The following is a 46159-nucleotide window of genomic DNA, read 5'->3' as shown; positions in this document are numbered from 1 at the left end:
GTGAGCCGGAAGACGCTGTCGGCAATCCTGAACGGCCGCGCGGGCATTTCCCCGGAAATGGCCATCCGTTTGTCCTTGGCCTTCAACACGACCGCCGAGAGCTGGCTGAACCAGCAAGTCCAGTACGACTTGTGGCACGCCAATCGGAACCGGAAGAACTTCCACGTCCGACGACTGGTTGCCGCCTGATCGTCTCGTTCCCGTGTATTCCGCATAACGGCACGGCTGAGCAGCGCGCGCCAGCGCGTCTGCTCCAGCCGGTTGTTGGACGGCCTATTTCTTCGTGTTCTCTGCGATCCGCTCAACGGCCCGCACCAGCCTGAAACCAAGCCAGAGGGCGATGATGACGACTACGATCCAAACCACGAATCCCACGACCTGCGGTAGCCACATCGTGAACATGCTGAAGGGCGACAATGATTCTTGCCTCTGAGTTATCAGGACACCTTTCTCGATCAGCATGTTGATCACCTGATCGCTCGAGATGTCGTTTGGAATAGCATCCACCCTAAGCGTTTCCTCCTCCTTCCCTTCAGCTCTGACGAGTTTCGCCCGGATGTACTTGATTCCGGATGGTCCAGTGATGATCTCCGCGCTGCCTATCCGGCCCTGCTGGACGAGTTGAATGAACTCGGGATGGTACGGGATCCTCTTCTCGGTGGCTGCAATCGAGGTCACGGCGGTGGCAAACAGTATGACCACGACAACCAGGCCGGGCAACGAAGCGTGTGTGATGACTCTCGTGTTCATTTCTTCCACCTCAAGCCCAACGTTTCAAATGAGCCGCGAGCCTCTGCAACACAATGGTCCAGATGATCCGGCGCGTCGGCTCCATTTGAGTGTTAGACGGACACCTGGCGGTCGGCGACGCGCAGCTGGCGACCGCCGAATCCAGTCTGGCGGTAGCAACCTCAGGCCGGTTGCCTCGGCGCCGGCGCGGCGACGCCTTTGATGATCAGCCACAGCGCCAGCGCCACCTCGAACAGCATTATTGGATACCACATGAACGACGTGACCGGGCCGCCGAGCAGTCCCGCGAGCTGCAGAGGAAAGCACACGACGGGCAGGATCGACGCAAGCACGCCGAGCCAGGCCAGTGCGACCGGGATCATGCGACCGCGGAGGAGGAGCCACGAGAAGAGCGTGCTCCCCAGGGCGAAGAAGGCTGCGCTTGCGGTAAACGACGCTTCCATCTTCAGGAAGAATGCGCCGAGCGCGGATGCTGCCCCCGCGTCAAGTGCGGTAGCGTCGGTTGCCGTCGCGAGCCAGAGAAGGCCGAGCGTCTTCGACACGTCCATGCCGGCGATGCCTTCGGCGACGCGACAGGCCAGGGCCAGCATTGCCAGATCGGGATCCTGCTCTCGCGTTATCGCGTAAAGTGTCACGGCGAGCACCAGGGCGCAGAAGTTCCCAAGTAGGCCGAGCACGATGGTGAGACGCACGTCTGTCGCATGCTGGGCGATGCCTGCGAGTTGCGCGGCAACCCCTTCTCCGCTGGTCGCCCGGGAGAACAGGACCATGCTCGTGATGGTGGCCGCGATGTAAACCAGGAACGTGACTCCGGCGATTCTTGCGTTCGTCCTGCGAGTCATGGGCGCTCCGGGGCGCGGACGCCTTTCACGCGCCGCCCTGCTTGCCGCGTTGTGGCCGCAGTTGAGTTCATGTCGTGCCTCCACGCGCTCGTTGCTCTCGGCCGCGGCTTGAGCCCGCCGGCCGCTACGAGTGAGTAACAGCTCCTATCAAGTCCAACGCCAGACACCGACCATACGCGCCTACGGATCCCGAAGTTTCCGTGCCGGCTAACGGATAATCAGCCTGCGGCGCTCCGCCGCCGCTCTCTCCTTATACGCTGCAGCGGTTCGCAGCGTAATGTCTTACGCACCGTTGTTGGCTGCACGCGGTAACTCCTTCCCCGACGGCCACTTGTCGCAAGCAGGCAAGTGGCGACGTCAGGGGCATACGCTGCAACCGTCCCAAGCGTAATGGGATACGGACCGTTCGAACGGGCACGGCGGGGGCACGACGAGGCGCGGCCGGATTGTATATCGTCACCGACGCAAGAGTACGCAGAATCTGCCAACCGCAGAATCTGCCGACTCGGCCTTCGATACCCATACCTCACGGACAGGGTGGATGGGCAAGACCGATGCGCGCCGGCAGGCGACTGAGCGCTGTGCCCTACAAATCGCCCCACAGATACTGCAGCACGCCAAGCGCGATGAGGGGCGTCGCATCGGCCCTGAGAGTTCGCTTGCCCAGCGTGACCAGACGGCAGCCCGCCTCCTGTGCCATCGACACCTCCGCGGGCGTCCAGCCGCCCTCAGGCCCGACGAACACTTGCGCCGAATCCGTCGGGCTCAGGCCGCGCAGCTCCTCCCCCGTCGTCACCTCGGCCAAGATTCCCGGCTCCACCAACATCAGGCGCAGCCCGTCGTGGCCCCGCCGCAGGCACGCCTCCAGGCTCTCGGGTGCCGCCAGATCCGGTACGACCGCACGCCCGCACTGCTTGACTGACGAGATGACGATGCGCCGCCAGCGCTCGACGCGTGTGCCGGTTGCGAACGCCGATTCCGGCACATCGGTTCGCGCCGTCAGTAATGGGTGGATGGCCGCCACGCCCAGCATGACGGCGTCCCTGATGATGCCGTCCATCTTGTCGCCCTTGACGACGGCCTGCGCAAGCGTCACACGCACGCGTGGTTCCGCAGCGGCATCCACCCGGGCGCCGACCTCGAGTCGTACGTCGCGGCGGGTGGCGTGCACGACCCGCGCCTGACACTCGAGTCCCCGGCCGTCGAACACACGCACGGTCGCGCCCACGCCGAGACGGAGCACGCGCGTGAGGTGTTCGGCTTCCTCGGCTGGAAGCTCGACGGCGCCGCTCTCGGACCGAAGCGCGGGTGCGTAGAAGCGTGGCGTCATTCCGCAATTATAGACAAGACGATCTATACTCCAATGACGTTTCCATGTTCTTCCGCGGCCAGACCATCGGAAAATACAAGATCCTCTCAGCCCTCGGAAGCGGCGGATTCGGCACCGTCTACCTCGCCGAAGACACGTGGATCGGCAAAAAGGTCGCCCTCAAGGTTCCGCACCGCCAAAGCGTCAACTTCGGCGAACTGCTCCGCGAGCCGCGACTGCTGGCCAGCCTGAATCACCCGAACATTGTCACCGTCCTCACCGCCGAGAAGCAGGACAATGTCTTCTTCATCGTGATGGAGTACGTGGCCGGCGAGACGCTGGAGAACATCATCGCGCGAGATGGCGCGCTCGATCTCACCCGGGCGCTCGACTTCACGTGCCAGATCTGCAATGCCGTCGATCATGCGCACAACCAGGGCGTCATTCATCGGGATCTTCGGCCCGCCAATGTCCTGGTGGCCGAAAACGGCCTCGTCAAGGTGGCCGACTTCGGCACGTCACGGTTTCTGGAGCTGGCCGCGCACGGCACGACGGTGATCGGCAGCCCGCCCTACATGGCGCCGGAACAGTTTCATGGCCGGGCGACGTTTGCTTCCGACATCTATTCGCTTGGCGTGACGATGTACCAGATGATGACGGGCACGCTGCCGTACCAGACGCCGGCGCCGGCCGATCTGGAGAAGCTGATGCGCGGGGATCTGGTCTCGCCGCCGCGATCCCGCAATGGGCGGGTGCCACAGCGCCTCAACGACATCATCATGAAGGCGATGGCACCGGAGGTGACCGAGCGGTATCAGCGGGCCTCGGAACTGCTCGAGGATCTGCTGACCGCGGTCGACCGTCCGAAAGCGAAAGCCACACCGCATCGGGCCGGAAGATTAACGGTTCCGCCAACGGCAGCGCCGGCCGCGCCCCGCCAGGCAAACTGGTCGCGAACGCGAGAGACCCCGCAGCCGCGTTTTTGCTGGCATTGCCGGAAGCCCATGCACGCGCGGTCGGATCGGTGTCCCTTCTGCGGCGAAGCGCAGTAGAATACTTGGGTTCAAGGAGCGTACGATGTCGTTTACGGGCACTGGAAAAATCTGGATCAACGGGACGCTGGTGGACTGGGCCGACGCGAATATCCACATCGCGTCGCATGTCATTCACTATGGCAGTGGCGTGTTCGAAGGCGCCCGCTGCTATCAGACGCCGAACGGGTCGGCCTGTTTCCGGCTCGACACACACATGCGCCGGTTGATGGATTCCGCCAAGATCTACCGGATGGTGCCTGCATACTCCCAAGAACAACTGGAACTGGCCGTCCTCGATACGATCCGCGCCAACGGCATGAAGGCCTGCTACATCAGGCCAGTCGTCTATCGCGGCTATGCGCAGCTCGGCGTCAACCCGTTCCCCTGCCCCATCGATGTTGCCATCATGCTGTGGGAGTGGGGCGCCTACCTGGGGGCCGAAGCGCTGGAGAAGGGCGTCGACGTGAAGGTCAGTTCGTGGCGGCGCATGGCGCCAGACACGTTCCCGTCGCTCGCGAAGACCAGCGCGAATTACGCGAACGCCCAGTTGATCAAGATGGAAGCGGTCGTCGACGGCTACGCCGAAGCCGTGGCGCTTGACACCATGGGCTACGTGAGCGAAGGGAGCGGCCAGAACATCTTCGTCGTGCGGGAAGGCGTCATCTACACGCCGCCGCGGTCCGCGTCGATCCTGCCTGGCATCACCCGCGACTCGGTCATCACGATTGCGCGTGAACTCGACTTCGACGTGCGCGAGGACGTGATCCCACGCGAGATGCTGTATATCGCCGATGAACTCTTCTTCGCCGGAACCGCGGTGGAGATTACGCCCATCAAGTCCGTCGATCGCATCCCGATCGGATCGGGCTCGCGCGGGCCAATCACCGAAGCGATTCAGCAGGCGTTCTTCGGTATCATCAACGGCGACCGGCCGGATACGCACGGGTGGCTGACGTTCGTCTACTGACCCGCCGCCACGGCGGCTCTTTGCGAAGGCCTGACGCATGCACGTCAACGACCTGCTGAAAACCGCGGTGCAGCACGGCGCCTCCGACCTGCACATCAAGGTCGGCAGCGTCCCGATGATCCGGGTGCGAGGCGCGCTGACGCCGGTTCCAGAGGCCAAGCGAATCACCCACGAGGACACCGTGGCGATGGCTGCGGCGCTCATGCCCGCTCCGCTTCGGGAACGCTTCAAGGAAGCGCAGGAGGTCGATCTCGCCTACACCGTCTCGGGGCTGGGACGATTCCGGTGCAGCATCTTCCAGCAGCGCGGCGCGATTGGCCTGGTGCTCAGGGTGATTCCATCAGTCATCCGGGTGATCGACGATTTGAGCCTGCCGCCGGTGCTGAAGAAGATCGCGGAAGAAGAACGCGGCCTGATCCTGGTCACCGGCACGACCGGCAGCGGCAAGAGCACGACGCTGGCGGCGATGGTCGATCACATCAATCGCAATCGCTGCGTGCACGTGCTGACGATCGAGGACCCGATCGAGTTCCTGCACCGGGACAACAAATCCATCATCAACCAGCGGGAAGTGTCGACCGACACGCGATCGTTCGCCAGCGCCATGCGCAGCGTGCTGCGCCAGGATCCCGACGTCATCCTGGTCGGCGAGATGCGCGACCAGGAGACGGTCGAAACGGCCCTGCTGGCGGCCGAAACCGGCCATCTGGTGATGTCGACGCTCCACACGCTGGACGCCACCGAGACCATCAACCGCATCATCGCGGTGTTCCCGCCCCACCAGCAGAAACAGGTCCGGCTGCAACTGGCATCCGTGCTCAAGGCCGTCATCTCCCAGCGGCTGGTGCCGCGCGCCGACGGACAGGGACGGTGCCCGGCCGTCGAGGTGCTGGTGTCGACGCCGTTTATCCGCGACTGCATCGTGGATAAGGAACGGACGCACCTCATCCAGGGCGCGATTGCCGCCGGCACGTCGCAGTACGGTATGCAGACGTTTGATCAGTCGCTGCTGGGCCTGCTGCGGCGGCAGCTCGTCTCGCTCGAGGAGGCGCTCAGGTGGGCCACCAACGTTGACGAATTCAAACTCAAGGTGCAGGGAATCTCCGCCGCCGGCGACGAGGCGCAGGAGCAGATGGCCCGCGACGTCGTCGGCCTGGATGGGCCCTCATCCGAGATCACCAGATTCACCCGTTAGGCTGTGTTCCGAAGGACCTCGCCCACTCCCCCGCTCGAACCCGAGAAAGCGCGCCGCGCCGCCTACGGCCTGGCGCTGCGGTGGCTCTCCGCCCGCGAACTGGCCGCCGCCTCAGTCACGTCGAGGCTGGCTGACCGAGGATTCGATCCCGTCGTGGTCGACGCGGTCGTCGCCCGACTCACCGAGAATCGGTTCATCGACGACAACCGGGCCGTCCGCGCCTGCGCCCGGACCCTGGTCGTCGTCAAACTGCGCGGCCGCCAGCGCGCGCAGCGGGAACTCGAAGTGATGGGCTTCCGATCCGAACTGGTTCGGGAAACACTCGACGAGATCCTCGGTGAGACCGACGAACTCGCACTCGCCAGTCGAGTGCTCGCGTCGCGGATGCATGGCGGTCAGGTCATCCGCGATCCGGCGACGTACCGCCGCCTCTATGGCGCCTTGTTCCGCCGCGGGTTCTCTCCCTCCATCGTGCGCGATGCGCTGAAGCCCTACTGGAAACGCGGCCGGACGCCTGACGAGCCTGACACCGCGGAGTGAGGCCACCACTGCCGATCCAAATTTCTGAATCCGGGACCCCCTTGATAGAATAGAGGGATGACCTCGAACGAGATTCGGCGCAGTTTCCTCGGGTTTTTCGAACAGCACGGTCATCGCATTGTCCAGAGTACTCCGCTGGTGCCAGCCGACGATCCCACGTTGCTGTTCACCAACGCGGGGATGAACCAGTTCAAGGACGTGTTTCTCGGCAAGGACCGCCGCGACTACAGGCGCGCGACCAGTTCGCAGAAGTGCATGCGCGTCAGCGGCAAGCACAACGATCTCGAAAACGTCGGGCCGTCTCTGCGACACCACACCTTTTTCGAGATGCTCGGCAATTTCTCGTTTGGCGACTACTTCAAGCAAGACGCCATCGCATTCGCGTGGTCGCTGCTGACCGATGCCTGGAAACTGCCGGCCGATCGTCTCCACGCGACCGTCTTTGCCGGCGAACAGGGCGTGGCCCGCGACGACGAAGCCTATGGGCACTGGCGGAAAGTGCTGCCCGCCGAGCGCATCCACGAGTTGGGTGCGGCCGACAACTTCTGGGCAATGGGCGAAACCGGACCGTGCGGTCGATGCTCGGAGATCCACTACTACCGGGGCAACACGGTGCCGTGCGCGGAGCCGGTGTGCCGCGGGCTCGAGTGTTCGTGCGACCGCTACGTCGAGGTCTGGAACAACGTCTTCATGGAGTTCAACCGCCAGCCGGACGGCTCCCTGCAGCCGCTGCCCGCACCGTCGATCGACACCGGCATGGGGCTCGAGCGCATCACGGCCATCATGCAGGGCGTCCTGTCGAACTACGATACGAACCTGTTCGCGCCGCTTTTCGACGCGATCGGCGCGATGACCAACCGGCGGCATGGCGGGACGATGGACCCGGCCGACGTGTCGATGCGCGTGATCGCCGACCACGCTCGCGCCACGACCTTCCTCATCGCGGATGGGGTCGTGCCTTCGAACGAGTGGCGCGGCTACGTGCTTCGTAAAATCATGCGGCGAGCGATGCGGCACGGCAACAAACTTGGCCTGACCGAGCCGTTCCTGTTCCGCCTCGTCGATGTCCTCGTGACGCAGATGGGCGATGCCTATCCGGAGTTGCGGTCCGGACAGGACTACGTCAAGAAGGTCGTGCACAGCGAAGAAGAACGTTTCGAATCGCTCCTCGTCACCGGCCTGCCCCGCCTCGAGGAACTGCTGGATCGGTCGGCCCCAGGCCCCGTGGCGGGGGACGACGTGTTCCGGCTCTACGATTCGTACGGCCTTCCCTACGACTTCATCGAAGATGTGGCGGCGCAGCGGAGTCTCGCGCTCGACAAGCCGGGGTTCGATCAGGCCATGGAGGCCCAGAAGACGCGGGCGCGCGCCAGCAGCGGGTTCGGCGGCGCGGCTGCCGTCGCGAGCTATACGGTCGGCGACCAGACGCGCGCGTCGCTTGAGCAAGCAGGCGATACGTTTGACGGTTATTCCTCGACCAGCGTGACGGGCATACCGGTCGTCGCCGTCCTGGATACAGGTGGTCGAGAGACCGCAGCAATTGGCGAGGGCGCCATCGGGTACGTGGCGCTGGCAAAGACGCCGTTCTATGTCGAGGCTGGCGGACAAGTCTCTGATACGGGACGCCTCGTCGCCAGCAATGGGTCGGCCAATGCGATCGTTGAAGGGATGGCGAGGGGCGGTAGCCACTGGCCCCGCCTGCATCGCGTTCGCGTCACCAGCGGCTCGCTCAAGCCGCGTGATCTGGTCGACGCCCAGGTCGATGTCTCCCTGCGCGATGCCACCAGGCGAAATCACACCGCGACGCATCTGCTGCATGCGGCCTTGAGGAAGGTGCTGGGCGCTCACGTCAAGCAGGCCGGCTCACTGGTGACACCCGATCGACTCCGCTTTGACTTCGTCCATTTCGCGGGGCTCAGCCCGGAAGAGCTCACGGAGGTCGAGCGCCTCGTTAACGAACAGGCCTTCAAGAACACCCCGGTGGAAACCGAGGTACGATCGACACAGGAGGCGATGGCCGCCGGCGCGATGGCGCTGTTTGGCGAGAAGTACGGCGACAAGGTGCGTGTGGTCGCGGTGCCGGGATTCAGTCTCGAGTTGTGCGGAGGCACCCATGTGCGGGCCACGGGCGACATCGGACCGTTCGTCATTGTCGAGGAGGGCGGCATTGCCGCCGGGGTCCGCCGAATCGAGGCCGTCACCGGAGCGGCGGCTGTGGCCCGTCTGCAGGCCCAGCGCCGAACGGTCGAGCGTATCCTCGGCCGGCTGAATGTCCCCTCGGAACAAGCCGTCGAAGTGATTGAGCGGCTGCAGGGAGAAGTGAAGCGCCTCACCCGCGAGGTCAGCCAGCTCAAGATGAAGGCCGCGATGGGCGGCGGGCCGGACAATGCCGGTGACGTGGTGACGGTCGGGACGGCAAAGGTGCTGACCCGCAAGGTGGCCGACCTGGACAAGAACGCGCTGCGTGACCTGGCCGACTCGCTCAAGGGCAAGCTGGGTTCGGGTGTCGTGGTGCTGGGCGCCGTCGGGGACGGACGGGTCCAGGTGGTCGTGTCGGTGACCCCCGACTTGACGGCCAGGGTCCATGCTGGGAAGCTGGTCAAGCTGGTGTCGCCAATTGTCGGGGGTGGGGGCGGTGGACGGCCGGATTTCGCCGAGGCCGGAGGCAAGAACCCGGAAAGACTCGACGAACTGATGGAAACCGCCCGACAGGCCATTGTGAAACTGCTGGAGGGCTGAAGTCGTGAGACGCTCGCGCCGATACGGCAATGGAAGGCTATGACCATACTTCGCGCCGCGTTCGCGCTCCTGTTCGGAATGGTGACACTGGCCCTCGCCAGGCCGGTTGAGGCGCAGATCTATATCTGGCGCGATGCGAATGGGAATCCGGTTGTGGGCGACACGCTGCCCCGGGAGACGCGAGCCTATAAGACCTACGCTGTACCAGGCTCCAGCAGGACGATTCTCGCCACCCGCCCTCCGGCCGACGAGTACGCCAGTCAGTTCGATGGTCTGATTGAGCGCTACGCGGCGGCAAACGGCGTCCGGACCGACCTGGTCCGCGCCGTCATCCAGGTGGAATCCGGCTTCAACCCGCGGGCCCGGTCGCCCAAAGGCGCCATGGGCCTGATGCAGCTCATGCCGTCGACCGCCCTGGATGTTGGCGTCATCAACGCCTACGACCCCGAGGACAACATCCGCGGGGGCGTTCGGTATCTCAGGACGCTGCTCGACCGCTACGGCACCGACGAGACGCTGGCCCTCGCGGCGTACAACGCCGGCCCCATGGCCGTTGAGAAGTATGGCAACGCGGTGCCGCCATATCGCGAAACCCAGGATTACGTCGAGCGTGTGCGGAACATCAGCCCGCTTTCGGCCGCAGCAACGACCGCGAAGAACCAGGCTTCGGGAACGGCCGCCAAGACCGTTCCTCTTCCTCAGGGTGTCCGCGTCCTCTACAAGACGGTCGCCATCAACGCCGACGGCCAGCCCGTGTCGCGATACAGCGACACCAAGCCAGCGTCCGGCGACTACGAGGTCTACAGCTACCGCCGCTAGCCCCCACGAAATGGGGTCAGACCCCTTTTCTAGCAGGCGCAGAGGGCGGAGGGGGGCTGTGCGTGCCAGGACTGGGCGATCTGTTCTGGCGGCATGAAGACTTGTCCTTCTGCCTGCTGAGGCGCCGTCCGCGTCTCGGCCGGCCCCATGTTGAACATCTGCGGCGGCATGGCGAGCAAGCCGCTCACGACCCACGGACAGAACTGGCTCCCCACTCCCCGCGCAATCAGCGTCCTGGCCGCGTCAATGGTCAACCGTTCCCGGTAATCGCGGGAACTGGTCAGCGCATCAAACGTGTCCATCACGCTGACGATCCTGACGGTGAAGTGGAGATGCTCCTTGCCGACGCCGTCCGGGTACCCTGCCCCGTCGTACCGCTCGTGGTGCGACAGCACAATGCTGCACACGTCATCGTCAAACCCGCAGCGATGCGCGATCTCCGTCCCCAACTCCGGGTGGATCTTCAACTCGCGCCATTCACGAGCGTTGGGACGACCGGGCTTGTTGAGGATGCGCGACGGCACCAGCAGTTTACCCACATCGTGCAGCAGGGCCCCCGTCCTGATCGTCTCGATGGTCCCGGCATCGAACCCGTATTGGGACGCCATCCGGACCGAATACGCCGCGACACGGCGGCAGTGGGCCGCGACCTCTGGGCGCTTCTTCTCGAGCGTGACCAGCACCGATTCGACTCTTCCCAGTTCCGTTTGCAGCATACCCTTCCCGCGTCTCGCCTGTGCCGAAACAGGCTGTTTGGCGTCCGACACGAACGCCACTGACCTCTCGTGGAGGCAAGGGTGATGCCACCACGCCAGCGCGGATCGCGGCGGCACTCGGCTGCCCGGGACGGCACACGGTTGCACACGCGTGGTAGGGAGATCTGGCGAGCCTGCACCGCGTCGAGCCACAAGAAACGGGGGTATGCACCGGCGGAACTTGTAGCCCCACAGTGTTTTTGGGGGATGCTGTGGCTCGCGCCAGCGGCCGCGAAATGCTATGATTCGAAGTTCATGGGCCGGCATGGGGCCAGCCTGTGGTGTATAGAGTTTCAGAGGATCCTGTGGCCAGTCATGCATCCGCGCTCAAGGCGCATCGGCAGAATGTCGTCCACCGTGAACACAACCGGCAGTTCCGCTCCAAGCTCCGGAATGCCCTCAGAGCCATCCGCGCGTTGATCGACGACGATGAGTTCCTGAAGGCCAAGGACGAGTTGAAGGCCACCGTGTCGCTCATTGACCGGATGGTGACCAAGGGCGTGATCCACAAGAACGCGGCCGCCCGGTACAAGTCCCGACTTCAGACGAAGGTCGCCGCCGGAACCGCCGCCAAGAAGGTTTAACTACCTTTTCGGCGGTCTCCTTCTCCACACAACTCGACGACGAGCCGCTCCAGCAGGATGCGCGGCTCCCCGCGCGACGTCTTCAGCGCGAGGTCGGTCCGGAACTCTGCGTCGACCGCGCGTGCCACCCGGGCCGGCGCGAGCTTCATCCGCGTAAACCACGCCAGTTGCCCGAGGATCATCACGGGCATCTCGCCTGCATCAAACTTGAGCGCCAATTCGCGCAGCGCGCCCTTCGCGTCGCCGGCGGCGATGGCGTTGGTCATCGCCCAGGGATCCCGCGTCGTCGGTGCGCTCGCCACTTCCTGCACCGCAGCCTCCGTGATCAGGCCGTCGCCGGACGCAAACACCAGCGCGCGCTCGAATTCAGCTCGCAGGCGGGTGATGTCATCGCCGGCCAGCCTGGCCAGCAACCGCACGGCTCCGGCCTCGATCCGAATCCCCTCTTTGGCGGCCTCCGCCTTGACCCACGCCGCGGCATCGCCGGCATCCGACAGCGGATCGCAGTCGACGACCGTCGCGTGTTTCTCGATCAACATCACCGGCCTGAGGTTGCGCTTCAGGTCGGATCCCGCGACAAACACGAGGGCCGTCTCGGCCGAGGGTGAGAGCAGGTACTGCTCGAGCGCCTCCAGTTCGGCCTCGCCTGCGGCTTTCGCCACACCCTTCTTACCGCGCCGCCCGGACTTGTCCACCGGTTCGCGGGGCGCTTCGTCTTCTGGATGCTTGAAGATCGGCATCAGCCGCTCGGCCTGAGCGACCACGACCACCCGCCTCGGCGACATCAGCGGGAGCGTTCGGACCAGTTGCATCAGGTTCCAGAACTGTTTGCGCGCCTCGTCCCGCTGCTCGGCCGGATACACCTTGTCGACATTGAACGCCCGGAGGTCTTCCTCGATGGTCTCCGCCAATCGCGCCACCAGGCGCGACTTGGCCTCGTCATCGGGCCCCAACAACAGGTAGACAGGTTGCACGCGCCCCGAGGCAATCTGCTGCTCGAGCGCCGCGGGCGAGATGCGAGCCGGTGCCTTCTCGGCCATCTCCGGCCTAGAACGCTTCCAGGATGGAGCTGATCACGGTTCGCGCGAAATCGGTCGCGACCCGTTGCAGCGCGTTCGAACTCTGTCCGAAGAAGGCCGAAGGATCTCCGGCCTGCAGATCGGCCGGCAGATCGTATTCCTCGCGAAATACCATGCTTGGGTTCTGCCAGATGTTCTTGTTCGTCTTGAGGTCCACCAGCTCAATCGACGTGGTGATCGTGATGACGAAGCGCGTCGCCTGCTGTTGCTGGTTGAAGTTGGCTGGCAGGATCGTCATGCTCGCGATGGCACCCCGGAGCACCGCGTCGACCCCCGTCGCCTGAGGCAGCACCTGGTACTTGCCCCGCCCGATCAGCTCCGATCGGATCTTGTCGGTAAACAGCCGCTCGACCTCGAAGTACGGCGTCGCATTCGTGAACTCCGGAATGCCGACAGTCTTGATGTACGCCGGCAAGAATGAGCCCCGGCCCGCGAGGGTGTAGCCACACGCGGCGGTGTGCGCCGCGAGCACGACGATGATGGCGATCTTGAAGAACGTACGCACGTGACTCCTACTGCACCACGATGCTGACGAGTTTGCCCTTGGCGACGATGACTTTCTTCATCGTCTTGCCGTGAACGTGGGAGGCCACCGCGCCGTCCGCCAGCGCGGCGGCTCGAATGTCCTCCTCGGAGCTGTCGGCTGGAACCGTAATCCTCCCTCGCAGCTTACCGTTCACCTGCACGGGGATCACGATCTCGTCGGCCTTCGCCACTTCCGGATCAGACGACGGCCACGACGCATGGATGATACCGTCCGGGTGTCCCATCTGCTCCCACAACTCCTCGGCCATGTGAGGGGTGAAGGGCGACAGCATCAGCACCAGCGCACTGATGGCCTCGGACAGCACGGCGACGGTCTGTGGCCGCTCGGCCTCGACGCTCGCGTCCTCCTCGGCTCTCCTCCCCGGCCGCCCGGCCAGCGTGTGCTGATCGGCAAACAGGTAGAGTTGGTTGACCAGCTCCATCAGCGCCGACACCGCCGTGTTGAGGTGGACGCGGGGATCCAGGTCAAGCGTGACGCGGCGGATCGTCTCGTGCGTCTTGCGTCTGAGCGCCCGCTCGGCGTCGGTCAGTTCGCTCGCGACGATCGGAACCACTCCCGACGCCATCGGCTCGCGCCACGCCTGCACAACACGCCAGACCCGCATCAGAAACCGGAAGGCCCCTTCGAGCCCGGCGTCGCTCCACTCCACTTCCTTCTCGGGCGGCGCCACGAACATCACGTACAGCCGCAGGGCATCGGCGCCGTACCTGGCGATCATGTCGTCGGGGTCGACGACGTTGCCCTTCGACTTCGACATGACGGCGCCGTCCTTCAGCACCATCCCCTGAGTCAGCAGGCGGGCGAACGGCTCGTCGTGGGTCACCATCCCGAGTTCGCGGAACACCCGCGCGAAGAACCGCGAGTAGATCAGGTGCAGGATCGCATGCTCGACGCCCCCGCTGTAGAAGTCGACCGGCGCCCAGTACTTGACCTTGGCCGGGTCGAACGCCATCTGATCGTTTGTCGAATCGCAGAAGCGATAGAAGTACCATGACGAATCGACGAACGTGTCCATCGTGTCCGTCTCGCGGCGCGCGGGCCTGGCGCACCTCGGACACGGCGTATTGACGAACTCAGGAACGCTCGCCAGTGGTGAACTGCCGCGCCCCGTGAACTCGGCCACCTTCGGCAACACGACCGGGAGCTGTGAATCCGGAACGGGCACCATGCCGCACGACTCGCAGTAGATGATCGGGATGGGCGTGCCCCAGTACCGCTGCCGCGAGATCCCCCAGTCCTTGAGCCTGAACTGCACAGTCCGCTGACCAATCGCCCGGCGCTCGGCCTTGCCCGCCATGATGTCGATGGCGTCGGTCGACCACAGGCCGTTGTACTCCCCGGAGGCGACCACTCGTCCGGGTTCCTCGTACGCGGCGGTCATCGTCTCTGGGTCGAGCACCGCGGCGCCATCGCCCTCCGGTTGTATCACCACGCGGATGGGCAGCTTGTACTTCGTGGCGAACTCGAAGTCGCGCTGGTCGTGCGCGGGCACGGCCATCACGGCGCCGGTGCCGTACTCGCCCAGCACGAAGTTGGCGACCCAGATGGGCACGTGCTCGCCGGTGAACAGATTGATGGCGAACCGCCCGGTGCTGAATCCCTCTTTCTCGACCTCGCCAGTCAGCCGGGCGCTCCGGTCCTGCCTGCGGAACCTGTTGTTGGCCTCGCGGAAGGCCGCCGGATCAGGCGACTCGGCCGCCATGCGCTCGACCAGCTCGTGCTCGGGCGCCAGAAGGACAAAGGTCGCGCCGAAGATGGTGTCGATCCGGGTCGTAAAGACCTCGATGTCCACGGATCCGCCAGATCCTGAAGCGTCAACCAGCGGGAATCTTACACGGGTGCCCACGGACCGCCCGATCCAGTTCCGCTGCATCGTCAGGACTTTTTCGGGCCAGTCGGTCAACCCGTCGATCGCCTGCAGCAGTTCATCGGCAAAATGCGTAATCCGCAGAAACCACTGATCGAGATCGCGATTGGCCACCAGCGTGCCGCATCGCCAGCATCCGCCGTCGACCACCTGTTCGTTGGCGAGCACGGTTTGACACGATGAACACCAGTTGACCGACGAGCGCTTCCGGTACGCCAGATCGCGCTCGAACATGCGGATAAACAGCCACTGGTTCCACTTGTAGTAGTCGGGCAGGCACGTCGCCAGCTCACGCTCCCAGGCGTAGCTGATGCCCAGACGCCGCAACTGCCCCTTCATGTGCGCGATGTTGGCCAGCGTGGACGTTTCGGGATGGATGCCGTTCTTGATGGCCGCGTTCTCGGCGGGCAGCCCAAAGGCGTCCCATCCGAACGGGTGCAGGACGTTATAGCCCCGCATCCGCTTGGTCCGCGCCATCACGTCGCCGATCATGTAGTTGCGGACGTGACCGACGTGCGCGTGCCCTGACGGGTACGCGAACATCTCGAGGCAGTAGAACTTCGGCTTTGACGGATCCTCCGTCACTTCGAACGCCCGGGCATCGGCCCAGCGCTTCTGCCACTTCTTCTCGATGACCTGCGGCTGATACTCAGTCATACTTCAGGAATTATAGTCCACGCCAGTAACGAGCCTGGGCGGCGCGGACCCTCTTGACGGCCGCGTTGCCACGAACTGGCGGCTCGGCCTTGGCTTGGACAGTGGCGGCCCCGACCTCCCTGTCTTCTCCGTCCAGCGCGCGAAGCGACGCGTCAAGCGACGCCGCCAGCGCCGGCAGGTGATACCCGCCCTCGGTCACCATCACGAGGCGGCCCGCCGCGCACTGGTCCGCTACGGCGACGAGATGACGCGTCAAGCGGCCGTAGCCCGCGTCCGTCATGCGCATGCCCCCGAGGGGGTCCAGTTCATGCGCATCGTAGCCGGCCGAGACAAGCACCAGGCCAGGATTGAACAGCGTGACGACTGGCACCACGATGTGACGAAACACGACATCGTAGTCATCGTCTGTGGCGCCGGCCTCCATGGGTACGTTTACCGTGTACCCCTCGCCGTCACCCACGCCAACTTCGGCCTCATGTCCCGATCCCGGGTAGTAGGGCCATTGGTGAGTTGAGACGAACAAGACTCGTGGATCCGCAAGGAAGGCACACTGGGTCCCGTTGCCGTGATGCACGTCGAAATCGACGATGGCGACTCGATTGACGCCGCGCGCCAGCGCTTCGGCGGCCGCAATCGCCACATTGTTCAGCAGGCAGAATCCCATGGCGCGCGACGGCTCGGCGTGATGACCAGGAGGCCGGACCAAGGCAGCTGCTCGCGTGACGGTTCCTCCGAGCACGGCATCGACCGCCTTCAGTGCGGCACCGGCAGCCACAGTTGCGACCTCCCACGATTCGGGAGAGGTAAACGTGTCAGGGTCCAGCATCACGGCCTGCCCTGCCGTCTCCGCAAGCTCGTCGAGGTACGCCGCGTGATGCACTCTGACCAACTGCTCGCGCGTCGCGCGATTGGGCTCGACCACCTGCGCGCCCCGATCGCGCCATTGCCCCGCTACCACCGACATGGCGTCGTAGCGCTCCGGCCGCTCCGGGTGGCCCGGCGGCGGCTGATGGAGCGCACAGCGATCAGATGTGGCGATCACGATCGGCATCACGCCTCCCCGCTGACGAGCGCTCTCGCCCGATCGCGCAGTGCCGCCAGCCGGGTCTCGAGCTGCTGCCGGTAGACGTCAATCCCGGCCTCGTCCAGTTCACGAGGTACTTCCAGCGGCTCGCCGACGACGAAGGCCACGCGACTGAACGGCTTGGGAATCTGTGCGCGATCCCAGCTTCGGAGCGTCCAGAACCGCTCAGCCTCGATGTGAAACGGCACGAGCGGGCAGCCACTCGCCATCGCCAACCACACCGCACCGGCCTTGGCTACGCCGGCCGGTCCCCGCGGGCCATCGACCGTGATGGCCGTCGGATGCCCGGCACGCATCTCGCGAACCATCTGCCGCAGCGCACCGGCCGCGTTGCGCGAACTCGACCCGCGCGCCGTCCCGAACCCGAAGCGCTGGATGATGCGCGCAATCCACTCGCCGTCAAAGTTCTGGCTCGTGATGACGACAATGCCCCGCCGCTTCAGGAAGACCGTCCCGGGCAGGATTCGGCCGTGCCACAGGCACAGGATGGGTTGGCGGCCGGCAGCCACCACCGCATCGTAATGTTGGTATCCGCCCACCCGCCAGCGGAACGTCCGACCGAGCAATGCAATAAGGGGATATCCGACGGCGGCAATTGCCGCGACTTGGGCACGCTTGAGACGGGAGCCCTGCCAGGAAGGTTCGTTCACTGGACGGTCTTCAGTTTTCCTTCGACAAACGTCATCAGGTCGACGAACTCGACAGCCGAATTGGCCGACGCCTGCGCACCCTTCAGCATAATCGAGCAGAACGGGCACGCCGTCACAATGGTCGTGGCGCCAGTCGCCTCCAGTTGCTCAAGTCGTTCCTGGCTGATGCGCTTGCCTTCCTCATGTTCTTCGAACAGGAGCCCGCCACCCGCGCCGCAACAGAAGGGATTCGCGCCATGTCGTGCCGGCTCGGATATCGACGCACCGAACCGCTGAAGCAGGACCCGAGGCTCCTCGGTATGCCCGCTGTATCGACCCAGGTAACAAGGGTCGTGAAAGGTCACCTGATCGATGACCGGCACGGCCACGTCCCTGGTAATCGCGGCGACCAGGACCGACGAGTGGACAACCTCGACGGTCAACCCGAACTCCTGGTAGTCAACCCCAATCGTGCGCAGACAGTGCGGGCAGGACGTGAGAATCTTCGTGACGCCAGCCGCGGTGAAGTTCTCAATGTTGGCGCGCGCGAGTTCCTGGAATTGGTACTCGTTGCCGGTGCGTTTTGCCACGTCCCCCGTGCACCGTTCCTTCGCGAGTACGCCGAACGTGATACCCCGCGCCCTCAGAATCTCGAACAGCGACCGCAGGCCTTTCTGGAAGTCGGCCTCGAACGCGCCTGCGCACCCGAGCCACATCAGGTACTCGTGTCTTGCCGGATCGAAGATCTCGAGCCCGGCCGCCTGCACGAACTTCTGTCGCTCGTCGGCGCCGAGGCCCCAGATGTTGCCACGTCGCTCGACGTGGTTGTAGACCGCGCCCAGCGCATCGGGCGCCTCGCCATTTGACACGAGGCCGCGGCGGGCGCCAATAATCAGCGGCAGATGCTCCACACCCACCGGGCACTGGTTCTCGCAGGCCCCACAGGTGGTGCATTGCCACAGCACCGTCGCATCGAAGATGTCGGCCAGCTTCACATCCATCTTACCGGCCAGCAGCGCATCCTCGTTCTGAAGAATCAGCGTCTTGGGGTTCAGGAGCTTCCCAGTCGCGTGGGCCGGGCAGTTCACCTGACACCGTCCGCATTCCACGCACGTGAACGCATCGAGTACCTGCTTGCGCTCGACGTCGTTCAACGTCTCGAGGCCAACCTGCTCCCGCTCGAAATCGAGATTCGGCACCGTCCCGAGCGCGCTCGACCGGAGATAGACCGTGACCGGCGACACCAGCAGGTGGAAGTGTTTCGAACCCGGAATCACCACCATGAAGCTGAGAATCACCAGCGCGTGCACCCACCAGTTGACGCGCGCGGACACGCCCTCGGTCAGGCTGAAGTCGAGCAGAAACGTCACCATCAGCGTGATGATGAAGAACCCGATCAACACGGATTCCTTTGAGACGTATGCCCCGAGGGCGGGAGGCCGGACGAACACGCGCCGGATGATCAGGCCCGTGATCCCGACCAGGACGGCCAGCGCAAACGGCACCAGCAGGAGGGCGTAGGTCGCGAACCACCCGGTCGTCGTCAGATCCGCCACGCCCAGCCCGCGCAGGAATTCGACGGCCGTGAACAACGCGAACGCGCAGAATCCCCAGAACACGCCCAGGTGGGCCAGCCCCACTAGCGGCCGCTCGGCGATGGTCCGCGATTGGAAGACCACTTCCCGAACGACGCGCCAGATCCGGACGCCCGACTCGCCATCAGGAATACGGATGTTGTTGGGCGCGCGGAGGAACAGCCGGAGACGCGTCGCGATCTGGGCCGCAAAGGCCGCCGCGAACGCCAGGACGACGAAGCGGAAAATCCAGATCTCCGCTGGGTGCACTAGCCCTGTAGCTCCTTGAGCATGGCAGGCACGATCTCGAACAGGTCTCCCACAATACCGTAGTCCGCGATTTCGAAGATGGGCGCTTCGGGGTCCTTATTGATCGCGACGATGATATGGGCACCCTTCATGCCAACCAGGTGCTGAATCGCGCCGGAGATGCCAAGGGCCAGATAGAGTTTGGGCGCCACCGTCTGACCGGAACTGCCCACCTGCCGGTCCATCGGCAGCCAGCCCGCGTCACAGATCGGCCGCGAGGCTCCAAGTTCGGCGCCAATCGCGGCGGCGAGTTGCCGGGCCATGTCGATCTTGTCCTGCTCCTTGATCCCGCGCCCCACCGACACGATGCGCTCCGCCTGCGTCAAATCGACGGCCTGTTTGGCCTCGCGGAACGGCGCCTCCGGCTTCTGGCGGATCGCGCCGGGGTCGATCGCCACCGCCACGGTGCGAATGGGCGCTGGCGCGCTGCCATTCACCAGGCTGTCGGCGCGAACCGCACCAATCTGGAACGTGACCAGCGCCGGGCCGCTCGTCGCCACATCGGCGTACAGACGCCCCTGGAACATCGGCCGCGCGGCAATGAGCTTGCCGTCCTGCCACTTGGTCGCGACACAGTCGGTCACGAGCGCCATTCCCAGCCTGACGGCCAGCGCCGGCGCAAAGTCGCGCGTCTGATAGGTGTGCGGCAGAAACACGTGGTCGGGCCGCTCGCTCTGAATGACCTGCGCGAGCGCCGCCACGTAACCGTCCAACGTGTAGGCGTCGAGTGCCGCGGCCTGCACGCACAGGACCTCGGCCACCTGGGCTGCCGAGAGTGCCGCCGCCACCGCCGACACATCGGCGCCGGCCACGGCGACCTTCACCTCGCTGCCAGCCTGCTGGGCGGCTGCGATGGTCTCCAGGCTCGTGCGATTAAGCGTTCCGCCCTGCTGTTCCGCGATGACGAGGATCATGAAATCACCCGAGCCTCGTCACGAAGCCGTCGGACGAGTTCCTTGGCCGCCTCGGCAGCTGAGCCACCAATCATCTCGGTGTGCTTCTTCTTCTCCGGCACATACAGGCTGACGATGCGCTGCCGAGACGCGAGACCCGCGGGCGGAACTGCCTTGCGAATCTCCTTCTTCTTGGCCCCCATGATGCCCTTGAGCGTCGCGTACCGCAGTTGGTTGATGCCGCTCTGAATCGTCAGGACAGCCGGGAGCGGCAGGGTGACGAACTGGAACCACCCGCCCTCGAGTTCCCGTTTGACGCGGACGGCGCCCGGCTGCACATCGACTTCCATGATGATCGTCGCCGACGCGATGCCCAGCGTCCCGGCCAGCACGACTCCGGTCTGCGCGAAGCCCTGGTCGTCGGACTGCAACCCGGTGAGCACGAGGTCGAATTGCTCGTCCCGCATCGCCGAGGCCAGCGCCTCCGCAACCGCGAACGCATCGCCTCTTTCGAGGCCATCGTCTTCGACATGAATCGCCCGGTCCGCGCCACGCGCCAGCGCCTCCCGGAGGACTTGGGCCACTCTGGCCGGCCCAGCCGAGCACACCACGACTTCGCCCCCGTGTTTCTCTTTGAGGCGCAGGCCTTCTTCGAGCGCGTAGGCGTCGGCCTCGTTCATCTCGAACGACGCGTCCTGGTCCCGCACCCACGTGCGATCGTCATTGACGCGCGGCTGCCAGTCGCGTGCCGGAACCTGTTTGATGCAGACCGCGATCTTCATGAGGATACGACCTCGGACCTCAGCCGTCGAAGCGGCGCATCAGGATGACGGCGTTGGTTCCGCCAAACCCGAACGAATTCGACAAGGCGTACGTGATGGGTGCGGTGCGAGCCTTCCACGGGATGTAGTCGAGATCGCACTCGGGATCGGGGGTGTCCTGGTTGATGGTCGGAGGCATCGTCTGGCGACGAATGGCCAGCGCCAGAATGCCGGCTTCGAGACCGCCAGAGGCGCCGAGCAGATGTCCGGTCATCGACTTGGTGGACGATACGGCCAGTCGGCGGGCGTGTTCACCGAAGAGCGTCTTGATGGCCAGCGTCTCCAGCTTGTCGTTGAAGGGCGTGGAGGTCCCGTGCGCGTTGATGTAGTCCACCTGCGACGGGATCGCCCCGGCCGACCTGATCGCCATGTCCATGGCCCGAACGGCCCCATCACCGTCTTCCGAGGGCGCCGTGATGTGGAACGCATCGGCGGTCATGCCGTAGCCGACGATCTCGGCGTAGATGCCCGCGCCGCGACGGCGCGCGTGCTCGAGTTCCTCGACCACCAGCACGCCGGATCCTTCGCCCATGACGAAGCCATCGCGATCCTTGTCGAATGGCCGGCTGGCCCGCTCGGGCTCGTCGTTGCGCGTCGAGAGCGCCCGCATCGCGGCAAATCCCCCGACCCCCATAGGCGTAATCGCCGCCTCGGAGCCGCCAACGATCATCACGTCGGCCGCACCCCGCTTGATGATTTCGTAAGCATCGCCCACCGCATGCGCGGATGCCGAGCAGGCCGTGCAGCTGGCCAGGTTCGGCCCCTTAGCACCCAGGCGAATCGAGACCTGGCCGGACGCCAGGTTGATAATGGCCGCAGGAATGAAGAACGGTGAGATCTTCCTCGGCCCGCCTTCGAGCAGCGCCTTGTGTTCGCGCTCGATGGTCCCGAATCCGCCGATCCCGGAGGCGATGAACACGCCGACACGCGGCGCGTTCTCGGGCCCGATGACAAGCCCGGCATCGGTCACCGCGAATTGGGACGCGGCAATCGCGTAGTGGATGAAGACGTCCATCTTCTTGACGTCCTTCTTCTCCATGAACTGCAACGGGTCGAAACCCTTGACCTCGTGGGCGATTTGCGCGGCGAACGCCGAGGGGTCGAACTTCGTGATGCGGCCCGCACCACTGCGGCCCGCACAGAGGCCCTCCCATGTCGCCTCGGTGCCGACGCCAAGCGGCGACACCAACCCGACGCCCGTCACAACAACGCGCCTGTTCACCTGAGCCTCCGTCGGGATGCCCGACTACTTCTTTTTCGAGTGGGCTTCGATGTACTCGATGGCTTCCTTCACGCGGGTGATCTTCTCGGCGTCCTCATCCGGGATCTCGATCCCGAACTCCTCTTCGAACGCCATCACCAGCTCGACCGTGTCGAGCGAGTCCGCGCCGAGGTCGTCCACGAACGACGCATCCTGCGTCACTTCCTCTTCGTCGACGCCCAGCTGGTCCACAATGATCTTCTTGACCTTGTCAGCAACCGCAGACATGCATCCTCCTACGTATACATCCCGCCGTTGACGGCAAGGACCTGCCCCGTGATGTACGAAGCCTCGTTCGAGGCCAGGAAACAGACGGCCGACGCGATATCCTCCGGGCTGCCGAAGCGCCCGAGGGGCACCTTGCTCAGCCACTCGTTCTGCGTCTCGGGCGGAAGCGCGCGCGTCATATCGGTATCGATGAGCCCAGGCGCCACCACGTTGACCGTGATGTTGCGCGATGCCACCTCGCGAGCGAGCGACTTGCTGAATCCAATCAACCCGGCCTTCGACGCCGCATAGTTCGACTGCCCGGCGTTGCCCATCTGGCCGACCACCGAGCTGATGCTGATGATCCGGCCGACGCGCTGCTTCATCATCGGCCGCAACACCGCCTGTGCACAGATGAAGGTGCCCGTCAGGTTCACGTTGAGCACGCGGTCCCAGTCTTCCCGCTTCATGCGCATCAGCAACTGGTCGCGGGTGATGCCGGCGTTGTTCACCAGGATGTCGATGCGCCCGTGGCGGGCGATGATATCGGCGATCGTCGCCTCGACCCCCTTGGCGTCGGTCACGTCCATCACGGCCGTCTCGATGGCACGCCCGTCACCGGTCGCTGCCGTCCCGGATCCGACCGCCGCCAGCACGTCGGCCGCGACCACGCTGGCCCCGCATCGCGCCAACTCGGCAGCGATCGTCTGGCCAATCCCTCTGGCCCCACCGGTCACGACCGCGACTTTCCCTGTCAAATCAACCATCGTTGCATCCGACTCCCCTTCGACTCACGCGCATCGCCAGCCAGCCGCGTGGGCTCAGGGCTTACGATCCTTCGACTCACTCGCCTTGCGTGCCACGCTCGTTCGCTCAGGACTTACAGCAACAGGGCCGCCACCACGGCGTCGAGGTCTGCCGGCTCCTCGATCGTCAGAAAGGCTGCGTCCTTGAGAATTTTGCGGCCAAGCCCGGTCAGCACCGTCCCCGGGCCCACTTCAACATACTTGCGGATGCCTTCGGATGCAAGCCGTTGCATCACCTGTTCCCAACGAACCGGCGACGACACCTGGGCAACCAGCGCCTCGATAGCCGACCGGGCATCGCGCTTGGGCTCGGCGTCGACGTTGGCCACCACGGGCACGACGGGATCAGCCGCGGCCAACCCCCGAAGTTCGGGCGCGAGCCGCTCTTCGGCCGGCTTCATGAGCGCGCAGTGGAACGGGGCGCTCACAGGGAGCGGAATCGCGCGCCTGGCTCCTCGAGCCTTCGCCTGCACAATGGCCCGCGCGACTGCGTCCTTCGACCCGGCGATGACCACCTGCCCGGGTGCATTCAGATTCGCCGCGCTCACCACATCGCCCTGCGCCGCATCGGCGCAGGCGGCGACGACCTTGTCCGCGTCGAGGCCCAGAATGGCCGCCATGGCCCCCTGTCCGACCGGAACGGCCTCCTGCATGTAGCGCCCCCGGCGTCTCACAATTCTCAGCGCATCGCCAAACGTGATCGTCCCGGCCGCCACGTGCGCGGAGTACTCGCCGAGACTATGCCCGGCAACAAACGCTGGCCGCACGCCTTTCGACACGAGCAGGCGACCAAGCGCCACGCTCACGGCCAGGATCGCAGGCTGCGTATTCTCCGTGAGCACCAGCTTGTCTTCGGGGCCGTTGTAGCACAGTCCGCTCAGATCGTCACCAAGCGCCGCATCGGCCTCCGCCATCGCGTCCCGGCACACGGGAAAGGCGTCGGCAAACGCGCGCCCCATCCCGACTTTCTGCGACCCCTGTCCCGGAAACAAGAATGCGATCACGATGCCATCCCCTGCAATAACGATAATTCCTGCTGGATCCGCGGGACCAGGCCCTCGGTCGCGAACCGATGGGCCATGACAATCGCATTGCGCACGGCCTTCTCCGACGACCGGCCGTGGCCCACGATGCACACGCCCGCGACACCAAGCAGCGGCGCACCGCCGTACTCGGAGTAGTCGACGCGCGTCCGGAATCGCTCGAAGGCCTCGACAGCCGCCGATTGCCCTGCCGTCCCGCGATCAGACAACGCGACCTGCCGCCAGACGGCGTCGATCATCTCGACGACGCCCTCACTCACCTTGAGCACCACATTGCCGGTGAAGCCATCGCAGACGACGACGTCGGCGGCCCCGGAGTACACGTCCCTCGCCTCGACATTGCCAATGAACTGGAGGCGGCTGCTCTTCAGGAGCGCGTGCGCGTCACGGGTGAGCGCATTGCCTTTGGTTTCTTCCTCGCCAATCGATAACAGCCCGACCCGCGGTTCGCCGGTTCCAAGACTCACGCGGGCGAACACGGCGCCCATGATGCCGAAGGTGAGCAGGTGGCGCGGCCGGCAGTTCGCATTGGCCCCGACGTCGAGCAGAATGGCCGCCCCCGACTGGGTCGGCACTGTGGCGGCCAGAGCCGGACGTTCGGCCCCCTCCAGCAGTCCCAGCGCGGTATAGGCGGCGAGCACGGTCGCGCCGGTGTTGCCCGCGCTGAAGAGCGCGGCGGCCTCACCGTTGGCTACCAATTCCGCCGCGACCTTGATTGAAGCCTGAGGTTTGCGCCGGAGCGCTCTGGCGGGCGTCTCGCCCATGCCGACCACGTCGGCCGCCGGCGCGATCGTGATGTCGAGCGCCGCGGAGTCTGGCACGCGGTCCAGTTCCGCGCGCAGCAACTCAGGAGGACCGACCAGCGTCACGCCAACTCCGGTTGACCGGACGGCGGCCACTGCCCCCTCCACGACCACGCGGGGAGCGCGGTCGCCCCCCATGGCGTCGACGGCAACCCGCATGTGGGCTAGGTCTCTTCAACCTCGCGAACCTGCCGCCCGCGGTAGTATCCGCAATGGGCGCAGATCGTATGAGGGGCCTTCGCTTCGTGGCACTGTGGACACTGGCCGAGCGAGATGGGCTTGAGCGCGTCGTGCGTGCGCCGCTTGGCGGTCCGCTGCTTGGAATGTCGTCGTTTTGGATTCGGCATGACTACGTATCCTTCTTGATCTCCCGGAGAACCGCCAACCGCGGGTCCTCCCATCGGGCCGTGCACGAGCACGAGCCGGTGTTCAGGTTCGTGCCGCACATCGAGCAGAGTCCCCGGCAGGTCTCGCGGCAGAGCGGCTTCATGGGGACAACCATGAAGAACTGCTCCATCACCAACTGGCCGAGGTCGATGACCTGATCGCGGTAATACGCGGTTGACAGGTCGTCGTCTTCGATTTCCACTTCCCCATCCGCTTTGGCATCGGAATGGGGCAGATAGAGCACGTCGAACGCCACGTCGACCGGCATCTCGAACCCGACCAGGCACCGGCTGCACTCGAGTTCGAGCGTCGCCTGCACTTTGCCTATCAGCCGGAACTGCTGGCGATCCTTCTGGATCGCGACAGCCAGACGCACCGGCCCGTCCACGCCGAACACGCCAGTGTCGTTGGCCAGCGCGTCGGCGGATACGGTCCGCTCAACGCGAGCATGCGCCTCACGCATCTGGCTGACATCCAGCAGCAAGTCACTCATCTGTCGCGACTTCCGGGATATGCACAGACTTTTGATTATACCATGTGCCCCGCCCGCAGTCAGCCTATTCCACCCGACAGCCTATTCCACCCGACCGTCCCAGCGGCCGGCCAGTTCGACCCACGGCTTGGGGATGAAAAGGTGCTCGTAGAGGGCGACGGCGTATCGATCGGTCATGCCGGCCAGGAAGTCCCTCGCGGCGGCATCGAGCCCCTCGCCGTCGAGCGTCCGACGATCGAGGAACCGCTCGGGCTGCTCCCGGACCTTCTCCCACAGGCCGCCGAGAATGCCAGCCGCCTTCTTGAACTCGGCGGTCGATAACTGGTTCTCGTACACGCTGGCAAACAGGAAGCTCCGGAGTTCGAGCAGCGCCTGGAGGACCGGCTCGGTCATCCTGATGCCTGACAAGCCGCCTTCGAGCGTCGTGGTCACCACGTCTGCGACCAGCCGCCCGATTCGCCGCGAATGCGTCAGGCCCAGCACCTCCACCGGCCCGGCCGGAAGCGCGTCGTATCCCAGGATGCCGGCCCGAACGGCATCGTCAATGTCGTGATTGACGTAGGCGATCAGATCCGAGACGCGCGCAATCTGCCCCTCGATCGTCATCGCTTGAGCCGACACGTCCGGGCCGATCGGTGCGCCGCGTTTACCCTTCGAATGGTTGGAGATACCGTCCCGCACCTCGACGGTCAGATTCAACCCGGCACCATCCCGCTCGAGCACATCCACGATGCGCAGGCTCTGATGGTAGTGCTCAAAGCCACCCGGTACGAGGTCCGCCAGCACCTGCTCCCCCTGGTGGCCAAAGGGCGTGTGGCCCAGGTCGTGGCCGAGCGCAATGGCCTCGGTCAGTTCTTCGTGGAGGGCCAGCGCTTTGGCGATGGTCCGCGCAATCTGCGAGACCTCGAGGGTATGCGTAAGCCGGGTCCGGTAGTGATCGCCTGTCGGAGCGAAGAAGACCTGGGTTTTGTGCTTGAGCCGGCGAAACGCCTTGCAGTGGAGAATGCGATCCCGATCGCGCTGGAAGGCGGGACGGATGTCATCTTCTGGTTCCGGCCGCAACCGACCCCGGCTGGCCGCGCTCCGGGTCGCCTGCGGGGCCAGCATGCGCTCTTCGCGTTGCTCGAGGACTTCGCGGATCGTCGGCACAAGCCGTCTCCTATCGCTACGCGTCCTGCCTGACGATCTCGCGCAGGAAACTGCGCCCATGGCGCAACGGCCCGACACCGAAGAGTTCCGCCAGCGTCTGGCCGAGATCGGCAAACGTCTCACGGGTGCCGAGGTCGACACCTGCGTCGACATGCGCGCCCTGCGCAAGCAGCGGCACGTACTCACGGGCGTGATCGGTGCTCGCTGTGGTGGGATCGTTACCGTGGTCCGCCGTGAGAATCAGCAAGTCATCGGTCCGGAGACGCGGAAGCAGCGCGCCCAGACGCACGTCGAACCGCTCGAGATTCGCCGCATAGCCTGCCACGTCGTTGCGATGACCGTACAGGGTGTCGAAGTCCACGAGGTTGGCGAAGATGAAACCGTCTGGCGCGGATGCGATCGCGCGATCGATGGCGTCCATTCCGTCCGAGTCCGACGTCGTATGAACGGCCTCGCCAATCCCGTGCCCGGCAAACAGGTCGCGGATCTTGCCGATCGCGATCACGGGCACCCCCTTCGTCGTCAGCCGATCGAGCAACGTGGGTTCGAACGGCGGAAGCGCGTAGTCGTGCCTGTTCGAGGTTCGCTTGAACCTGCCGGGCTGGCCGACGAATGGCCTGGCAATCACCCGACCGACGCCCATGCCAACGCCAAACATCTGGTAGGCGATCTCGCAGATTCGGTACAGCTCCGGCACCGGGATCACGTCCTCGTGTGCCGCAATCTGAAACACGCTGTCGGCGGAGGTATAGACGATCGGCTGACCGGTCCGCATGTGCTCAGGACCCAACTCATCGATGATCTGCGTTCCTGACGCGACGGTGTTGCCAATGGTCGTGCGACCGATGCGCCGCTCATACTCGCGGATCGCGTCGACCGGGAAGCCGTGCGGAAACGTCGGGAACGCGCGATCGAGCACGATGCCCATCAGTTCCCAATGGCCGGTCACCGAATCCTTGCCCGGCGAGCGCTCGGCCATGCGGCCGTACGCCGCCCCGGGCGACACGGGCGGAACCTGGCCGGCAAGCGGCAGGATGCACGAGATGCCGAGGGCATTAAGGTGCGGGATGCGGAGCAGATGGCGTTCCGCGATGTGCCCCAGCGTATTGCTGCCCTCGTCTCCGTAGACGGCGGCATCCGGCAGTTCGCCGACACCGACGCTGTCGATGACGATGACAAAGACTCGACGGAACGGCTGGAGCGGCATGGGTCTGTCCGATGCAGTTGGCGGGCCCGAGAGGGCGGCGCGATCAGCCCTGGTCTGCGGAGTCGGACGTGTTGGTCGCGCGCGGTGCGCGAATCGACGCGATGGCATGCTTGAAGACCATGGTGTCGGTGCCGTCATGTTCGACGATCACGGCGAATCGATCGAAGGTCTTGACGCGCGCCTCGAATTCGGTGCCGTCCATCAGGAGAAACCGCACCGTGGCGCGACTGCGCCGGGCGATGTTGAGGAAGCCGTCCTGGACATCAGGGGCCGCCGGCGCTCTCGTCTCAGAAATCTGGGCCATGCGTGGCATTCTCCGCAAAGGGACCGGATGCCGAGATCGGACCGAGTCGCGCACCAACCGCGCGCCCGGCGTCGTCGATCGTCTCGTCTCGTTCACCAGCCCTGTGAATCCAGACTAGATTAGGCTCTTTACGGAACCAGATCAACTGTCGGCGCGCGTAGTGACGGTTCTCGATCACGATCAACGCGCGGGTCGCGGCCTCGTCACGCTCACCGCGCACGTGCTCGAGCACCCGACGATAGACGTATCCGGTGAACGGGCGCGATGTTGCCGGCACGCCGCTCGCGAGCGCCTGCCGCACTTCGCCGACAATGCCGCGCGCAAACTGGATGTCCACGCGCCGCGCAATTCGGTCCGTGATTTCGGCCCACGGCGGCGACACCGCCAAGCCGATGACCGACCAGCCGTCGAGCGGTGCGCGCGTCTTGGCGAAATGCTGCGTCAGCGGAATGCCGCTCTTCACGTACACCTCGAGGGCGCGCACGATGCGGACCAGGTCGCGCGACTGGATGCGCCTGGCGGATGGCGGATCGACACGCGCCAGCCAGCGATGGAGGCGCTCGACACCGCGCAGCGCCGCGATGCGCTCGAGTCTGCTCCGGATCGCGGGATCGCGCGCGGGACCGGGAAAGAGCCCACGAACGAGCGCGCGGTAATAGAAGCCCGTGCCGCCGACCAGGATGGGAAGCCTGCCACGCCGCCTGATGTCGACGATCACCCGCATCGCGTCGCGGGCATAGTCGGCGGCCGTGTACTCACAGCCGGGGTCGACCAGATCGACGAGGTGGTGAGGGACGCCTTGTTGCTCGGCGAGCGGCACCTTGTCGGTTCCGATATCGAAGCCCTTGTACACGGCTGTCGAGTCGCAACTGATGATCTCGCCGCCAAACCGTTTTGCCAGAGCGAGGCCGAGCGCGCTCTTGCCGCTGGCAGTCGGCCCCAGGATGGCCACAACCGTGCGATCGGTCTCGGCGTGCCCGTTGCTCACAGCCAGCCGATGACCCGAAGCACGACCCACGCGGCCAGCAGGGAGAGCAGCGCGAACCAGCCGAGCTGTTGAATGCGATTCGGCGGTGCCATTACCGATCGGGCGGGGGATCGTTGTAATAAAAGGTGACGGTGAAGCGGGCTTTCTCGTCCGGGTACTCCGGCGGCAGCGGCTGCGTGGGATTCGACGTCGCGATGGCGTTAAACGACGAGTTGTTGAACGCGTCGATCGAACAGGGGCCCGCCACACCCAGCTCCGTGATGCTGCCATCCTTGTGCACGACAAAGGTGACGACGACGTGCCCCTTCAGGGACATCGCGGCGTACGGGATGAACCAGTTCCGCTTGATCTGCGCGATGAAGCGCCTGACCCACGGTCCGAACTCGACACCCTTGGTATCGAACTGGATCGCCGAACCAAACTGGCCACCGCCCTGCGAGTTGTCGAAGATCTGCGGCGGCGTGTACTTCTGCACGTTGCGGAGGGCATCGCCCAGTCGATCCCCCGCCGTGCCCCCGGCACCGGCTCGCGTAAGGGCCGCCGCCCCCGTCAGGCCCCGCAGTACCGAATCCTCCTGCACCTTCGCTCCCGGAGGCCCTGGCGCCGGCTGCCCGGGATTGGCCATATTCTGAAATGCCTGCATCTGCGGTGGCGCCGGCGTGGCGGGCTGGTCGATGCGTTCGGGCGTGTTCCCCCGCGAGAACGGCTGCATGTTCATCGGGTTGGGCGCACGTTCCGGCGTCTGCGTCGCGCGGTCCCGATCTGACAAATCCGAACCCTTCGGCTTCTGCCTGGCCTCGAACTCGGCGCGCGGTTGCACGAAGACGAATCGGCGGGCGTCGTTCTCGCGCTGCCGCATCAGCGCCATCTTCTGCTCGACTTCGCTCGCATCGGGTTTCCCAACCGGGAACAACTGCGGAGCCAGAATGACGAGGATCGTGCCGGCCAGATGCAGGACGAGCGACAGGAGTACACCCTCGCGCCACGACATGGCGCGGTCCATGCCGGAAACATCAGGGTGTCGATCGTCGAAGTTGAAGTACATCAGGAACTCAGTGCCCCGATTCCGAAGTACGACCACGTATTCCGGGCGGGGCATCCCGGCTGCCACCCCAACGCGGCTGCCGCGTCGGGGGCCCCGGCCTCGCGGCGTTGCTCCTTCCTCGAATATTCCCGATATTCTCGGTCGTCGCGCCTTGCGATCCGGGCGCCGCGCTCCGGACTACTGTTGCCGCACTTCGGAATCGGAGCACTTTGGTCGATTATAGCATCCAGGTTAGAAGCGTTCGAGATGCGGCCCATCGAGGCGGGACCGACAGACTGGAGCATCAAGGCCGCTTCATGGCGCTGTACAGATAGACGACGCCGAGGGTCAACTGGACGGCTCGTACGTTGATAAATCCTTGATTCTCCAGCGCCAACACCATCACGGCGGGCTCCGGAAACGTGCTGACCGAGGCGGGCAGGTAGCTGTACGCCGACGTATGTCCGGACATCAGCTGGCCGATCCGCGGCAGTACATGGCGAAAATAGGCCATATAGAGCTGTCGAACGCCCGGCATCGGCGGCAGGCCAAACTCGAGAATCGCGAATCTCCCGCCCGGGCGCAACACCCGCAGCACGTCCTGAAATACGACGGCGGGCGCTTCGACGTTTCGAATGCCAAAGGCGACCGTTGCCGCATCGACGCTGCTGGACCGAACCGGAATCCGCATCGCGTCGCCCTGCGTGAGCCAGACGGTATCCATGAGGCCACGCCGGGCGAGCTTCCGCGCGCCGTACCGCAGCATGGCGCCCGAAAAGTCGACACCAATCACATGTCGGGCACCGCGGCGTCCCCGAGTCGCGGCAATCGCCAGATCGGCCGTCCCGGAGCACAGATCGAGCACCGTTTCGCCGCCGCGAAGACCCAGTGAGCCAATCGCCCTCCATCGCCAGAAGGTATCCAATCCTCCGCTGAGGACGTGATTGAGCAGATCGTAGCGGTGGGCGATGGCATCGAACATCCCGCTGATGCGGACGGGGGCCTTGTCGCGACCGAGTTCAGACGCGCCCGGGTTCACCGCTCAACCTGGCCGGACCACGGGGGATAGAGGTGATGCTCCACGCCCAACACGGACAGGATCTTGCCGGCCATGAAGTCGGCCAGATCATCCAGCGTCTTTGGCAACTGATAGAAGGCGGGCATCGCGGGCACCATAATCGCCCCGGCTTCGGCGCACAGCACCATGTTGCGCAGTTGCGGCAGGCTCATGGGAGTCTCGCGGGGTACGATCACGAGGGGTTTCCGCTCCTTCAGCATCACATCGGCCGCGCGTTCGACCAGCGTGCGCGACAGACCGTTGGCCACGCCAGCCAGTGTCTTCATCGAGCACGGCACGATGACCATGCCGTCGGCAGACCGGCTGCCGCTCGCGATGGTCGCGCCGAGGTCGCGATTGCTGTGCAGTGCGTACCGGCCTCGCGACACGCCGTCTCCGTACTTCGCCTGAAGATAGGGCATCAGCGTCTCAACCGACACCTCAACGCCCAGTTCATCGCGAATCAGGCGGCGGCCGAAGTCCGTCACGACCAGGTCGAGGTGGCAGCCCTGTTCCAGCAATGCGGCCACCGTCCTGGCGGCATAGAGGGCACCGCTGGCACCCGAGATGGCGACAACGAAGTTCCGGGGACGGGTCTCTGTGCTAGTGGACATAAATGGCCGTGGCGGTGGTGATGAAATACAGAATGCCGACATACCCGTTCAGGTCGAACGCCAGCTTGACGCGCGTCAGATCGCGAACCGAGACCAGCGACTGCTCAAACGCCAGCAATACGGCCACGCCCGCCACGCCACTAAGATAGATGCCTCCCAGCGGCACCACCCACCCAAGCGCAGCCAGGCAGACGACAGTCACGACGTGCAGGCCGCGCGAAATCAGTAAAGACGCCGCCACGCCAAAGCGCTGCGGAATGGATCTCAGACCGTGTGCGCGGTCGAACTCGAGATCCTGGCAGGCGTACAGCACGTCGAACCCGCTGACCCACGTGCCAATGGCCAACGCGAGCAACCACGGCTCCCACCCTTCGCGCCCACCTGCCGCCAGCCATCCACCCACCGGCGCCACGGCCATCGCGAGGCCCAGAAACGCCTGCGTCGACCAGGTGAACCGTTTGGCCAGCGAATACCAGAACACGATTCCGAGCGCCACCGGCGAGAGCGCGAGACAGAGCGGATTGAGGGCCCCGGCCGCCAGCGCGAACACCGCGGACGACACCGTCACAAACAGCACCGCCTCACGAACGCTCATGCGGCCGGCCGGCAACTCGCGATTGGCGGTGCGCGGATTGAGCGCATCGTACCGGGCGTCGACGAGGCGGTTGAATCCCATGGCGGCACTGCGCGCAGCGACCATCGCCACGACGATCCAGATGACCCGTCCTACTGTCAGCGGCACCCGTCGTGACGCCAGCATCGCGCCGGTCAGCGCGAATGGCAGCGCAAAGACCGAGTGGCCGATGCGCACGAACGAGGCGTAGGTCAGCAACTGATTCAGCACGTCGGCGACTCAATCCACTGCACCCGATCCGGGGTGATTCCCGATACCAGGTATTGTTCCACATCCGCTGTGCCAGCAGGAATCGTCACCGCCAGCAGTGCGGCCCTGTTCCCCACCTCGATGGTCCCGTATTCGTGACCGAGACCAAGCGCGATCGCGCCATTCGTGGTGGCACACGCGAGCAGACGCGACGGCGGCACCTCGGGCGCCAGGCCGTGCAGTTCGGCCAGTTCGGTAAACAGGTTCAGGTCCTGCACGCTCGCGAGGCTGTCGGTGCCAATGGCGATCCGTGCTCCCGACTTAAAGAAACGGGCCACCGGCGGCGCGCCGACACCGACATACACGTTGCTGCGCGGACAGGTGACCAGGGTCGCCCCGCGAGCGGCGAGCAGGCCGAGTTCGATGTCGCTCAATTGCACGCCGTGCACCGCGAGCGTCCGAGCATCCCAGAACTTCATCCGGTCGAGGTAGGCAATCGGACCGGACCACGGCACTTCCCACTCGGGATTCCACGCGCCCATCCCTTCGAGCACTTCGCGCCACCGTCCGCCGCCGGTGATCAGCAGCTCCATCTCTTCGGGCGATTCGCCCACGTGGACGGAGGTCGGCAGGGTACGCGCCGGCTGTCGGGTGTCGCGGATGGCCTCGAAGATGCCCGGAGCCACCGAGTATGGCGCGTGAGGCGCCAGGGCCAGCCTCCATCCCGGCACCTCGGGCACCGCCTCAATCCTCGCCTGCGCCTTCGCCACACATGTTGCTGGGTCCGAGGGGTTGAACTTCAGAATCTCGTGGAAGATGACACCGACCAGACCACTCGACGCCAGCAGGTCGAGGCCAACGAGCGAGTTGCTGATATCGCCGACGACGCCGGTGCCGGAGGCTCGCATCTCCGCCAGGGCCTCCTGGATTCCCGTTCGAACGGTGGCGTCGCTCGCGGCGTCCTGTGGAGACAGACGCACGCGCATCTGCGCCATCACCCAGTCGATGAAGTTACGCCCGGGCGGCACACGCCCGCGTAGCCACGACAACTCCAGGTGGGTGTGCGCGTTGACCAGAGCCGGCATCACCGCCACGTCGCCCAGCTCCACATCGTCGTGCTCGCCGCCTGACGAACAGGTGCGGTCGCCGGCATCACCGACGGCCGCAATGCGGCCGCCGTCGGTGCGAACCCATCCGTTGCGAATCGGCGGACTCGCAATCGGGAGGACCCAGGACGCGTGATAGGTGGGCATGGTTAGACGCGCAGTAGACAGTAGTACGTCAGTTCGTCTTGTCCAGGCACCACTTGACTCCGCCTCGGCAGGCAATCAGGAGGAACACGAAGCAGTAGAGAGCGGCCAGTTCGCCTTGGTTGAGCGCCGGGAAGAACCTGGCGCCGATTTGGAACTTCCAGTGGAATTGGACATACGCCACGATCATCGTGCCGCTGCAGAGAACCGCGGCTGCGCGTGTCTGGAATCCCAGCATCACCGCCAGCCCTCCCACGAGCTCGATGGCCCCACCAAACCACAGCTGGGACCCCGCCGGCGGTTGGAACTCGGAAAGCACCCCAAGGAGTAGCTGGGCGCCGTGGAACGAGAACATCAATCCCGCCATGATTCGCAACAAGGCGTAAGCGTGATCCGCGTACTTCTCAAGACTGTTCATGAGTGTGCTCTCCAATCCAAGACCTCATTTCTTCTCCCGCACCGTCCAACGCCCTGGCGCTCAGGTCCGGGCTGGCGCGATTACTTTCCGAATCGCCATCCCGGCGTAGGCTCCAGCGAAGGCGATGAGCAGCGCCAGCAACGAGCCGTAGTTGTGCGTCCCGACAATCCCCAGTAGCGGAATCCACAGGCCTACGGCAAGGGCCCACAGCCAGGGGCGTTTCGGCGCCATGAACCCGAGCGAGCCGCAGGTGACCAGTATGGCGAGCGCAGTTACGCCGGTGTCGTCCCAGGTGGGCTGACTATCCACATAGGTGATCAGCCCACCCAGAACCAGCGCAACTGCCAAAAGGATCTTCTGCATCGTGACGCCCCTGGTCCCCCACAATTCTTCGACCGGGTTTCCATCCGTTCGCCAGTAAGGTTAGGATGACACAAGAAGCGGCTAGACTTCCGGCTTCTGTCGGTCCGGTCGGGGCGAGACATCCAGCGTAGGTCGTGCCTCAGGCAGGCGCGGACCTCGGGAAGGAATGACCCATGAATTCGGTGCCCCTGATGCTGATCGCCATCCTCTTCTTGGCGCTGGCTTACCGGTATTACGGGGCCTTCATCGCGGCCAAGGTGCTCGCGCTCGGCGACCGCCCCACCCCGGCGCACACCATGGAGGACGGTCAGAATTATCAGCCCACGAACAAGTGGGTGCTGTTCGGACATCACTTTGCGGCGATCTCGGGGGCGGGTCCGCTGATTGGCCCGGTCCTGGCGGCACAGTACGGCTACGCCCCGACGTTTCTCTGGATGCTGCTCGGCGCCGTGATCGCGGGCGGCGTCCACGACATGACGATCCTGGTCGCCTCGATCCGCCGGAAGGGCAAGTCGCTCGCCGAGATCGCCCGCGCCGAGGTGAGCCCGCTCGCCGGGTTCGTCGGCTCGATCGCCATCCTGATCATCATCATCGTCGCCCTGGCTGGCCTGGGTTTCGCAGTGGTGAACGCCCTGCGCGACAGCTCCTGGGGGACGTTTACGATCTCGATGACGATCCCGGTGGCGATGTTTGTCGGCATGTGGATGTACCGCCTCCGGAAGGGCCACATCATCGAAGCCAGCGTCATCGGGGTGGTCGGTGTCTTTGCCGCGCTCATCATCGGCGGGATGATCCCGGGTTCGCGGTTCGCCCCGGCCTTCACCCTGTCGCGCGAAGGGATTGTCATCGCGCTGGCTGCCTACGGGTTCATCGCGTCCGTGCTGCCCGTCTGGCTGTTGCTCGTCCCACGCGACTACCTCTCGTCGTATCTCAAGATCGGAACGATCGCCGCGCTCATCGCCGGCGTGTTCATCGTGCATCCCACACTGCAGATGCCCGCGTTCACCCCGTACGACGCCGGTGGCGGGCCCATTATTCCCGGCAAGCTGTACCCATTTCTCTTCATCACGATCGCCTGTGGTGCCATCTCGGGCTTCCACTCGCTGGTCTCTTCGGGCACCACGCCGAAGATGCTCGACAAGGAACGGGACGCGCTGCCAGTCGCCTACGGCGCCATGCTGATGGAGTGCATCGTTTCGGTGGTGGCCCTCATCGCCGCCTGCTCCCTGCACCCGGCCGATTACTTCGCCATCAACGTCAGCCCCGACAAGTTCGCGGCGATGGGGTTGACGCCGGTGAACCTCGACATGCTGTCGTCGCGAGTGGGTGAATTGGTGGCGGGACGTCCGGGCGGGGCGGTGTCGTTGGCCGTCGGATTCGCGCAGATCTTCGCGGGGATCCCAGGCCTGACCCACCTGATGGGCTACTGGTATCACTTCGCGATCATGTTCGAAGCCCTGTTCATCCTCACGACGATCGATGCCGGGACGCGCGTGGCACGCTTCCTGGTGCAGGAGTACGTGGGCCGCGTGTGGAAGCCGATGGAGCGCACCGACTGGCTCCCCGGGTCGCTGTTGTCGACCAGCTTCGTCGTCTTCGCGTGGGCGTACTTCATCTGGACCGGCAATATCTCGACCATCTGGCCGATGTTCGGTTCCGCAAATCAGCTGCTGGCGGCGGTGGCGCTTGCCGTCGCAACAGCGGCCCTGCTCAACGCCGGCAAGGTTCGCTATGTCTGGGTCACGCTGGTGCCGCTGGTGTTCGTCGCGGTCACGACGATCTACGCGGGCGTGCTCAATATCACCGACAACTTCCTGCCCCTGTCGAGAGTGCCCGGCAAGGAGCTTCTGGGCTGGGTCAATGTGACGCTGACCTCGGTGATCCTCTGTTGTGTCATCGTGGTGCTCGTTGAGACCGGCCGCCGCGCGTGGCGCGTGCTGAGGAAGCAGGAGTACACGAAGAATGGCCAGACCGTGAAGGTGATCGATGGCAGCCCGGTCGAGGTGTTAACGTTCGGCGAGGCGTAGGCAGGTACGTCCTGGCGGTCGGAGACATCAGCCTGTCACGCCTCGACCGTTGCTCACTTCAAGCCGAGCTTCTTGCCTTCCGCCAGAAGGCGCGCGGCTTCGCGAAGACGTCGCGCCTTCGTGTCTTCTCGTTTGGCTGCGTCGATCCACCCGATGTAGGCCCGCCGATACGACGGAGCCAGCTGTCCGAACGTCCTCCAGGCACGCAGATTGGTCTTCAATGCCTGCTCGATGTACGACGGGATCTCCGCAACGGATGGACGTGGCGCATCACCGCTCCGACTCGTCGGCGCGCGGCTCAATCCCGGTGCCGCCAGCAACCCGCGCGAGCCGAGGTCCGCGTACCGTCGGCGATTCGCGGTCGACCATTTGCTGTCGGCCTGTCGCGGCGTGAACTTCCGGGCATACCGGGCTTCATCGAGGCGCCTGACGATGCTGTCGATCCAGCCATAGCAGAGTGCTTCTTCGACGGCGTCGTTGTAGCTGAGGGATCTCACGCCAGTGTGCCGCTTCTGGAAGACAAGCCAGATTTCAGACTCCGAGGCGTGGTGCGCTTCCAGCCACTTCCGCCACTGCCGGCGGGTCCGCACGTCTATGGCGTCAATGGCTTCAGGTGACATCCTGCTCACGGAGTCCTGACAAGCGGCAGTTCGATGAAGCTCGCCTGGCCGGGCGCATGGTAGATCCGCTGCACGGCTTTGCGGTAATCCCCTGGCGTCGCCCGGAAAATATTGGGGACGAACGTCTGGGGATTGCGGTCGTAGAGCGGGAACCAGCTCGACTGCACCTGAACCATGATGCGGTGGCCCGGCAGAAAGACGTGGTTCGCCGTGGGCAACGCGAACGTGTACTTCAGCGCCGCGTCGGGCGTGATCGCTCTTGGCGTCTCGAGGCTCTCGCGGTAACGGCCCCGGAAGATGTCGGCTGACACCATCAGCTGATATCCACCCATCTCCGGCTGGCCGGCCACTTCGTCGGGATACACATCGATGAGCTTGACCACCCAGTCTGAATCCGTGCCGCTCGTGGATGCCATCAGATTGGCGATCGGGCGTCCGCTGATCTTCATAGGTGTCGTCAGCACATCCGAGACGAACGCGACCACGTCCGGACGGCCGGACGCCTCGCGCTGGTCGTCGACGAGCCACTGACTCCATGTGGATTCTGCCGCATACATCGCACGCAGAGGACGCGCGCGGTAAGGCACAGGCTTAGCGGGGTCGGACACGTACTCCTGAAACGCGGCGTCCCCTGGCTTCGGAGCGTCAAAGCCCAGAGTCAGACCAGCGCGCAGATAGAGCGGCGTCGGCCCAATCGTGCAGCCGTTCTGGCAGCCAGCCGGCCACGCGGGCAGGCGCCGCCACGTGTTGGTCCCGGTTTCGAACGCGGTCACGGGGGCCACGTCGGCTTTCGGCGCGCCGTCCTTCAGGTACTGATCCAGGAAGGGACGCAGGATCTCCTGCCGGAAGTGCAGCGCCGTGTCGCTGCTGAATCGCAGGGCGCCGAGCGTACTGCCGTCGCGAATCTCCTGGCCGTGGTGCCACGGCCCCATCACCAGGAAGACCTTGTCGTTGCCCGTGTCCTTCGGCTCGAGCGCTTCGTACACGGCGATGGCGCCGTAGATGTCTTCCTGGTCCCACAGGCTGTGCACGATCATCACGGGCACGGTCAGCGGCCGAGCCGCCAGCACCTTGTCCACGGCCTGATCGCGCCAGAACGCGTCGTAGCTCGGATGTTCGAGGATTTTGCGCCAGAACCCGAGTACCTCAAGCCCTCGGCGACGTCCCAGCTCGCCGGCTGATCCGGCCTGCATGAACATGTCGTAGTCGTCGAAGTGACTTGACCACCACTTGGCCTCGCCCGCACGCGTCGCCTCCTGCTCGTAGACGTACGCCATATTCTGCTGCCGGAAGGCGCCATTATGGAACCAGTCGTCGCCCCTCCAGCCGTCCACCATCGGGTTCATCGGCACCGACACCTTGAGCGCGGGGTGGGGGTTGACGAGCGCCATCAGCGGCAGGAAGCCGTCGTACGAAATGCCGAGGATGCCGACCTTGCCGTTGTTCTCCGGGATGTTCTTCACGAGCCAGTCGATGGTGTCGTACGTGTCGGTGGCGTGATCGACCGGCGTCGGATTCTGTGGTCCGCTCAGCGGGCGATTCATCACGTAGTCGCCTTCCGAGCCGTACTTGCCTCGCACGTCCTGGACCACACGGATGTAGCCGCCTTCGACGATGACGTCGGTGGCGTTGTCGTAGCCGGTGAGGATCGGGCCGAGGTGCGCGCTGTCGGCGTGAGTCGTGAGTGCGGTCGCGTCGTAGGGCGTCCGTGTCAGCAGGATCGGTGCGCCCTTGGCGCCCTTCGGCACGAGGATGACCGTGTGCAGTTTCGCGCCGTCACGCATCGGGATCATCACGTCACGCCTGATGTAGTCGAAGCTGCCGGTGACCGCTTGAAATTTCTGCGGCGTCTCGCTCGGCAGGCGCGGATACTGGACAGACTGTTGCGGCGCCGTCTGAGCCGCCGGCGGACCGAAACACAACGCGGTGCCGACGACCGCGAGTGCTGTCAGTGATCGCAGCCGACCAACGCAGAATGGGGGCCTTCGCCGGTCTTGGCTCTTTTCAGGGGTCATCGTGTACCTCCGGACGTTGTTGGCGGACTGAGTACGCGCTGTGGCATGCAGACACAATCAGATTGCGACGGCCTGGCGCCCCGCCCTCATCCGCCGGTGCTCACCATACCACCGGTGGCGGCAGGGTGCAGCGCGGTGTGAGGCGATATGGGGTAAACCGCCCTCATCATCAGTAGACGAACGGGATAAGCTTGCGCACACGCTGCTGATATGTCGCGTACGCTGGAAACCTCTCTCTCAACCATTTCTCTTCGCGCCGCGACTTCACGTCCAGGAACACGAACAGGGCAACCACGTATCCGAGCGTGAGCCAACCCTGGACATACAGCGCCCACCCAAGGCCAAGAACGAGCCCGCCGCTGTAGATCGGATGGCGGACCAGCGCGAAGGGGCCCGTCTGGACGAGCCTGGCCCCGTCCTTCGGATACGGCAACGGTGTTAAGCCGCGGCCCAGGCGGATAAACCCTGCGACAAACAGGACGCCGCCGACGACCATCAACACGCCGCCCATGACCGGGCACGCATTCGGGAATGGGAACGGCCATGCTGGTTGGCCGACCACGGTCCGAGGGCCGAGGAATACCAGCCCGATCAGGACGACCTGCGCGACGACAAGCCACTCGCCACGAGCCCCTTTCCACCACGGTTTGTGATCGGCAGCAGCCAGGTCTGGCGACATCGCTCGATGCTCCTTCATGTAGACCAAGGGCCGGCCGCTCAACCGCGAACGCCGGGCGGTTTCAGGGCGCTCGTCGGCTGCAGCGCCGCACACCCTCAGCTCCGACAGCGCCCTGATGAACTCTACGGCTCATGCAGCGCGAGCCTGAGCGTCTTGAGTTCCCGAGGGCCAAGTTCGACGGGCACCGCCCCGACTGCGAACCGCTCAATCTGTCGCAGGGCTGAACGCTCCGACGAGAACGTGGCCGCTGGAAGAGCGCGCACCAGGTAGCGGCCGGGAAGCGACTCGAATCGGAACGTGCCCTGCCCGTCCGCTTGAACGGCTTGGGATGTCGTCGCCCATTGCTGCCATGCCGTCCGTTCGGCGGCAAACACCAGGATCCACGCTTTCCTCGCCGGTTGACCCTGTCGATCGGTGACCGTACCGGCAAAGCGTGCCGGATGCTGAGTGAACAGGACTTCGAGTTGACCGTTCTCATGCGTGCTGAAGTCTGTCGGAACGTCGGTGATGTCGACGCCGTCCAGCAGGACGCGCGTCGGCCACCAGGAGTTACCTCCGGCGAGCGTGTAACCACATCTCAAGACACGCGGACCGAACGCGTTGCGCAAGACGAATCTGCCTGCCGGCGCACCGTCGGCAACGGTCCCTGGCAGTAACGGCGCTTGGTCAAGGGCAAGAAACGCGTTCACGACGATCACCGGCGGCCATTCGGCAGCCGCGTTGTCACTCTCCATGCGAAATCTGCCCGTCATCGCAGTATCGCGCCGAACCGTCACCGTCACTCCCGCCACATCTGCCGTGCTGAGGCGCACGATGCTGAAGGCCACGACGGTCGCAGCTTTCGTTGGGGAGTGCGGCGTCCGCAGCACCTCCAGCACATATGTGGCGGGATTCAGTCGCGGCATGATAAATGAGCCCTCCGCTCCCAGGGGAACGGGGACAGAGCTGAAGCCGCCGTCTTTCTGGGTTCCGAGCATCAGGACCGCGTCCTCCGGCCGCAGTCGATGCGGATCGACAACGCGGCCTGAGATGACGTGCCCCTTCTGTGTCGCGCTTCCTTCTTGGTACGCCAATGTGACCGGCACCGCCAAAAGGCAGCCCAGAAGAGGGACCCAGAGACTCTGGCGTCCGGCAAGGGAAATGTTCAGCATGGGTGCCTCTGCGCCATATCCAGTTCAGCACTCTCGACGGCAACGAGCGGGGTCGGCCATCGCCTCGACCGCAGCCACGACTGACATCACGGATCCGCCTGGACAGTATCGTTGTTGACCTGCCTCTCGTTAGGCTCCGGGACCTCTATTCCCGCCGGTTCTTTTCCCGCCTGTTTCGGGCGATCGGGTCAGGCGAATGAGGAGTGTTGGAACGAGCCGCTCAGCAAAGCCAGCGATGACTCCGGCTAAAAAGACACCTTCCGTTCGTCCCTTGGCAAATCCGAAAAACAGGTCCAGATTGACGAGTGTCATCATAATGACGCCAGAAAGCGTGCCGAGCAATACGCGGAGGGCACCCTCTAGAGCCCAATACCAAAACGGGGACCACTCATCCACTTCAAGTCGGCGAGTCCGTTCCATGACGCTGAGAAGCGCACCGGCGGCACCACCCGCGAGAGCCGCGGACGCTATGAGTATCGACTGATTACTCGTCAGGAGAACGTAGCCGAGTGGAATCAGAGATGGAACGAGGACGAGAACTGCGCCTCCTAAATAGGCAGCAGTCGTGAGACGCCGCCACCGGGCTTCAAGCCTTTTACGAACTGGCCTGAAAGCCGGCAGGACGTCTTCCCCGTCAGGGGTCTCGAAGGATACCCAGAGAGCTTCGGCCAAGTCACCACGTACGCCGTCGCGGTTATCCGCCCTCAGGACCAAACGCCCGAGGGAGGATAGTTCGGTTAGAGCAGCGATAGCGGGACGAAGGTGTGACGGCGTTTCACTGTCACGAGGTTGGAATTCCCAACGGATCTGGTGATCCTCGGTGATCACCACACATGCGTGCGGTCCTTGCCCAATCACACGCTGGATGATTTGCTCAGTGCTTAAGAGTTTGTCGCCTGGTTTGTACTGCATTCCAAGCCTCCCTTAAGAAGCCGGTAGCACTGATGACGAGGAGCGTAACGTCTCCGCATCACCCGCGGCCGCGGTGCGCCAGCTCCGGTGGCCGTCGGGTACATGCGGGTGTTAGGCGGCCATGCTCTACCCGCCGTGTCCGTGTTCCGTTCTGCGCCACCGGACGTACTGCCGCCATGTGACCGTCAAGCCGATCAGGAAGAAGAATATGCACGGGTACGCGTACTCGGGCTTCGCGATTGCCACCGCAGGCATCACGGCCGTCGCGCACGCCCCCAGCGCGACCATCGGCAGACTACCTCCACGCCGGTCCGATTGGGGAAAGTGCATCTTGAGCCCCTGGAGTTTGCGGTTCGCAGCGTTGATTCTCACGGGACACCAATGGAACGACCATGCTCGATCAGACACGCCGGCCAATTGTCCGCCGCCAAAGCTTCGCGATCGACGCCACGAGACGTTGTACCTGTGATGAGTTCATCGCGCAGCCGGCATCCAGAAATGTGAAGGTCGCGAACCACGGCCCGCTCCCAATTGATTCTCTGCCCGCATCCTGTTTCTGCGTAATCGGCGCTTCGGCGTTCATTGGCTACTCCCGTGCGACTTGGAAACGTACGTCGTTGTCCGCCTAACGGCCAGCGCTCAGCCGCCGGCGCTTACAAGACACCCAGCGCCGGTCGGGTGCAGCGCGTTGTTCGGCATCAGGCTGGCACCTTGCGCCGCATCCCACGTTCGTTTGCGATGCGCTCCGCCAAGAAGACCTTTAGCAACGATTGATAGGGCACGTCCCGCTCGTTCGCCAGGGCTTTCAGTTCGTCGAGCATCGATGCGGGCAGCCGAAGGGAGATGTTGGCGGTCGACGGTCTGAGTTCCGGAAACGTCGCGCGGACAGCTTTGCTCCAGTCAAAGAAGTCGACGGTGTCGTGGCCGGTCCAGAACTGCCGTTCCTCGTCCTCGCCGGAGAACCTAGGGATCCGCTTTCTTGCCAGTTTGGCGCGCGCCTTCATACACCCTCCGTTCCCGCCGACTCATGTCCCTGGCCGAAATCACCCTGATGAGCGTGCCACGAATCGTGAATACAATCGCCAACAGGCGCTCCGCGTTCGTCTGGCCCAGCGCCGCGTACCGCGCCTCCTCGCTCGAGTGCCGGTCGGCTGCAGTGACCAAGACGGGGCGGTTGAAGAATGGCTGTTCACTCTCCGTCCGAGTAACCCGGTGGAGTTCCCAATTCTTCTCAGCATTCCCAGCGTCCCACTCGAAGCCGCTGCAATGGGCCAGCGCGTCAGGAAACGCCGTCATGAATGTATATTATCCTTATATACACGCGTGTCAAGGTTGCTCGTGGGTGTTGTTGATGCCGAACGACGAAGCTCAGCGGCGCGGCCTCGCCGCGTCCGCTGAAGCGCCTTGTTCGATGGTCCCTTCTCACTGCCGGCGACTGTCAGATGGAGGCCTTTCCCCGCACGAGCTTCTTTGCTTGGTACACATACGAGACTTCCGGGTTGGTTCTGCGGGCGATGTCCTCACGCGTTAGGAAGTAAGACGCCACCTTCAACGATGCCCGACCAAGAAGTACCGCTCCCGCTGACAGCGCGCCCCACAGAGGCTCGCCGAACAAGCCGACGATCCCCCCGAGTCCGACCGTTGGGGCCAAGAACCGAGGATCGAGAACACTCTCGATATGTCCTAGCAGTGTCTCGATTCCGTGCTTCTTGAGCGCCCATTCGTATTCCTCAAGCCTGCAGCCGACTTCATCCTCCACTTCCCGTTGGGATTTACTTGCCATGGATGTTCGCAGCCAGTGAAGAAGCCGCTTGTACTTCCGGCGCGCCTCGGGGTCGGCTCGAAACTCCTCGACCATTTCCCAGCTCAGGCGTCTCTCGTCCACGATCCGCAAACCATCAAGAATGCCCAAGAGCGCTGGCTCCGCGCTCTTGAGACAACCCGCATCCCTTGCGTGAGTCGAATCATGGACTGTAACAATGTCCTGTCCGACAATCTGGCCCAGCGTCATCCCGATGGCGGTGGTGATCAGCCTCTGGAGGTCAAGGACCCATCGATCCTGAAGCTCGGCGGCAAGGCCGCCTGTTCGAAGAGTTGCCGAATCATCGGAGTGTGGAAGGCGTGCACGTGCCCTCCGATGCTGGTCCAACGGCCCAAATAGCTCCAGGGGGCAGGAGAGGTTCTGGTCATGAAGAAGGCCCTCCGCCAACTGGACGTGATCATCCATTGAGTCATCCCAGGGTAGACCTTGTTCGCACCGCCGTACAATCCTGTCCCAGCAGTTGGCGACCGCCGATATGACGATGTCGTACTCTCCGTAGGCCAGGCCCCCAAAGCGAATCGATGGAGGCAGGTTGACATCGAGTCCCCAGATTCGGTCGAAGGCAAGAGCGGCAGTCTTTGGCCTTACCAAGGCTATGGCGAGGCTCTCACCAGGGCTGGGGGGTGCTGGAGGACCGAAGGCACGTGCAAGAAGCTCGGCGCCAATCGTCGAGCGCGAACGGGTAGCATGGAAGTCGACCCCTTGGTCCAACGCTCGAAGCCTCTCGATTGCGATGCCAAACACATCAACATTCACTGACGCAGCTCCAGGGAATCACCGTGGGTCAGGTCACCAGTTGTGTCATCGAACGGCGACGCATCAGCCGCGCGCGCCTTCCACTCTCTTGGAAGTAGGGCTCTTTGCGCGCGTCGGCTGCATGCGTTTGTTAGCCGGCGTTTGTGGTAACAAGCGTCCCGTCGATCGTCGGCTTGCCCGAACAAGATCCACCAGTTGCAGTGCTGTGAGACCGGATTCAACGCCGGGCACGTCAAGCGGCGACCCACTGCGGAGAGCCGGCTGCACGAGGAACAGTTCACCGTCGCGACGCCGAATCTGCGCCTGGCCTTCGCGCTTGGCCTGCCGCAGCACATCAGCGAACCGCTGGCGCGCCTCCGAGCAGCTGTACACTTTCATGTCGGTAACTCCATGACCGAGACACCGATCGACCGCGCGGCCCGAGCCAACGCCGCGTCCAGCGTGAGCAAGGGCGCCCGTGCACTGCGCGCCGTTTCCAACATGTAGGCGTCGTAGGCATACACGCGTAGCGCGACTGCCAACTCCAACGCTTTCGCAATGTCGAGCTGTGCCAGGCGCACCGGAATCAGGCCGTAGCTTGCCCATGCCGTCAGGACCACTGCCTCGGTGAGCCTTCGCTTGCGGACCCCAGCAATCAGGGCATTCCCGACTTCCCACGGGAGCGACGGCGCCGCGATGAGGGAGCACCCTTCCGTCGCTACGATGAGGGCAGGCCGCGACGGTTCGCTGAGCAACACCGCGAGAATGGCAGACGTGTCAACGGCGATAATCACTGGGCGATCTTGCATTTCGTACAATTGTACAACTAGCGACGTCGTCTTTCAATGGTTGGCGTTCGGTCCGGCTAACGTTTCAAATGAGCCGCGCGCCACGGCGACATGATGTCACGGACCGCCCGGCGCGTCGGCTCCATTTGAAGGTTAGGTCGCTGCTGGATGCCGATAAGACCGATTGAGAGCAGAAGCGACCGCTCATTACGTCCCGAG

At 64.4% G+C, this 46159-nt stretch carries 49 protein-coding genes and 1 pseudogene; 9 read left to right on the top strand and 41 right to left on the bottom strand.

Going from position 1 to position 46159, the window contains the following annotated elements; all coding sequences use genetic code 11:
* The coding region (locus NT151_10245; protein MCX6539294.1) for a HigA family addiction module antitoxin at positions 1–189 on the top strand (189 nt) is incomplete at its 5' end.
* An 84-nt stretch (positions 190–273) separates the two neighbouring features.
* Here the strand turns inward: NT151_10245 and NT151_10240 are convergent.
* The 3 genes from NT151_10240 to NT151_10230 all read right to left on the bottom strand — a co-directional run bounded on the left by NT151_10240 (position 274) and on the right by NT151_10230 (position 2922).
* Positions 274–750: a hypothetical protein gene (locus tag NT151_10240; protein ID MCX6539293.1), complete on the bottom strand. Its 477-nt coding sequence runs from the start codon at positions 748–750 to the stop codon at positions 274–276.
* 161 nt (positions 751–911) lie between these two features.
* A complete protein-coding gene (locus NT151_10235) occupies positions 912–1592 on the bottom strand; it encodes a DUF4386 domain-containing protein (GenBank protein ID MCX6539292.1) in 681 nt (226 codons plus the stop codon).
* Between the two features lie 586 nt (positions 1593–2178).
* Positions 2179–2922 (bottom strand): 16S rRNA (uracil(1498)-N(3))-methyltransferase, encoded by a 744-nt coding sequence (locus tag NT151_10230; GenBank protein MCX6539291.1) that lies wholly within the window; start codon positions 2920–2922, stop codon positions 2179–2181.
* Between the two features lie 44 nt (positions 2923–2966).
* Between NT151_10230 and NT151_10225 the strand changes: the two genes are divergently transcribed.
* The 6 genes and pseudogenes from NT151_10225 (at position 2967) to NT151_10200 (ending at position 9991) form a co-directional block, all read left to right on the top strand.
* Positions 2967–3953, top strand: coding sequence for a protein kinase (locus NT151_10225; GenBank protein ID MCX6539290.1), 987 nt, complete (start codon positions 2967–2969; stop codon positions 3951–3953).
* A 25-nt stretch (positions 3954–3978) separates the two neighbouring features.
* Positions 3979–4902, top strand: coding sequence for a branched-chain amino acid transaminase (locus NT151_10220; protein MCX6539289.1), 924 nt, complete (start codon positions 3979–3981; stop codon positions 4900–4902).
* Positions 4903–4939: 37 nt separating this feature from the next.
* The gene (locus tag NT151_10215) at positions 4940–6097 is read left to right on the top strand and encodes a type IV pilus twitching motility protein PilT (GenBank protein MCX6539288.1); all 1158 of its coding nucleotides are present in this window, start codon (positions 4940–4942) and stop codon (positions 6095–6097) included.
* 3 nt (positions 6098–6100) lie between these two features.
* Positions 6101–6637: a RecX family transcriptional regulator gene (locus NT151_10210; GenBank protein ID MCX6539287.1), complete on the top strand. Its 537-nt coding sequence runs from the start codon at positions 6101–6103 to the stop codon at positions 6635–6637.
* Positions 6638–6694: 57 nt separating this feature from the next.
* Positions 6695–9376, top strand: a complete 2682-nt coding sequence (gene alaS, locus NT151_10205) for an alanine--tRNA ligase (protein MCX6539286.1) — start codon at positions 6695–6697, stop codon at positions 9374–9376.
* Positions 9377–9454: 78 nt separating this feature from the next.
* Positions 9455–9991: pseudogene (locus tag NT151_10200) on the top strand (transglycosylase SLT domain-containing protein).
* A 233-nt stretch (positions 9992–10224) separates the two neighbouring features.
* Here NT151_10200 and NT151_10195 read toward each other — a convergent pair.
* Positions 10225–10971, bottom strand: a complete 747-nt coding sequence (locus NT151_10195) for an HD domain-containing protein (protein ID MCX6539285.1) — start codon at positions 10969–10971, stop codon at positions 10225–10227.
* A gap of 284 nt (positions 10972–11255) precedes the next feature.
* Between NT151_10195 and rpsT the strand changes: the two genes are divergently transcribed.
* Complete coding sequence (gene rpsT, locus NT151_10190; GenBank protein MCX6539284.1) at positions 11256–11534, top strand: 30S ribosomal protein S20; 279 nt, start codon at positions 11256–11258, stop codon at positions 11532–11534.
* On the opposite strand, the gene holA is transcribed toward rpsT, so the two are convergent.
* The 26 genes from holA to NT151_10060 all read right to left on the bottom strand — a co-directional run bounded on the left by holA (position 11531) and on the right by NT151_10060 (position 35191).
* Complete coding sequence (gene holA / locus NT151_10185; GenBank protein MCX6539283.1) at positions 11531–12574, bottom strand: DNA polymerase III subunit delta; 1044 nt, start codon at positions 12572–12574, stop codon at positions 11531–11533. The two genes, rpsT and holA, sit on opposite strands and share 4 nt — an antisense overlap.
* Before the next feature lie 7 nt (positions 12575–12581).
* Positions 12582–13118 (bottom strand): LPS assembly lipoprotein LptE, encoded by a 537-nt coding sequence (gene lptE, locus NT151_10180; protein ID MCX6539282.1) that lies wholly within the window; start codon positions 13116–13118, stop codon positions 12582–12584.
* A gap of 7 nt (positions 13119–13125) precedes the next feature.
* Entirely contained in the window at positions 13126–15684 is a 2559-nt protein-coding gene (leuS, locus tag NT151_10175) for a leucine--tRNA ligase (protein MCX6539281.1), read from the bottom strand.
* 10 nt (positions 15685–15694) lie between these two features.
* Positions 15695–16735 carry a histone deacetylase gene (locus NT151_10170; GenBank protein ID MCX6539280.1) on the bottom strand — a complete coding sequence of 347 codons (1041 nt, stop codon included), beginning with the start codon at positions 16733–16735 and terminating at the stop codon, positions 15695–15697.
* Positions 16735–17418 carry a lysophospholipid acyltransferase family protein gene (locus NT151_10165; GenBank protein MCX6539279.1) on the bottom strand — a complete coding sequence of 228 codons (684 nt, stop codon included), beginning with the start codon at positions 17416–17418 and terminating at the stop codon, positions 16735–16737. Before NT151_10165 ends, NT151_10170 begins: the two co-directional genes overlap by 1 nt.
* Complete coding sequence (locus tag NT151_10160; protein ID MCX6539278.1) at positions 17415–19241, bottom strand: (Fe-S)-binding protein; 1827 nt, start codon at positions 19239–19241, stop codon at positions 17415–17417. Before NT151_10160 ends, NT151_10165 begins: the two co-directional genes overlap by 4 nt.
* The gene (locus NT151_10155) at positions 19241–20194 is read right to left on the bottom strand and encodes an electron transfer flavoprotein subunit alpha/FixB family protein (GenBank protein ID MCX6539277.1); all 954 of its coding nucleotides are present in this window, start codon (positions 20192–20194) and stop codon (positions 19241–19243) included. The genes NT151_10160 and NT151_10155 overlap by 1 nt, the downstream gene beginning before the upstream one ends.
* Entirely contained in the window at positions 20191–20955 is a 765-nt protein-coding gene (locus tag NT151_10150) for an electron transfer flavoprotein subunit beta/FixA family protein (protein ID MCX6539276.1), read from the bottom strand. Before NT151_10150 ends, NT151_10155 begins: the two co-directional genes overlap by 4 nt.
* A 19-nt stretch (positions 20956–20974) precedes the next feature.
* Positions 20975–22216: a beta-ketoacyl-ACP synthase II gene (fabF, locus tag NT151_10145; GenBank protein ID MCX6539275.1), complete on the bottom strand. Its 1242-nt coding sequence runs from the start codon at positions 22214–22216 to the stop codon at positions 20975–20977.
* Positions 22217–22240: 24 nt separating this feature from the next.
* Positions 22241–22483: an acyl carrier protein gene (gene acpP, locus NT151_10140; GenBank protein ID MCX6539274.1), complete on the bottom strand. Its 243-nt coding sequence runs from the start codon at positions 22481–22483 to the stop codon at positions 22241–22243.
* Between the two features lie 8 nt (positions 22484–22491).
* Positions 22492–23229 carry a 3-oxoacyl-ACP reductase FabG gene (gene fabG / locus NT151_10135; GenBank protein MCX6539273.1) on the bottom strand — a complete coding sequence of 246 codons (738 nt, stop codon included), beginning with the start codon at positions 23227–23229 and terminating at the stop codon, positions 22492–22494.
* Positions 23230–23342: 113 nt separating this feature from the next.
* Positions 23343–24275: an ACP S-malonyltransferase gene (gene fabD, locus NT151_10130; GenBank protein MCX6539272.1), complete on the bottom strand. Its 933-nt coding sequence runs from the start codon at positions 24273–24275 to the stop codon at positions 23343–23345.
* On the bottom strand, positions 24269–25273 hold the full coding sequence (gene plsX, locus NT151_10125) for a phosphate acyltransferase PlsX (protein MCX6539271.1): 1005 nt from the start codon (positions 25271–25273) through the stop codon (positions 24269–24271). The genes fabD and plsX overlap by 7 nt, the downstream gene beginning before the upstream one ends.
* A 5-nt stretch (positions 25274–25278) precedes the next feature.
* Complete coding sequence (gene rpmF, locus NT151_10120) at positions 25279–25461, bottom strand: 50S ribosomal protein L32 (protein ID MCX6539270.1); 183 nt, start codon at positions 25459–25461, stop codon at positions 25279–25281.
* A 2-nt stretch (positions 25462–25463) separates the two neighbouring features.
* On the bottom strand, positions 25464–25994 hold the full coding sequence (locus tag NT151_10115) for a DUF177 domain-containing protein (GenBank protein ID MCX6539269.1): 531 nt from the start codon (positions 25992–25994) through the stop codon (positions 25464–25466).
* Between the two features lie 81 nt (positions 25995–26075).
* On the bottom strand, positions 26076–27143 hold the full coding sequence (locus tag NT151_10110; GenBank protein ID MCX6539268.1) for a deoxyguanosinetriphosphate triphosphohydrolase: 1068 nt from the start codon (positions 27141–27143) through the stop codon (positions 26076–26078).
* Positions 27144–27159: 16 nt separating this feature from the next.
* The gene (locus NT151_10105) at positions 27160–28350 is read right to left on the bottom strand and encodes a phosphopentomutase (GenBank protein MCX6539267.1); all 1191 of its coding nucleotides are present in this window, start codon (positions 28348–28350) and stop codon (positions 27160–27162) included.
* A gap of 43 nt (positions 28351–28393) precedes the next feature.
* A complete protein-coding gene (locus NT151_10100) occupies positions 28394–28654 on the bottom strand; it encodes an RNA chaperone Hfq (GenBank protein MCX6539266.1) in 261 nt (86 codons plus the stop codon).
* Entirely contained in the window at positions 28638–29642 is a 1005-nt protein-coding gene (gene miaA, locus NT151_10095) for a tRNA (adenosine(37)-N6)-dimethylallyltransferase MiaA (protein ID MCX6539265.1), read from the bottom strand. Before miaA ends, NT151_10100 begins: the two co-directional genes overlap by 17 nt.
* A gap of 91 nt (positions 29643–29733) precedes the next feature.
* Complete coding sequence (locus NT151_10090; protein MCX6539264.1) at positions 29734–30741, bottom strand: energy transducer TonB; 1008 nt, start codon at positions 30739–30741, stop codon at positions 29734–29736.
* A 229-nt stretch (positions 30742–30970) separates the two neighbouring features.
* Positions 30971–31705 carry a ubiquinone/menaquinone biosynthesis methyltransferase gene (locus NT151_10085; GenBank protein ID MCX6539263.1) on the bottom strand — a complete coding sequence of 245 codons (735 nt, stop codon included), beginning with the start codon at positions 31703–31705 and terminating at the stop codon, positions 30971–30973.
* Positions 31702–32337 carry a UbiX family flavin prenyltransferase gene (locus NT151_10080; protein ID MCX6539262.1) on the bottom strand — a complete coding sequence of 212 codons (636 nt, stop codon included), beginning with the start codon at positions 32335–32337 and terminating at the stop codon, positions 31702–31704. Before NT151_10080 ends, NT151_10085 begins: the two co-directional genes overlap by 4 nt.
* Positions 32327–33181: a putative 4-hydroxybenzoate polyprenyltransferase gene (gene ubiA, locus NT151_10075; GenBank protein MCX6539261.1), complete on the bottom strand. Its 855-nt coding sequence runs from the start codon at positions 33179–33181 to the stop codon at positions 32327–32329. Before ubiA ends, NT151_10080 begins: the two co-directional genes overlap by 11 nt.
* Positions 33175–34413 carry an amidohydrolase family protein gene (locus tag NT151_10070; GenBank protein ID MCX6539260.1) on the bottom strand — a complete coding sequence of 413 codons (1239 nt, stop codon included), beginning with the start codon at positions 34411–34413 and terminating at the stop codon, positions 33175–33177. The genes ubiA and NT151_10070 overlap by 7 nt, the downstream gene beginning before the upstream one ends.
* Before the next feature lie 28 nt (positions 34414–34441).
* Positions 34442–34828, bottom strand: a complete 387-nt coding sequence (locus NT151_10065) for a DoxX family protein (GenBank protein ID MCX6539259.1) — start codon at positions 34826–34828, stop codon at positions 34442–34444.
* Positions 34829–34888: 60 nt separating this feature from the next.
* Positions 34889–35191, bottom strand: coding sequence for a hypothetical protein (locus tag NT151_10060; protein MCX6539258.1), 303 nt, complete (start codon positions 35189–35191; stop codon positions 34889–34891).
* A gap of 173 nt (positions 35192–35364) precedes the next feature.
* On the opposite strand from NT151_10060, the gene NT151_10055 reads away from it, so the two are divergent.
* Positions 35365–37218 carry a carbon starvation protein A gene (locus tag NT151_10055; GenBank protein ID MCX6539257.1) on the top strand — a complete coding sequence of 618 codons (1854 nt, stop codon included), beginning with the start codon at positions 35365–35367 and terminating at the stop codon, positions 37216–37218.
* Between the two features lie 53 nt (positions 37219–37271).
* Here NT151_10055 and NT151_10050 read toward each other — a convergent pair whose 3' ends face one another.
* The 11 genes from NT151_10050 to NT151_10000 all read right to left on the bottom strand — a co-directional run bounded on the left by NT151_10050 (position 37272) and on the right by NT151_10000 (position 45946).
* Positions 37272–37838 (bottom strand): YdeI/OmpD-associated family protein, encoded by a 567-nt coding sequence (locus NT151_10050; GenBank protein ID MCX6539256.1) that lies wholly within the window; start codon positions 37836–37838, stop codon positions 37272–37274.
* Between the two features lie 5 nt (positions 37839–37843).
* Positions 37844–39631: a CocE/NonD family hydrolase gene (locus NT151_10045; protein MCX6539255.1), complete on the bottom strand. Its 1788-nt coding sequence runs from the start codon at positions 39629–39631 to the stop codon at positions 37844–37846.
* Positions 39632–40022: 391 nt separating this feature from the next.
* On the bottom strand, positions 40023–40532 hold the full coding sequence (locus tag NT151_10040; GenBank protein MCX6539254.1) for an isoprenylcysteine carboxylmethyltransferase family protein: 510 nt from the start codon (positions 40530–40532) through the stop codon (positions 40023–40025).
* 122 nt (positions 40533–40654) lie between these two features.
* Positions 40655–41437, bottom strand: a complete 783-nt coding sequence (locus NT151_10035) for a hypothetical protein (protein MCX6539253.1) — start codon at positions 41435–41437, stop codon at positions 40655–40657.
* A 375-nt stretch (positions 41438–41812) separates the two neighbouring features.
* Positions 41813–42595 (bottom strand): hypothetical protein, encoded by a 783-nt coding sequence (locus NT151_10030; GenBank protein ID MCX6539252.1) that lies wholly within the window; start codon positions 42593–42595, stop codon positions 41813–41815.
* Between the two features lie 126 nt (positions 42596–42721).
* Positions 42722–42967 carry a hypothetical protein gene (locus tag NT151_10025; protein ID MCX6539251.1) on the bottom strand — a complete coding sequence of 82 codons (246 nt, stop codon included), beginning with the start codon at positions 42965–42967 and terminating at the stop codon, positions 42722–42724.
* A 326-nt stretch (positions 42968–43293) separates the two neighbouring features.
* Complete coding sequence (locus NT151_10020; protein ID MCX6539250.1) at positions 43294–43599, bottom strand: BrnA antitoxin family protein; 306 nt, start codon at positions 43597–43599, stop codon at positions 43294–43296.
* Entirely contained in the window at positions 43559–43891 is a 333-nt protein-coding gene (locus NT151_10015; protein ID MCX6539249.1) for a BrnT family toxin, read from the bottom strand. Before NT151_10015 ends, NT151_10020 begins: the two co-directional genes overlap by 41 nt.
* Before the next feature lie 142 nt (positions 43892–44033).
* Entirely contained in the window at positions 44034–45173 is a 1140-nt protein-coding gene (locus NT151_10010) for a hypothetical protein (protein ID MCX6539248.1), read from the bottom strand.
* A 63-nt stretch (positions 45174–45236) separates the two neighbouring features.
* A complete protein-coding gene (locus NT151_10005; protein MCX6539247.1) occupies positions 45237–45551 on the bottom strand; it encodes a type II toxin-antitoxin system Phd/YefM family antitoxin in 315 nt (104 codons plus the stop codon).
* Positions 45548–45946: a type II toxin-antitoxin system VapC family toxin gene (locus NT151_10000; protein ID MCX6539246.1), complete on the bottom strand. Its 399-nt coding sequence runs from the start codon at positions 45944–45946 to the stop codon at positions 45548–45550. Before NT151_10000 ends, NT151_10005 begins: the two co-directional genes overlap by 4 nt.
* Between the last annotated feature and the right edge of the window lie 213 nt (positions 45947–46159).

The sequence above is a fragment of the Acidobacteriota bacterium genome (assembly GCA_026393675.1).
Lineage (GTDB): Bacteria > Acidobacteriota > Vicinamibacteria > Vicinamibacterales > JAKQTR01 > JBAXOX01.
Note: the sequence above shows the minus strand (reverse complement) of the source record. Positions and strands in the feature narration are given on the sequence as shown.

Excerpts from the sequence above, each read along its gene's own strand:
- NT151_10240 (MCX6539293.1), bottom strand. The coding sequence starts at position 750 with ATGAACACGAGAGTCATCACACACGCTTCGTTGCCCGGCCTGGTTGTC.
- NT151_10235 (MCX6539292.1), bottom strand. The coding sequence starts at position 1,592 with ATGACTCGCAGGACGAACGCAAGAATCGCCGGAGTCACGTTCCTGGTT.
- NT151_10230 (MCX6539291.1), bottom strand. The coding sequence starts at position 2,922 with ATGACGCCACGCTTCTACGCACCCGCGCTTCGGTCCGAGAGCGGCGCC.
- NT151_10225 (MCX6539290.1), top strand. The coding sequence starts at position 2,967 with ATGTTCTTCCGCGGCCAGACCATCGGAAAATACAAGATCCTCTCAGCC.
- NT151_10220 (MCX6539289.1), top strand. The coding sequence starts at position 3,979 with ATGTCGTTTACGGGCACTGGAAAAATCTGGATCAACGGGACGCTGGTG.
- NT151_10215 (MCX6539288.1), top strand. The coding sequence starts at position 4,940 with ATGCACGTCAACGACCTGCTGAAAACCGCGGTGCAGCACGGCGCCTCC.
- alaS (MCX6539286.1), top strand. The coding sequence starts at position 6,695 with ATGACCTCGAACGAGATTCGGCGCAGTTTCCTCGGGTTTTTCGAACAG.
- holA (MCX6539283.1), bottom strand. The coding sequence starts at position 12,574 with ATGGCCGAGAAGGCACCGGCTCGCATCTCGCCCGCGGCGCTCGAGCAG.
- leuS (MCX6539281.1), bottom strand. The coding sequence starts at position 15,684 with ATGACTGAGTATCAGCCGCAGGTCATCGAGAAGAAGTGGCAGAAGCGC.
- NT151_10170 (MCX6539280.1), bottom strand. The coding sequence starts at position 16,735 with ATGCCGATCGTGATCGCCACATCTGATCGCTGTGCGCTCCATCAGCCG.
- NT151_10155 (MCX6539277.1), bottom strand. The coding sequence starts at position 20,194 with ATGATCCTCGTCATCGCGGAACAGCAGGGCGGAACGCTTAATCGCACG.
- NT151_10150 (MCX6539276.1), bottom strand. The coding sequence starts at position 20,955 with ATGAAGATCGCGGTCTGCATCAAACAGGTTCCGGCACGCGACTGGCAG.
- acpP (MCX6539274.1), bottom strand. The coding sequence starts at position 22,483 with ATGTCTGCGGTTGCTGACAAGGTCAAGAAGATCATTGTGGACCAGCTG.
- fabG (MCX6539273.1), bottom strand. The coding sequence starts at position 23,229 with ATGGTTGATTTGACAGGGAAAGTCGCGGTCGTGACCGGTGGGGCCAGA.
- plsX (MCX6539271.1), bottom strand. The coding sequence starts at position 25,273 with ATGCGGGTTGCCGTCGACGCCATGGGGGGCGACCGCGCTCCCCGCGTG.
- rpmF (MCX6539270.1), bottom strand. The coding sequence starts at position 25,461 with ATGCCGAATCCAAAACGACGACATTCCAAGCAGCGGACCGCCAAGCGG.
- NT151_10115 (MCX6539269.1), bottom strand. The coding sequence starts at position 25,994 with ATGAGTGACTTGCTGCTGGATGTCAGCCAGATGCGTGAGGCGCATGCT.
- NT151_10105 (MCX6539267.1), bottom strand. The coding sequence starts at position 28,350 with ATGCCGCTCCAGCCGTTCCGTCGAGTCTTTGTCATCGTCATCGACAGC.
- NT151_10100 (MCX6539266.1), bottom strand. The coding sequence starts at position 28,654 with ATGGCCCAGATTTCTGAGACGAGAGCGCCGGCGGCCCCTGATGTCCAG.
- NT151_10090 (MCX6539264.1), bottom strand. The coding sequence starts at position 30,741 with ATGCCCCGCCCGGAATACGTGGTCGTACTTCGGAATCGGGGCACTGAG.
- NT151_10080 (MCX6539262.1), bottom strand. The coding sequence starts at position 32,337 with ATGTCCACTAGCACAGAGACCCGTCCCCGGAACTTCGTTGTCGCCATC.
- NT151_10070 (MCX6539260.1), bottom strand. The coding sequence starts at position 34,413 with ATGCCCACCTATCACGCGTCCTGGGTCCTCCCGATTGCGAGTCCGCCG.
- NT151_10065 (MCX6539259.1), bottom strand. The coding sequence starts at position 34,828 with ATGAACAGTCTTGAGAAGTACGCGGATCACGCTTACGCCTTGTTGCGA.
- NT151_10060 (MCX6539258.1), bottom strand. The coding sequence starts at position 35,191 with ATGCAGAAGATCCTTTTGGCAGTTGCGCTGGTTCTGGGTGGGCTGATC.
- NT151_10055 (MCX6539257.1), top strand. The coding sequence starts at position 35,365 with ATGAATTCGGTGCCCCTGATGCTGATCGCCATCCTCTTCTTGGCGCTG.
- NT151_10050 (MCX6539256.1), bottom strand. The coding sequence starts at position 37,838 with ATGTCACCTGAAGCCATTGACGCCATAGACGTGCGGACCCGCCGGCAG.
- NT151_10045 (MCX6539255.1), bottom strand. The coding sequence starts at position 39,631 with ATGATCCCGATGCGTGACGGCGCGAAACTGCACACGGTCATCCTCGTG.
- NT151_10040 (MCX6539254.1), bottom strand. The coding sequence starts at position 40,532 with ATGTCGCCAGACCTGGCTGCTGCCGATCACAAACCGTGGTGGAAAGGG.
- NT151_10035 (MCX6539253.1), bottom strand. The coding sequence starts at position 41,437 with ATGCCGCGACTGAATCCCGCCACATATGTGCTGGAGGTGCTGCGGACG.
- NT151_10030 (MCX6539252.1), bottom strand. The coding sequence starts at position 42,595 with ATGCAGTACAAACCAGGCGACAAACTCTTAAGCACTGAGCAAATCATC.
- NT151_10020 (MCX6539250.1), bottom strand. The coding sequence starts at position 43,599 with ATGAAGGCGCGCGCCAAACTGGCAAGAAAGCGGATCCCTAGGTTCTCC.
- NT151_10015 (MCX6539249.1), bottom strand. The coding sequence starts at position 43,891 with ATGACGGCGTTTCCTGACGCGCTGGCCCATTGCAGCGGCTTCGAGTGG.
- NT151_10005 (MCX6539247.1), bottom strand. The coding sequence starts at position 45,551 with ATGAAAGTGTACAGCTGCTCGGAGGCGCGCCAGCGGTTCGCTGATGTG.